Genomic DNA, 54545 nt, shown 5'->3' with positions numbered 1-54545 from the left:
GCCGGGCGAGGTCATGTTCGTCAGCTCGAATGGCTGGGACGCGGCCCATGCCGCCGCCTACGGCTTCCGCACGGTGTGGGTGAACCGCGCTGGTGCGCCCATGGACCGCCTCCCCGGCAAGCCGCAGCACGTGCTGCGCGACCTGAGCAGCCTTCCGGACTTGCTCTGATGCCCCATTTCGAGGCCTCCGACGGGGCACGCATCCATTTCACCGACGAAGGCACCGGCCGGCCGATCCTCTGCCTCGCCGGGCTCACGCGCACGGGCCGTGATTTCGACTACGTCGCCCCGCACCTGCCGCCCTGTCGCCTGATCCGCATGGACTACCGCGGGCGCGGACGTTCGGATTGGTCGGGCGCGGCGACCTATTCCATCCAGCACGAGGGGCAAGATGCGCTCGAGTTGCTCGATCACCTGGGGATCGCGCGGGCGGCCATCTTGGGGACGTCGCGCGGCGGGCTCATCGCCATGGGCCTCGCATTTGCGTCCAAGGAGCGGCTCCTCGGCGTCGCGCTCAACGATATCGGCCCCAAGATCGAGACGACGGGGCTCGACGTTATCAAGGATTACCTCGGCCGCCGCCCCGCATTCCGCACCCTCGACGAGGCGATCTCGAAGCGCGGCGCGGTCATGGCGGGCTTCCGAAATGTGCCGGAGACGCGCTGGGCGCAGGAGGTCATGCTGCATTACCGCGCGGCGCCCGACGGGCTCGACATCACCTATGATCCGGCCTTGCGCGAGGCTGTGCTCGGCAACGAGGCCGCGGCGGCACCGGACCTCTGGCCGATCTTCGATGCCCTGGCAGACCTGCCGCTCGCGCTCATCAGGGGCGCGAATTCCGATCTCCTGAGCCGGGAAACTGCCGACGAGATGGCGCTCCGCCGCCCGGACATGATCCGCGCGGAGGTACCGGATCGCGGACACGTTCCCTTCCTCGACGAGCCCGAAGCGCTCGCCGCCCTTTCGGCATGGATGGACACCCTATGAACATCGACATGATCCGCGCGAGCGCGGCCCGGGGTGCGGGCCATGTACGGCGCACCCCCCTGCTCAGCTCGCCCTTTCTCGACGAATTCGCCGGGCGGCGCGTTCTGGTAAAGGCCGAGTGCCTCCAGCACACGGGCTCGTTCAAGTTCCGTGGCGGATGGTCGGCGGTCTCGGCGCTCCCCGACGACGTGCGCGCGCGCGGCGTGATCGCCTATTCCTCTGGCAACCACGCTCAGGCCGTGGCCCATGCCGCCGCGCTCCACGGCACCAGCGCTGTGATCATCATGCCCTCCGACGCGCCCGAGATCAAAATCGAGAACACACGCGCGCTGGGTGCGGAAGTCTTGCTCTACAACCGCGACGGCGAAAGCCGCGAAGAGATCGGCAAGACCATCGCAGAGGAGAGACAGCTCACGCTGATCCCGCCCTTCGACGCCGCCGAGGTGATCGCCGGGCAAGGCACCTGCGGCCTCGAGATCGCCGAACAGGCGCGGGAGGCCGGCGCTGACGGGGCCGAGATCTTCGTGTGCTGCGGCGGCGGCGGCTTCACCTCTGGCATCGCGCTCGCCACCGAGGGCGCCCACCGGGTCCGGCCCGTCGAGCCGGAGGGGTATGACGACGTGGCGAGGTCCCTCGTTTCGGGCCGGATCGAACGCAACGCCCGCAGCGCAGGCGGACTCTGCGACGCCATCATCACGCCATCGCCCGGAAAGATGACCTTTCCGATCCTACAGCGCCTCGTGGGGCCAGGCATCGTCGTCAGCGATGAGGAGGCTCTGCGTGCGATGGCGCTGGCCTTTTTCCGGCTCAAGCTCGTCGTGGAGCCGGGCGGAGCCGTGGCCCTCGCCGCCGCGCTCTTTCACCCTGAAGAGACCGAGGGGGACGCCGTGATTTGTACGATTTCCGGCGGCAACGTGGACCGCGCGGTCTTCGAACGTGCATTGGAGAGGCTATGACCGAGTTTTCCATCGCCTCCTTCAACGTGAAGAACCTGATCGGCGCGGACGAGGAGTATTACCGCTTCGAAAGCTACACGCCCGAGGAATACGCGTGGAAGGAAGACTGGCTCGCCGACCAGCTCCTGTCGATGGACAGCGATATCGTCTGCTTCCAGGAGATCTTCGAGGAAAGCGCGCTGCGAGAAGTGATCGCGGAGACAAACGCGCGCGGGCGCGCGGCGAACGAGGCGGTCGTCCCTGACCGGACGAAGCGCTATGCGAGGAAGGCGATCTTTCGGAAGCTGGCCTTCGCGCCCTACGAGCCGCTGCATCTCGCCTTCGCCGCGAATGTAAATGATGGCGCGCCGGGCGCGCGGCGGCCCGGCCTCGCCGTGCTCTCCCGCTTTCCCTTCGTGGGCGAGGTAGAGGTGATCCAGGAACTGGCCACGCCGCTTACGATCCCCTTCGCCGATCTGGGCGGTGATGACGGCGGCAGCTACACCATCCGCCGCACGTCCCGGCCGATCATGAAGCTTCGCGTGGATGTGGGCGGGACGGTCATCACGGTCTTCAATTGCCACCTGAAGTCGAAGCTCGGCGAGTTCATGCCCGGCGGGGCCGAACGGGATCTTGTGAACTACGACGCGGCCGGCCGCGCGCTGGGCGCGCTGCGCTCGGCCCTGCGCCGAATGGCAGAAGCCTGGGTTCTGCGCCGCGAGGTGCTCAAGAGCCTCGAAGCCGGAGAGCCCGTCATGGTGCTCGGCGATTTCAACGACGGGGAGCATGCCGTCAGTTCAGAGATCATCAGCGGAGAGGCACCCTTCAAGAACTACGCCTGGATCCGGCGCCACGACGCAGAGCATCGCTCGGATCGCTACACCGACGAGGAGGACACGCTCATTCGCACGCAGATGGAGGCGGTGCGCCTCCATTCGGCAGAAAAGCTCTTCGTGGCCAAGTCGCTGCGCGACATGGTCTTCACGACGTCCTTCGGCGGGACTTTCGAGAGCATCGACCAGATTCTGATGTCCCGCCATTTCCTGCCGGGACATGGCAGCTCGTTGGGGCAGATGGAGTATTTCAGCGTGCTCAACGATCACCTCACAGATGGGGCCCATCCCGAGGCACCCTACAACAAGCTTGCCTCCGACCACGGACAGATCATCGCGCATATGAGGCTGACGCCTTGAAGATCTTCGATACCGGCGATGTGCGTCTGCATTACCGCGAGGATGGCGACCCGGACGGCGCTCCGATCGTATTTGCCAATTCGCTCGGCACCGATCTTAGGCTTTGGGATGCGCTGGTGCCCCGTTTGCCGGTCGGTCTGCGCATTGTTCGCTACGACAAGCGCGGCCATGGGCTCAGCGACGTGCCGGAGGCGCCTTACACGATGGGCGCGCTCATCCGCGATGTGGAGGCGCTGCTCGACGGGCTGGGCGTACGAGACTGCACCTTCGTCGGGCTTTCCATCGGCGGCATGATCGCCCAGGGGCTCGCAGCGAAGCGGCCCGACCTGATCAGCGCCCTCGTGCTCTCCAATACCGCGGCCAAGATCGGCACGCGCGAGATCTGGCAGGGCCGGATCGAGGCGATCCGCGCGGGCGGCATGGACGCCGTAGTGGCCCCGACGATGGAGCGCTGGTTTTCGAAACGCTTCCAAGCTGGCGATGAGATCGCGCTCTGGGAAAACATGCTCCGCGCGTGCCCGGTCGACGGCTATATCGGCTGCTCCGAGGCCATCGCGGGCACGGACTTCTACACGCCCACCGCCGCACTCCGCCTGCCCACGCTCGGGATCGCGGGAAGCGAGGACGGCTCCACCCCGCCCGACCTCGTGCGCGAGACCGTCGAGCTCATCGAGGGCGCGCGCTTCGAGATCCTGCGCGGCACGGGCCACCTGCCCTGCGTGGAGGACCCGCAGGGCTACGCCGCGCTCATCACGGAATTTCTCGCGTCCTCGGGGTCTCTGCCGAGGGCGGGCTGACAAGGCACGCGCCGCGCGGCCCCGCCCGCAAAGCTCCGTCCCACGCGAATTCGCTTTGAACCACGCAGTTCAGCAGCTAAGGCTGACCTCTGAAAAGGGGCACCATGGCCAAGACCGTCCGCAACCCGCGCCTGGCGCTCACCTTCATCATCATCACGCTCACAATCGACGCGATGGGGATCGGGCTCATCCTGCCGGTGCTGCCCGCGCTCATCCGCGACATCACCGGCGCCGATCTCGGCCAGGCGGCGATCTGGGGCGGGATCATGACGACGCTTTTTGCCGGCATGCAGTTTCTCTTCGGGCCCATCGTCGGATCGCTTTCGGACCGCTACGGGCGGCGGCCGATCCTGCTCGGCTCGCTCGCCATCGTGGCGGTGGATTTCGTGATCATGGGCATGGCGCATGCCATGTGGCTGCTGCTCTTGACGCGGATCATCGGAGGCATCGCCACCTCCACGCAATCGACGGCCGCGGCCTTCATCGCCGACATCTCCCCGCCGGAGAAGAAAGCCGCGAATTTCGGGCTGATCGGCGCCTCCTTCGGGATCGGCTTCGTGCTCGGGCCCATCATCGGCGGGCTTCTGGGGGAGCTTGGCCCGCGGATGCCGTTCTTTGCCGCCGCAGCGCTCGCGGCGCTCAACCTCGTCTTCGGCTATTTCGTGCTGCCCGAGACGGTGGACGACCGCATCCGCCGGCCCTTCGAGCTCCGCCGCGCCAACCCGTTCGGCGCGCTCAAATCGGTGGCCAAGCTCGAGGATGTGCAGCGGCTCCTCCTCATCGCGTTCGTCTACGAGTTCGCCTTCATCGTCTATCCGACGGTCTGGGCCTATTTCACACAGGAGCGGTTCGGCTGGTCGGAGGGCATGGTGGGCCTGTCGCTGGGCTGTTTCGGCATCTCCATGGCGCTGGTGCAGGGCGTGCTCATCCGCTTTGTCATGCCCCGGCTGGGCGAGCGGGGGACGATCCTTTACGGCTGCATTTTCAATGTCTTCATCTTCATCCTGCTCGGGTTCATCACCAATGGCTGGGTTGTGCTGGCGCTCACGCCGATCTCGGCGCTCGGCGCGGTGGTGACACCGGCGCTCCAAGGGCTCATGAGCCGTCGGGCGGCCGACAACCAGCAGGGGGAATTGCAGGGGGTCATCACCTCGGCCAAGGCGCTGGCGCTCATCATCTCGCCGCTCGTCATGACGCAGCTCTTCTTCCTCTTCACGCGCGAGGGCGGGACCTACCTGCCCGGCGCGCCCTTCCTGCTCAGCTCGGCCCTCGTCTTCGTTTGCCTCCTCGTCTTCGTGACGCGCAAACGGCGTAGCGATGCCACCGCATGACGCAAAGGGACTTGCTCTTTGCCGTCGCCCGTAGAGGGTAGCGACAAACGGGCTGGCAAGGGAGAGAGCCATGGGGCGGATCAAGGCCGCGGTCGCGCGCCAATTCGGCGCGCCGCTCGTCATCGAGGAGCTGGAGCTCGCCGCGCCCCGGGCGGGCGAGGTGGAAGTGACGCTCGGGGCCTGCGCGATTTGCCATTCCGACATTTCCTATGCCGAGGGCGCCTGGGGCGGGACGCTCCCGGCCGTCTATGGCCACGAGGCCGCGGGCACGGTGACGGATGTGGGCGAGGGCGTGCGCGGCTTTCGCAAGGGAGACACGGTGATCGTCACGCTCATCCGGTCCTGCGGCACCTGCCCGTCCTGCGCGTCCGGTCGCCCGGTCATCTGCGAGACGGGTGTCGACACCTTCGCTAACGGCCCCCTCTCCACACCGGATGGCGCGCCCGTCTTGCAAGCCATGAACAGCGGGGCCTTCGCGGAAAAGGTCGTCGTGGACCAGAGCCAGGTGGTGAAGTTTACGGCCGACATGTCCATGGAGGCGGCCTCGCTCATCGCCTGCGGCGTGATCACCGGCGTGGGCGCGGTGGTGAACGCGGCAGGCCTCCGCGCGGGGCAGGACGTGGTCGTGATCGGGGCGGGCGGCGTGGGCCTCAATGCCATCCAGGGTGCGCGTATCGCCGGTGCGCGGCGCATTCTGGCCGTGGACATGAGCGAAGAGAAGCTCGCCATCGCCCGGGATTTCGGCGCCACCGACGGCGTCCTCGCCACCGAAGCCAAGCCTTGGCGCGCGGCCATCGCGGCCATGGGGCGCGGGGCTGATGCGGTCATCGTCACCGTGGGGGCGATCCCGGCCTACGACCAGGCGCCCCGCTACCTCGCCTCGGGCGGGCGGGTGATCCTTGTGGGCATGCCGCATACGGGCCAGACGTCGGCCTACGAGCCGGTGATCCTCGCCGCCACCGGCCAGGGCATGGTGGGGTCAAAGATGGGAGATGTGGTGATCCAGCGGGATATCCCCTGGATGGTCGATCTCTACGCGCAGGGGCGGCTCAAGCTCGATGAGCTGATCTCCGGGCGTTGGAGGCTCGAAGACATCAACGAGGCCATCGCGGATACGAAATCCGGCGCGGCCAAGCGGAACGTGATCGTGTTCTGAGATCGTGGGGCCAGCCCCCTCATCCCCGAGGTATTTCTGGAAAGATGAAGCCATGAGATTGCAGGAGCTCGATGTCATCATTACCGCGCCGCCCGCGCCGGGCTGGGGCGGGCGGTACTGGATCCTCGTGAAGGTGACCACCAGTGACGGCATCGTGGGCTGGGGCGAATGCTACGCCTCTTCCGTGGGGCCTCGCGCCATGGAGGCGGTCATCCGCGATGTCTTCGAGCGGCACATGGCGGGAGAGGACCCGGCGAATATCGAGCTCATGTTTCGCCGTGCCTATTCCTCGGGCTTCACGCAGCGGCCCGACCTCACGGTCATGGGCGCGTTCTCGGGGCTCGAGATCGCGTGCTGGGATATTCTCGGCAAGGCGCGCGGCGTGCCGGTCTGGAAGCTTCTGGGCGGGAAGATGAACGAGCGGGTGCGGGCCTATACCTATCTATATCCCCTGCCCTCGCACTCCCTCGCGGACTTCTGGACCTCGCCCGAGATGGCCGCCGAGGCGGCGCTGGCGGCCTGTGATGCTGGCTACACGGCGGTGAAATTCGACCCGGCGGGGCCCTACACGCTCCGTGGCGGGCATATGCCGGGGATGCGCGATATCTCCATGTCGGTGGCCTTCTGCAAGGCGATCCGGGAGGTGGTGGGCGACCGGGCCGACCTGCTCTTCGGCACCCACGGACAGTTCACGACCGCCGGTGCCATCCGGCTGGGCCAGGCGCTCGAGCCCTACGCGCCGCTCTGGTTCGAGGAGCCGATCCCGCCCGATGCCGTGGGCGAGATGGCCAAGGTCGCGCGCGCGGTGCGGGTGCCCGTGGCCACAGGTGAGCGGCTCACGACGAAGGCGGAGTTCGCCGAGGTTCTGCGCCAGAGCGCGGCCGAGATCCTGCAACCTGCGCTGGGGCGCGCGGGCGGCCTCTGGGAGGCCAAGAAGATCGCCGCGCTGGCCGAGCTGCACAACGCGCAGATGGCGCCGCACCTCTATGCCGGGCCGGTGGAATGGGCTGCAAACGTCAACTTCGCCGTCTCGATCCCCAACCTGCTCATGGCCGAGACGATCGAAACGCCCTTCCACGACGCGCTCATCAAGGGATCGATCCGGGTGGAGGGCGGCTTCATCCCCGCGCCGAACGCCCCCGGCCTCGGGATCGAGGTGGACGAGGCGCTGGCCCGCGCCCATCCCTACGAGGGAAGCGACCTGCACCTCCAGATGCAGGAAGCGCCCTGCGACTACGAGGAGGGCAACGCGTTCGAAGGCGGCGCGCCGGCGCCGCGCGACTAGACAGGCCGCGCCTCTGAACGTAGTTCAGGCAACCATGGCACGGGACACCACTGAAAAGCGTGAGGCGCTGAGGACGCGCCTCATCGACATCGCCGAGCGGCGGATCGCCGAGGGCGGCCTCGAGTCGCTCAAGGCCCGGGACCTCGCGCAGGAGGCGCCCTGCTCTGTGGGTGCCATCTACACGGTCTTCGGTGACCTGAAAGCCATCGCCCTGGCCGTGAACGGGCGCACCTTCAAGCGGATCGGCGAGACGGTGGGCGCAGCCTCGCATCAAAAGGGCCTGCCACCCGAGGAGACGCTCGTGGCGCTCTCGACTGCCTACCTGCACTTTGCCACCGAGAACCCGGCTCTCTGGCGCGCGCTTTTCGACATCGAACTTACTGAGCAGGATGAGGTGCCGAACTGGTATCTCGCGGAGCTCAAGCAGCTCTTCGGATTTATCGCGGCCCCCCTCGCGCAGGTCTACCCCGAATACTCGGAGGCCGATATCGCGCTGATGACGCGCGCGCTCTTCTCCTCCGTGCACGGAATCGTGCTGCTCGGGCTGGAGCGACGCATTTCCGGTGTGCCCCTCGAAGAGCTCGAGCGGATGATCGAGCTCGTCCTCACGAACATCGCCACGCGCTGAGCAGAGCCCCTCAAAAAAATTGAACGTTGTTCAATTTTTTTCTTGAACGAGGTTCAAGCTCTCCCATATGCATTTCGTGAACAGCGTTCATGCAAGGGAGACAACCATGCTCGCAACACTCAAAACCATCTTCATCGGCGAGAGCCGGCGGGCCGAGGAAGCCGTGCGCGATCACTACGCGCTCGATCTCATCGCCCAGAAGATCCGTGAAGCCGAAGATGGCATGGCCGCGGCCAAGGCAACGCTTGCCGCGCTCATCCAGCGCCAGCGCAGCGAGACGCGGCAGGTGGAGGGGCTGGCCAAGCGCATCGACACGATGACGGAGCGCGCGAAGGCCGCCTTGGAAGACGGAAACGATGCGCTCGCGGAAGAAGCCGCGGGGGCCATCGCCACCATGGAGAACGAAAAGATCGTCAGGGACGCCACGATCGCCCGGCTCGACGCGAAGGTGATCCGGCTCAAGGGCTCGGTGGAGGCCATGCATCGGCGCATCATCGACCTGAAGCAGGGCCAGATCGCCGCCACGGCCGCACGCCGCGAGGCCGATACCCAAAGACGGCTCAATCGCTCGATCGCCCGCACGGCCCCGGCCAATGAGGCCCAGGAGCTTATCGACCGCGTGCTCGGACAGGATGATCCCTTTGAGCAGGGCCAGATCCTCGATGAGATCAACGGCGATCTCAGCCACGACACCCTCGAGGACCGCATGGCCGCCGAAGGCTATGGCGGCACCACCAAATCCACGGCCGCTGGCGTTCTCGCCCGGCTCAAATCATAAAATCACCCCGACAGGAGACATCCCATGACCAACAAGGACAACTCGCTCATCATCTTTTTCAACGGCCTCGGCATCGCCGTGTCGTACGTGATGCTCAGCATTTCGCTGTGGCTTTCCACCGACGTGCCACTGGCCACCAAGGGTTTCTGGGGCATCGGCGTCCTGATGCTGACGCTGTCGCTGGTGAACTTCGTGAAGTTCCGCTTCGATGCCCAGAGCGCCGAGGACAGGATCGCGCAGCTGGAAGCAGCCCGAAACGAAAAGCTCCTGAAAGAATATGTCGACGGAGAGGAGTGATTCGAAAGAATAGACCTCGACCGAAGTATCGGCCCGTGCATCGAGCACGGGCCATTTTCCTGTCCGGCCCCGACGCATGCGCCTACCCACAACCCCGCAGGCAAAGGCCATTTTGGTCTTTTAGCGCATGCAACAACGTATGCATTGCTTGCAAATGCGACATTTGTGCTCTTTCCTGTTGCGGACTTGCGGCCTGTTCGCGACAAGAACCGCAGTCTTGGCGGGACCTGCGCCCGCTGAAACGCACTGGGAGGAAAACCATGAAGAAGACATTCGCAGCCCTGGCCGTCGCCGGGCTTACCGCTGGCGCCGTGCAGGCTCAGGAAACCTTCGAGATGACGTCCGCGTTCGGTCAGAACCTGCCGATCCTCGGCACGGCCGCGCTCGATTTCGTCGACAAGATCAACGGCATTTCCACCGAGGTGGAGTTCGAGCATTTCGATCCCGGCGAGCTCGTGCCGGTGCTCGAGGCCCTTGATGCCGTGTCCAACGGCTCCGTGGATGCAGCCTACACGACGGCCGGCTACTGGCAGGGCAAGATGACCGCCGCGTCGCTCTTTGCCGCCGTGCCCTTCGGCCCGGAAGCCGGCGAATTCCTCGCGTGGATGCTCTATGACGACGGGGCCGAGCTCTTCCAGGAGCTCTATGACATGAACGGCTTCAACGTGAAGGTTCTGCCCTGCGGGATCATCGCGCCGGAGACCTCTGGCTGGTTCAAGGAAGAGATCACCTCGCTCGAGGACCTGCAGGGTCTGAACATGCGCTTCTTCGGCCTTGGCGCCGAGGTCATGCAGCGCCTGGGCGTGTCCACCTCGCTTCTGGCGGGCGGTGACATCTTCCCGGCGCTTGAGCGCGGCGCGATCGACGCCACGGAGTTCTCCATGCCGCGCATCGACGCGCGCCTGGGCTTCTACAACATCGCGAAGTTCAACTACTTCCCCGGCTGGCACCAGCCCGCCACGATGTTCGAGCTCCTGATCAACGCGGATCGCTGGAACGACCTCGACGAGCGCGCGCAGCGCCAGATCGAAGTGGCTTGCCTTGCCAACGTCACGACGAACTATGCCGAGGGTGAAGCGACGAACTTCGCGGCCATGGTCGAGAACACCGAAGAGCGTGGCGTGACCATCAAGAACTGGACACCCGAGCAGCTCGCGGTCTTCGAGGCGACCTGGAACGAGGTGGCCGACGAGCTCGCAGCCGAGGACGAGTTCTTCGCGCGGGTCTGGGCCGACCTCCAGGAATTCCGCGAGGGCTACAACCTCTGGAATTCCAACATCTACCTGCCGCGTCCCCGCCAGTAATCAGATGCGCGCCCCGCCCCCGCGCGGGGCGCGTTGCCACCTGCCGGTTCGCCCCGGCAGGTGGGTTTGAAACCCACCCTACCCGATGGGCGTAGGGTGGGTTTTTAACCCACCGCAGTGTGGACATCAGATGGGAGGGGACCCCGTGTCAGCCAATCCAGACGAGCTCATCAAGCTTTCCGATCCCGGCGAGGTGGACCGCGCGAGCCACAATGGCGGCGACCGCTTTGTCATCGGGCTCGGTAACCTCGCCGCCTGGATCTTTCCCACGCTGATGATGGTCATCGTCATCCAGGTGTTCTTCCGCAATTTCGGCAGGCTCGATATCGGTCCCGGCAACCAGGCCTGGCTCGACGACTTCCAGTGGTGGCTCTATGGAATCGCCTGCCTCGTGGGCGTGGCCTACGCGGTCACGACCAACAGCCATGTCCGCGTGGATATCTTCTACGATCACTTCAAACCCGAGCGGAAACGCAGGATCGACCTCTTCGCCCTCGGCTGGCTCTTCCTGCCCTTCTCGCTCATCGTTTGGGAAGTAACGATCCACTACGCCGTCAGCTCCGTTCAGGCCATGGAAGGTTCGTCCTCGCCCAACGGCCTTCACAATCTATGGATCCTTAAGATCCTGATGAACCTTAGCTTTCTTGTGATCGGCTGGGCGTGCTTCTCGCGCCTCAGGCGGCTTTTGGGCGAGCACGGGACGACCGATGGCTGGTCTCATTTCAAGTGGCTCTTGCCGTCGGTCGCGCTCACCATCAATTTCGCGGTCTTCTACGCCCTCTGGTGGGCCTCGCGGCTGACCATGCCCGACCTGCCCGTGCGGGCGGTGTCGCGGGACGGATACCTCATGGGCGAGGTCGAGTTCGGCCCCTATGAGACGCAGCTCACCGTGGTCGTCTCCCTCGGTCTGACCGCCATCCTCGGCGCGGTTCTCTTCGCCCGGAGGGCCCGTTGATGCTGACGATCCTCGAATTCCTCGGGCAGTTCCTTACGCTCAACGAAATCCTCGTGGCGCTCATTTTCGGCACGTTCATCGTGCTCCTGTTCCGGGGCGTGCCAGTGGCGATGGCCCTCGTCGGCGTGGCGCTGATCTTCTACCTCTTCGCGGTCTTCTTCCTTGATCCCTTCCGCTCGGCTTTCCGCGATGTGATCGAGTTCGACAGGATCGGGATCGAGTGGCGCAGGATGGGCTCTGTCCCGTCGAGGATCTTCGGCAACATCGTCCAGAGCCCGGTCCTCGTGGCGCTGCCCATGTTCATCTTCATGGGGCTCATGCTCGATCAATCGGGGGTGGCGCAGCGGATGATGCAATCCATGCAGCGCCTCTTCGGCGGCTTGCGCGGAGGGCTCTCGCTCACGGTGCTCCTGATCGGCATCATCCTTGCGGCCTCAACGGGCGTCATCGGGGCCTCGGTGACGCTTCTGGGCGTGATGGCCCTTCCGGCGATGATGCGGCAGAATTATTCGAAGCCCATCGCCACGGGCACCATTGCGGCCTCCGGCACACTCGGCATCCTCATTCCGCCGTCGATCATGCTCGTCATCATGTCCGACCAGCTGGCGATCTCGCTCGGTGATCTCTTCATGGGCGCGCTCTTCCCCGGGCTGATCCTCGGCGGGCTCTACATCGTCTTCATCGTCCTCTACGGGCTCATACGCCCGCAGGACATGCCGGTCCCCGAGGGGGCGGGCGGCGTGAGCTGGGAAGACGTGAAGGAAGTGCTCCTCTCCGTCATCCCGCCGCTACTTCTCATTCTCCTCGTCCTGGGCTCGATCTTCGCGGGCCTCGCCACGCCCACCGAAGCCTCGGGCCTCGGCGCGCTCGGGGCCACGCTTCTCGCAGTGGCCTATGGCCGCCTGTCCTACGGCGTGCTCCGGGACGTCTCCCGCTCCACGCTCAACACCGCGGGCTACATCCTCGGCATCTTCCTCGCGGCGAACTTCTTCGCCTTCGTGCTGCGCCTCTACGGCGGTGACGAGGTGGTCGAGCACATGGTCGAAGGCATCTTCGAGAACCCCTACATGGTCGTGGCGTTCATCCTCTTCATCGTCTTCATCCTGGGCTTCCTGCTCGACTGGATCGAGATCACGCTGATCATCATGCCGCTCATGCTGCCGGTGATCCTCGGGCTCGAGCTCGACATCCCGGGCTTTGACCAGGTGCAGACGCCGCAAGTGGTCTGGTTCGCGATCCTCGTGGCGGTGACACTGCAGACCTCGTTCCTCACGCCGCCGGTCGGCTTTGCGCTCTTCTACCTGAAAGGCGTGTGCCCGCCGGGCGTGACGATCGCGGATATCTACCGCGGCATCATCCCCTTCGTGCTACTGCAGCTTCTCGGGCTCTTCATCGTCTTCGAGTTCCCGGCGCTGACGACATGGCTGCCGTCGGTGGCCTACGGGCCCTGAGCCGCGAAATCAGGCGGCGCGGTCAGAGCTCCTGACCGCGCTCCAGCAGGTCCTGCAGAAGAAGCGCGCCGCTATCACCCCCGCCGAAGCTCATGGCGCCTCCGCTGTAGGTGGCCCCGTAGGTCAGCGCGATGTTCACGGTCTGCCCAAGCCCCGAGATCAGCTGATCCCGCTCCAGCGGTGACAGCGGGTGGATGAAAACCGCCCAGAGCCGCCCCTGCGCGATCGCGTAACGGGCATCGAGTGCCGTGTCGAAGTTGGCCTGCATCACGCGGGAAAGCTCATCCGAGCTCATGCCGGCCGCGTCGCGAATGGGGACCATGGCGCGCATCCTGTCCGCCGTCGGGTCCATGATGATGATGACCGGCACGTCGGCGATCGTCATCTCGAGCCCATTGCCCCGGAGCGTCACGTCCGGATCGAGCGCTTGCGCGATCTGGGCGACGCGCCCCGGCGTCATCGGCGCGTCCTGCGCGCTGGCGAGCGTGGCAGAGACTGAGATGGAAAGGGCAACGAGAAATCTGAGCATGAATGGTCCTCCGTGAGAGGAGCCTAGCCGCGCTCCGCGCTCCGCGCCAAGCACGCCAGCGTTACCCGAGGTGGAGCGTGCCAGACATGAGGACATGCGCCTCCCCGCCCACGCGCACGGCCTGGGGCGCTTCCCTCGGCCCGATGACCTCGACCCAGGCGCGCCCGGGGCGCCCCATGTCGTGGCCTTGCTCGGCGATGTAGGTCGGCGACTCGATGAGGCCGTGGTGCCATAGATAGGCGGCGGCTGCGCCCGTGGCCGAACCGGTGAACGGGTCCTCCGCCGGTGAGGGCGGCGCGAGGAGAAGGCGGGAAAAGGTACTGCCCTCCTCTGCCCCACTCAGAGTGATCAGGTAGGGCTCCACCATCGTGCCATCCGGTACGCCGAGCTTGGCCCCGTGCGCCTTCAGGGCGGCCAGATCCAGCCGGGCGGCCCGGAGCGCCTCGATCGAACGCACCACCGAGATGACGAAGCCGATGCCCGTCGAGACGACCTGCGGCACCCCGAGGATGTCCTCTGGGGCAAGCCCGTAGATCGCCGCGATCTCGCCCGGGTCACAGACGGCACCGAAGGCGGGCTTGGCCTGCGTCATCGTGAACCTGTGGCCCTCATCCACCGCCACCTCGATGATGCCCGCCCCCGTCTCGAAAGACATGCGCGGCCCGCTCAGGACACCGCGCGCACGAAGCGACGCGGCGGTAGCGATGGTGGGATGACCGGCAAAGGGGATCTCTTGGGACGCCAGGAAATAGCGGACCTTCACATCCGCGACCTCGGAGGCCTCCAGAAACGTACACTCCACGAGCGACGTCTCTTTCACGAATTGCATGCAGGTATCAGACGACAGGGCACCGGCGTCATGGACCACGGCGCAGCCATTGCCGCCCATGGGCCGGGCCGTGAAGGCATCGACCCAGTCCACGGGAAAGGTCGTCATCAGTGCAGCGTCACCGGCTCCAGGTCGTTCTCGCGGGCGAGGTGGTAGGCCAGCTTACGGTCTGCCACGAGCGCGAGCTGCTCGCCCGACGCATTGTGGACCGCGTAAAGATGCTCCAGATCACCGGCCTCGGCGCGCACCTCCGAGGGCAGCTCCGCCACGGCGACCTCTTTCACGTAGACAAGGGCATCAGCGCTTTCGGGGAATTCGAATTTCGTATTCATCGCTCTTAGCCTTTCTTTATCGTGATCGTCTGGACGACCTTGTCAGGCACCGCCCGCGTCAAATCTATGTGGAGAAGACCGTTCTCCATTTGAGCCTCTCCGACATCGACGCCGTCCGCAAGCACGAAGGACCGCTGGAACTGACGCGCCGCGATCCCGCGATGGAGGAACACGCGCCCTTCGCTTTCGTCGCGCTGACGCCCGCGGATCACGAGCTGCCGGTCCTCCACCGTGATCTGCAGATCTTCCTCGCGGAAGCCGGCCAGTGCCAGCGTGATCCGGTAGGAATGCTCCGACGTCTGCTCGATGTTATAGGGCGGGTAGCCGTCATTTCCCGTTTTGGCCGTGCGCTCCACCAGTCTCTCGAGCTGATCGAAGCCCAGCAGGTAGGGATGCGTGCCCAGGGTGAGTTTTGTCATGGCGATATGTCCTTTCCAAAGCGACGCGCCGGTGATGGGCCCTCCAAACGAGCAGCCCCCTGCAGAAAATATGGGTAGAATTCGCCAAAGCACAAGCGCGGCACGCTTTGCCAAAACCGTGATCTTTCTGCTAGGTTACCGCATGAACTCGCAGTTGATGGATAGGGAGGCGGTCCTCCGGGCCGAGCTCAAGGTGCTCGTCACCGAGCACCGCGCGCGTGACGCCGAGATCAAGCAGATCGAGGAAGAGCGCCCGCACGACATGTTCACGCTCAAGCGCCTCAAGCGCGAGAAACTGCACCTCAAGGACCGCATCTCGCGGATCGAGGATCAGCTCACCCCCGACATCATCGCCTGAGCTTGCGCGGAGGCCCGTCCCGGCTATAAGCGGCGCTTCAATCGGAGGGGTGCCATGGCGGACGAAAAGCCTGTAGTCGGGATCATCATGGGCAGCCAATCTGACTGGCCCACCATGGAAAAGGCCGCCGACATCCTCACCGAGCTCGACGTGGCGCACGAGGCGCGCATCGTCTCGGCCCACCGCACGCCGGACCGCCTCTGGGAGTATGGCAAGGCGGCCGCCGGGCGCGGCATCAAGGTCATCATCGCCGGTGCGGGCGGGGCTGCGCACCTGCCCGGGATGGTCGCCTCCAAAACGCGGCTCCCCGTGGTGGGCGTGCCGATCAAGACAGAGGCCCTGTCCGGCGTCGACAGCCTCTATTCCATCGTGCAGATGCCGCGCGGCTTCCCGGTGGCGACAATGGCGATCGGCGCGGCGGGCGCCGCCAATGCCGGTCTCATGGCCGCGAGCATCCTAGCCCTCGAAGACGCGGATCTCGCTTCGCGCCTCGAGGCGTGGCGTGCGGCGCTCAGCGCCTCCATCCCCGAGACCCCGGTATGAGCCTCACCCCCGGCGCCGTCATCGGCATCCTCGGCGGCGGGCAACTGGGCCGGATGCTCTCTGTCGCCGCGGGTCGTCTCGGCTTTCGCTGCCATATCTTCGATCCCGATCCCGCCGCCCCCGCCGCGCAGCTCGCCGCGGCCCACACCTGCGCAGCCTATGAGGATACCGCCGCGATCATGGCCTTCGCCCGGGCCTGCGACGTGGTGACATTCGAGTTCGAGAACATCCCCACCGCCGCGCTCGACGCCGTGGAGGCCCACGCGCCCATCCATCCCAATCGCCGCGCGCTCGCCACGAGCCAGGACCGCCTGACCGAGAAGGATTTCCTGAGCGATCTGGGCCTGACGACGGCGCCTTACGCCGATATCCCCACAGCGGGCGTGCTGGCGGAGACCCTGCCGATCTTCGGCGGCGGCATCCTGAAAACCCGCCGCTTCGGCTATGACGGCAAGGGACAACAACGCCTCTCGGCCGACGCCGACCCTGCCAAGGCCTTCGAGGCGGCGGGCGGAGGCGTCCTCCTCGAGGGGCTCGTGGCCTTCAGTGCGGAGATCTCCGTCATCGCCGCGCGGGGTCAGGACGGCGCTGTGGCCTGCTTCGATCCGGGCGAGAACGTGCACCGGGACGGCATCCTGCGCACCACGCGCGTGCCCGCCGCCGTGCCCGGCCGCCTCAAGACCGACGCCGTCCTCGCCGCGAGCCAGATCCTCTCCGCGCTCGACTATGTGGGCGTCCTCGGCGTCGAGTTCTTCGTGACGCCCCAGGGCCTCGTCGTGAACGAGATCGCGCCGCGGGTGCACAATTCTGGCCACTGGACCCAAGCGGGCTGCCTGATCGACCAGTTCGAACAGCACATCCGCGCCGTCGCCGGATGGCCCCTTGGCGATGGCAGCCGCCACGCCGATGTGGAGATGGAAAACCTCATCGGAGACGACATCCACCGCGTGCCCGAGATCTCCGGCACCGGCGCCCAGATCCACCTCTACGGAAAATCCGAGGCCCGCGCGGGCCGCAAGATGGGGCACGTCAATCGCCTCCTGTGAGCGTGGGTCGGTGGGCGGGTGCCTTTCGAGCACGGGCGAAGCCCCGCGCGCAGAAACAGAGCCGCCTATCGGCCCGTTACCGCCTCCATGAGTGTGAGGTCTTCGTCGAACGCGCCCATCTCGAGGAAGTGCTTCACCTGCGCGATCACGAGCGGGTTCATCATCATGAAGGTGTGCGTCACGGGGAGCGTGATGTGGTCCGTCATCCCCGCCACACGGGTCGCCGCCACGGGCACCTTGCCGTCATCGGGCCCCTCGATGATCGAGGAATAGATCGGGCTCACGGTCCTGTTCCCGGCGATCACTCCGAGCTCGAAGCTCGCCGGCGGCAGGTCGGCGGCGAGGTCATCGGTGCCGAGTTGCGCCCCGGCAGGCCCGTTGAGCCACTCGAAAGGCGGCCAGTCCTCCAGCGCGTCCACCAGAGGTGTGCCCTGGTTCGGCGGCCCCAGCATCACGGCGCGCCCGAGCCGGGCCTTCTCCGTCTCGGTGGCGACGTCCACCCAGGCACGCAGGAGGATACCGCCCATGGAATGGGTCACGAAATGTATCGGACGGCTCTGACAGCGTGCGATGCCCTCCGGCACCGCTGCGGCGGCGAGCGTGCGCACGTCGAACTCGGTGGACGGATAGCCCACGCGGATTGTCTCGTACCCGTCCGCCTCAAGCGCCTGATCGAGGATCGCCAGGGAAATCTCCGTCCGGGCAAGCCCATGGAGCAGGACAACGCACTCGGCCCGCGCGAGCGAGGGCAGCAGGGCGAGAAGAAAGATCAGGACGCGAAGCATGACGTGAAGGTAAGGCCCCGCGTCTACTCAGACAATCAACGCCGTGGCGTCACAACGGCGTAGGCCACGCCGCCCAGCACAATGACCGAGGCGATGACGAAACGCGCCGTGAGGGGTTCGGCGAGAAAGATCATGCCGCCTGCCATGGCGATCAGCGGCACGGTGAGCTGCGCCACCGCCGCCAACGAGGGCTTCAGCTCCGGCAGGACGCGGAACCAGAGCGCATAACCCAGCCCCGACGTGAGCGCGCCGGACGCGATCCCCAGAAGCGCGCCACGCAGCGGCACTGCCTCGCCGCCCGTGACCGCTCCCGCGATGAGCATGGCTGCCCCGACCGGCACGATGGCGAAGAGGAAGTTCCGCGCCGTATCGGCCAGCGGGTCCCGCGAGGCGCGGCCGAGAAGCGAGTAGACGCCCCAGCCCAGGGCCGCGAGCCCCATGAGGACCGCGCCCATCAGATCCGGCGCATCCGCGCCGCCGGGCCAGAACAGGTAGACCAACCCGCCAAAGGCCAGTGCCGCGCCGATCCACCGCGCGCGCGGCACCGCCTCACCGCCGAGGACGGCACCGGCAAACATCGTGACCTGCACGCCGCCGAAGAGGATCAGGGCCCCGAGGCCCGCGGGGAGGCTGAGGTAGGCCAGCGAGAAGCCCAGCAGGTAGAGCGCCAACGCCCCGGCGGCGGAGAGTTGCGCGGCGGTCGGCGCTGCGCGGTCGCGCGCCCTGCCACGCTCCCTCACGCGCGCGAGCACGACGAGCATCAGGGCCCCCGCCAGCACCCGGATCGTGGCAAATTCGAGCGCACCGATGGCCTCCGCGCCCACGAGGGCCATGCGGTTGAGCACCGAGTTGCCCGCGAATGCCACGAGCACCACGGCCGTCAGCACCGCGAGCCTCACTGCAACGCCTCGTAAAGCGGGGCCGTCATATGGCTCCACCGGCCCGCGGCATGGGTGCCCACGACGCGCCCCGCAGGGTCGAGCACGCAGAAATCCGCGCGATCGACGCCGAGCACGGAGGCCGGCGCGCTGGAGACGAGCGGCCAGGCATCGATGCCTTTCGCTTCGAGGGCGAGCGCCGCCAGCCGCGGCGCCGGGTAATGGTAGTCGGAGACAAGCACGTCGCAGAGCCCGTCATGGACGGCCTCCGCCGCGGAGAGGCCCTTCTTGTGGCTGCCCCCGCGCACCACGTTCGGGGCGCCGAGGACCTTGAGATCCTTGCGCGCCGCGTCGAGCGCCTCCCGCGTCTCGGGAAATTCGGCGATGTCGGCGTGCATCCCGCGATAGGCCGCTCTCTGGCGCGCGGTCCGGTCATCATGGCTGCCCATCCGTACGCCCAGCGCGCCCAGCTTATGCGCGAGGCCCGCCAGGGCGGATGGCACGTCCGGCTGCCGCTCGTGGAGCTCCTGAAGGAGTTTCCAGTGCGCCTCGGGCGATCGCCCGCTCTTGAGCGCCTGGCCCTGCAAACGCGGCGGTGGCTTGCCTTTTGCCAGCGCCTCATGGGGCAGGTGATCGTTGAAGACGACCATCTCGATACCCGCTTCGGCCACGAAATCCGCGATGGCGTCAAAATCGTCGATGAGCGAGACCTCCACCCGGAGCTGCACGCGCATATCCGTGAAGAGCCCCTGGGTCTCCGCTAGACTGGTGACGAGGCGGCGGGCGAAATCCGGGCCGCGCATCCCGCCTTCCCAGGACCAAAATTGCGCCAGCATGGCCGTCGTGATGCCATTCGCGGCAAGCTCCGCATCGAGCGCCACCAAGCCCTCGGACATGTTCTTGAGCGCCCCCCGGCGCGGCGCGAGATGTCGCTCGAACCCGTCCCCGTGGAGATCCACGATACCCGGGCGCAGGTCGAACCCGCCGATTTCGCTCAGGCGCCGCTTCAGGTCACTCACATCGGTCATGGCGTCGCCTTAGAGACGCCCGCCCGAGATGCAAGCCGTGCGCGCCGTCAGGATGTGGGAACGGGGGGAGGACATGCGTCAAGATATTCCGCCGCACGGTCAGTCGGAACAAGCTCGAAAACGACCGCCGCGAGGACGGTCTCCTCTTGGGACAATTCCACGTGCCACCGCCCCTCGACGAGTTCAAACCCATCTTCCAGCGCATAGCCGATGCCAGACCCACTTCCCTCCGGCGGTGAGGTCATCTGCCAGGTTTGGCGGGTCATGCTGTCCTCGCCCATGGGCGGGTGCGTGATCGTCGCGGTGAGGGGCGCGCCGTTGGTCGCGGTCATGACAAAGCTGAAGCCGAAGCTAATGCCGGTGGCCATCGGCACGACGAACGTCTGCGCGTCGTATTCCCACGGCTTCTTGCGCCCCGAGAGGATGACATCCCCGTCGATCGTGTCCTGCTCTTCGACGATGTCTTGCACCACGATCTGACAATTGACGCCGTAGGCGATGATTGCGGCTCGTGTGTCTGCCGCGGTCTCTGCCGCAGCGAAGCCCCCGACAGCCGGAACAGCGAGAAGGCCATAGAAGATACGTCGCAAAACACTGACCCCAAACAAAAAAAGAAAGGGCCCCCGGCGGAGGCCCTTCCAATCTATCATGCGCACCCCGGCGCACAAAGCGCCGAGGACAGGCAGCTTGATTACATCATGCCGCCCATGCCGCCCATGTCGGGCATGCCGCCGCCAGCGCCACCGGCGCCTTCTTTCTGCGGCTTGTCGGCGACCATGGCTTCCGTCGTGATGAGGAGGCCTGCGATGGAGGCGGCGTCCTGCAGTGCGGTGCGGACGACCTTCGCGGGGTCGATCACGCCGAACTTGAACATGTCGCCATACTCTTCGGTCTGTGCGTTGAAGCCGAAGGCGAGATCGCTCGACTCGCGGATCTTGCCTGCGACGACAGCGCCGTCGACACCGGCGTTTTCCGCGATCTGGCGGAGCGGTGCCTCAAGCGCCTTGCGCACGATGGAGATACCGACGTTCTGGTCGCTGTTCTCACCGGTGAGGCCTTCGAGCGCCTTGCCACCCTGGACAAGCGCCACGCCGCCACCGACGACCACGCCTTCCTGCACGGCTGCGCGGGTCGCGTTCAGAGCATCGTCCACACGGTCCTTGCGCTCTTTCACTTCGACCTCGGTCATGCCGCCCACGCGGATGACAGCCACGCCGCCTGCGAGCTTCGCGACGCGCTCCTGGAGCTTCTCGCGATCGTAGTCGGAGGTGGTCTCTTCGATCTGCTGACGGATCTGGGAGACGCGTGCCTCGATCTCGGCCTTCTCGCCCGCACCGTCGACGATGGTAGTCTCGTCCTTCGTGATGGAGACGCGCTTGGCGGAGCCCAGCATGTCCATCGTCACGTTCTCGAGCTTCATGCCGAGATCCTCGGAGATGACCTGGCCGCCCGTGAGGATCGCGATGTCCTGCAGCATGGCCTTGCGGCGGTCGCCGAAGCCCGGTGCCTTGACGGCTGCGATCTTGAGGCCGCCGCGGAGCTTGTTGACGACGAGCGTTGCGAGCGCTTCGCCTTCCACGTCCTCGGCGATGATGAGGAGCGGCTTGCCGGACTGGATCACGGATTCAAGCAGCGGCACCATCGGCTGCAGCGAGGAAAGCTTCTTTTCGTGGAGCAGAATGATCGCGTCCTCGAGCTCCGTCGTCATCTTGTCGGGGTTCGTGACGAAGTACGGGGAGAGGTAGCCGCGGTCGAACTGCATGCCTTCGACAACATCGGTCTCGGTCTCGAGGCCCTTGTTCTCTTCGACGGTGATGACGCCGTCATTGCCGACCTTCTGCATCGCGTCCGCGATCTGCTGGCCGATTTCCTTCTCGCCGTTGGCGGAGATGGTGCCGACCTGTGCGACCTCTGCGGAATCGGAGACCTCGCGTGCGGCGGCTTTGATGGCCTCCACGACCTTCACGGTCGCCATGTCAATGCCGCGCTTGAGGTCCATCGGGTTCATGCCCGCCGCGACCGACTTCATGCCTTCCTTGACGATGGCCTGCGCGAGGACCGTGGCGGTCGTCGTGCCGTCACCGGCTTCGTCATTGGTGCGCTGGGCCACTTCCTTGACCATTTGCGCGCCCATGTTCTCGAACTTGTCCTCGAGCTCGATTTCCTTGGCCACGGACACACCATCTTTGGTGATGCGCGGGGCGCCGAAGGATTTGTCGAGAACGACGTTGCGGCCCTTGGGGCCCAGCGTCACTTTCACCGCGTCGGCGAGGACGTTGACGCCCTTGAGCATCTTGTCGCGTGCGGTGGTGTCAAATTTGACGTCTTTAGCTGCCATTTTGCTAACCTTGATCTGTCAGTTGTTGCGGAAAAGGGATCACGTGGCTTTCGCCCGGGTCCCTTCAGGCGGCTTTCGCTGCGGCGGCGTCCGTGATGATGCCGAGGATATCGCTCTCTTTCATGATGAGCAGTTCCTTGCCATCGACGGTCACTTCCGTGCCGGACCATTTGCCGAAGAGGATGCGGTCGCCTTCCTTGACGTCCATGGCGATGCGGTCGCCATCGTCGTCCTTGGCGCCTGCGCCCACGGCGACAACGAGGCCCTCGGCGGGCTTTTCTTTTGCGCTGTCGGGGATGATAAGACCGCCGGCGGTCTTTTCTTCACTTTCGACGCGCTCGACGAGAACGCGGTCATGAAGCGGTGTGAATGCCATCTTTGATGCTCCTATTGGCTCAAAGGTTACTCCCTTTAGCACTCTCTCTTGGTGAGTGCTAACGACTCGGGAGGTATGAAACACGCCACCGCCTGTCAACAGGTTTGCGCCCCTATTTTCGGGCCAGCAGCACGTGAAGGGGCAAAAAGAAAATCAACGCGTAGCTGACGAGGGTGAGAACCGACACCGCGGCCAGCCAATCGAGCGGCAGCGCCCTGAAAGGCAGGGCCGAGCCGCCGAGAAAAAGCTCGAACGCAAGGCCGAGGACCGACGCGGCAACCGTGATCCCAACGGCGCCGAGGCGCCTTTGCAGCTGCGCCACCAGCAGCACGAGCAGCGCAATGCCCAAGAGAAAGTTCATCGTGGGCGGCCAGAGCGTGGGAATGCAGCCGAATGCGCCGCAGTTGATGTTCTCCTCCAGAATGATGAGCGGCACGAGGCACAGCAGCGCCCCCAAGGAGCGTGGCAGCGGCCGCAAGAGCCGCGCGATGCGGGACCTGAACGCGTAGGTCAGTGCCAGAAGCAGCGCGAGAACCGGCAGGTCGACGTAGATCCCAAGCGCCACGAAATCAGCCAAGGGCATCGCCCCAGTCCGCAAGCCCGGTCCTTCCCGCGTCGGTGAGGTCGTAGACGCCCTTTTCCACGCGCGCGAACCAGCCGTAATGATTGTCGCGCATGATGGTCGTGGCCTTCGCCACGCCCGTTGCCCGCGCGATGATCGCGCCCTTCTCAGCGCCGGATGTGGCCAGATACGCGGCGCATTTGAGCGCGTCCTGCCGGTAACCCGTCACGATGCCGTGCCGCGTCGCTCCGCCGGCATTGGGATCGCCCTCGAGCCGCGCGAATTCGCGCAGGAGGCGCGCAGCTTTCTTCGCGTTCTTGCGTTGCGCGTAGGGGCCGGGATCGGCATGGGCTTCCACGAGGCCATCGCCGCGCACCGTGAGGAGCCCGAGCCCAAGCCGGCGGCAGAGCCGCAAGTTGTCCCGGAGCGCCCGCTTTCCCTTGGGCCGCGGCACGGCGATGTAAACATGATCGCTCACCGTGAGCCGCTCGAGCGCCTGATGAAAGAGCGCGAGCGAAAAGGAGGTCTTGAGTTCCACGATCACCGGTGGCTCGGCGCCGCGGAGACCGACGACATCGGCGGCGCCCACCTCGCCCTTCACCACGTAGCCCTGCGCTTCGAGGAAGGCCTTCACGGGTGGGTAGAGATCGGCTTCGCGCATCATCGGGACCTTTACCCGATGCCCCCGGCGAGATCACTAGCCATACTACTCGGACGATGTGCCGGGCCGGCCTGTACCTGACTTGGATATGGCCGCCTCACTCGCCCTTGGCCTTGCGCACGTGGGTGGCGTGACAAGCTCAGAGGCCGCTCCTATAAGGCGCGCAAAATCGCACCCCCGAGCGCAAGGACCCTCCCCTCCATGACCATCAAAGTCTTCGGCCACAAATCTCCAGACACCGACTCGACAGGCAGCCCCATCATCTGGTCGTGGTACCTGAACCAGGTAAAGGGCGAGGCAGCCGAGCCGGTGCTCCTCGGCGAGCCCAACACGGAAGCCGCCTTCATGCTCGAGCGCTGGGGCCTCGAGAAGCCTGCCATCATCGAAGAGGTCGCAGCGGAGACACCGGTGGTGATCGTGGACACCAACAATCCCGCAGAACTGCCCTCGGGCATCAACGACACCGATATCCGTGCGATCATCGATCACCACAAGCTCGTGGGTGGCCTCGAAACGAAAGGCCCCATCGACATCCGGATCGAGCCAGTGGCCTGCACCGCCACGATCATGTGGAAGATGATCGGCAAGGATCTGGCACAGGCTCCCGAAGCCGTGAAGGGCGCCATGCTTTCCTGCATCCTCTCGGACACGCTCGAATTCCGCTCGCCCACCACCACCCAGGAAGACAAGGCCATCGCCTACAGCCTCGCCGAGGATCTGGGTGTCGACATCGCCGCCTACGCGGCCGAGATGTTCGAGGCGAAGTCTGACGTGAGCGCGTTTTCCGATGCGGAGCTCCTGCGCATGGATTCCAAGGAATACGAGGTCGCAGGGACGAAATTCCGCGTCTCCGTGCTCGAGACCACCGCCCCCAAGATGGTGCTCGATCGCAAGGCCTCGCTCATGGAAAGCATGGGCGAGGTCGCCTCCGAGGACGGCGTCGACCAGGTCTTGCTCTTCGTCGTCGACATCCTCAACGAGGAAGCCACGATGCTCATCCCCAACGCACTGACAAAGACCGTGGCGGAGAAAAGCTTCGGCGCGACGGTGGAAGGAGACAGCGTGGTGCTCCCGGGCGTGATGAGCCGCAAGAAGCAGATCATCCCGAACCTCGCCCTCTGAGCGCGCCTGCCGCGGCGACCATCCCTGCCATCCCCTAGGAGAGACATCTTGCGCCTCATCGACCATCTCAGCGACGTGTCAGACCAGTACGATGCGCTCTTCGTCGATCTCTGGGGGTGCGTGCATAACGGGCTCGAGCCCTTCCCCGCCGCGGTGAAAGCGCTGCAGGCCTACCGCGCCTCGGGCGGCATCGTGATCCTCGTGACCAACGCGCCCCGCCATCGCGCATCGGTGGCCCTGCAGCTCGAGAAGATCGGCGTGGCCGAGGATTGCTACGACGATATCGCCACGTCCGGAGACTCGGCGCGCGCCGCCATGTTCACCGGTGCCGTGGGCGCGCGGGTCTACTTCATGGGCCAGCGCCACGACGAGGCGTTCTTCGATCCGCTGGCCCTCATCGAGGACCCGGTGGAGATCACCCGCGTCCCGCTCTCGGAGGCGGAAGGGATCGTCTGCTGCGGGCCCTTCGATCCGCACGCGGACCCGTCCGAGAGCCGCGCCGACCTGCTCTATGCCAAGCAAAAGGGCATGAAGCTCCTCTGCGCCAATCCCGATATCGTCGTGGACCGCGGCGCGGAGCGGGAATGGTGCGCCGGCAAGCTCGCGGAGATGTATACCGAGATGGGCGGCACCTCGCTCTATTTCGGCAAGCCCCACCCCCCGATCTACGACCTCGCGCGGTTGCGTCTTGGGGCGCGGCGCTCGGGCATCGAGACGAGCCGCATCCTCGCGATCGGCGATGGCATCCACACCGACATTAAGGGCGCGTTGGGAGAGGACATCGACAGCCTCTTCATCACCGGAGGCCTCGCGGCGGAGGAGACGGGGACGGATCAACAGCCCACCCCCGAAAAGCTCGACGCCTTCGTCGCACAAACCGGGATCGCGCCGACCTATGCCATCGGCTTCCTGCGCTGATTCCGTGTTTGCCAAGCAATAATCTTTCGCCTATATCAATCCTCGCAACACATCATTGCGTAGCGAGGCGGCCATGCTCGACACTTTGCAGGATAATTTTCCCCGCGGGACGATCGTCATCGAGGACCTCGAGATCGGCATGACCCGCCACGTCTCGAAGGTCGTCACCGAGGAAGACATCCAGATGTTCGCGCAGGTCTCGACAGACCACAATCCCGTCCATCTCGATGACGATTACGCGCAGGACACGATTTTCGAGGGGCGCATCGCCCATGGCATGCTGACCGCCGGTCTGATCAGCGCGGTCATCGGCGAGCAGCTTCCGGGCCATGGCACCGTCTATCTCGGGCAGACGCTCAAGTTCCTCGCGCCGGTGCGTCCGGGCGATCTTGTCCGGGCCGAGGTGGAGGTCACGGCCATCGATTATGCGAAGCGCCGCGTGACGATGGACACGCATTGCGCCGTGGGCGGCAAGAAGGTCCTGAAAGGTGAGGCCGTCGTGCTCGCGCCCTCCCGCAAGTTCGACTGACGCGCACGGGCGCTCCGAAGGTCGCATCCTCCCGCCCTTGCTCCCCCCTGTCCTCCGCGTTACCTCGCGGGCATGGAGCGGCTGAGCACCCTGACCGATATTCCCGAGGCCGCGCGCGGTGCCTCTGTCGCCATCGGCAACTTCGACGGCGTCCATCTCGGCCATCAATCGGTGATCGATCTCGCGCGGCGGGACGGCATGCCCCTCGGCATCCTCACCTTCGAGCCCCACCCACGCCACTACTTCGCCGACCTCGCCGGCAAGGACCTCCCCGCCTTTCGTCTGATGGGCCCGGATGCCAAGGCGAACCGGATGGAAAAGCTGGGCGTCGATTTCGTCTACGAGGTGCCGTTCGACGCGGCACTCGCCGCGCTGACGCCCGAGGCCTTCGTGGAAGACATCATCGTCACGGGCGTGGGTGCGCGGCACGTCGTGGTTGGCGCGGATTTCCGCTTTGGCAAGGCGCGCGCGGGCACGGCGGAGACGCTCAAATCCCTCGCAGCCGGTCATGGCGTCGACGTGACCGTCGCGCCCATGGTCGAAGCCGCTTCCACGCGCGTGAGCTCCACCAATATCCGCACCGCCCTCGCCGAAGGGCGTCCGCGCGACGCGGCCACAATGCTTGGCCACTGGCATCGCCTCGTGGGGCCAGTGATCCACGGCGATGCGCGGGGCCGCACGCTGGGCTATCCCACCGCCAACATGGCGCTCGGCGCGCTTCACCAGCCCGCCTTCGGGGTCTACGCCGTCCTCGTGGACGTCCTCGACGGGCCCCATGCCAGCAGCTACCACGGCGCGTCCTCCATCGGTGTGCGCCCGATGTTTGGAGAGAACGCCGCGAATTGCGAAACCCACATCTTCGACTTCAAGGGCGATCTCTACGGCGCGATGATCTCGGTGGGCCTCGTGGAGCATCTGCGCGGCGAACAAAAATTCGAATCCGTCGATGCCCTCGTCGCGCAGATGGGCGCGGATTGCGGCCGTGCGCGCACCATCCTGGAGGCGCTCTGATGCGCGAGAGGTTCTGGGAGCGCGTCCCGCTCGACAAGATGACCGATGCGGAATGGGAGGCGCTCTGCGACGGCTGCGGCAAGTGCTGCCTCAACAAGCTCGAAGACCCCGATACCGGCGAGGTCGCACTTACGCGCGTCGCCTGCCGCCTCCTCGACGGGGAAAGCTGCCGCTGCGCGCAATACCCGATCCGGCATCACTTCGTGCCGGAGTGTATTCGCATGACGCCCGCCACGATCGCGATGCACAGTTACTGGCTCCCCACATCCTGCGCCTACAAGCGCCTTCATGAGGGCAAGCGGCTTCCCGCATGGCACCCGCTCCTCACCGGCGATCCCGAGAGCGTACACGAGGCCGGCGCCTCCGTGCGGGGCTGGACGGTGCCGGAGTTCGAGGTGCCCGAGGAGGACTGGGAAGACTATGTCGTGGGCGAGAGCTGATGCATTTCGCCTCCGACAATACCGGGCCGGCCCATCCCCGGATCCTCCAGGCGGTCATGGAGGCATCCGAGGGATATGCGATGCCCTATGGCGACGATCCCTGGGAGGCCCGCGCCAAGGATATGATCCGCGAGACCTTCGAGGCGCCGGAGGCGGAAGTCTTCTTCGTCGCCACGGGCACGGCGGCCAACTCCATGGTCATGGGGGCCCTCTGCCCGCCCTGGGGCACGATCTTTTGCCACGAGACGGCCCATGTCCTGATCGACGAGAGCCACGGGCCCACCTTTTATGCTGGCGGTGCTGCGTTCGCGCCCGTGGCGGGGGAGAACGGCAAGATGACCCCCGCGGGCCTCGCCGCGGCGCTTGCGAAATACGCGCCGGGCAACATCCACACGCCCGCCCGCGGCCCGGTGACGCTCACCAACGTCACCGAGGTCGGCAGCGTTTATACGCTGGCGGAGATCGATGCGCTCGTGGCCGTTTCCGAGGGCCAGCCGGTCCATCTCGACGGGGCGCGCTTCGCCAATGCCTGCGCGTCGCTCGGCTGTACCGCAGCGGAGATGACCTGGAAACGAGGGCTCCACGCGGTCACCTTCGGGGGCACCAAGAATGGCTGCATGAGCGTGGAGGCGGTGATCTTCTTCCAGGCAGGACACGCCGAGGCCTTCGAGCGGCAGCGGATGCGTGGCGGGCATCTCTTTTCCAAGCATCGCCTGCTTTCGGCGCAGATGGCAGCCTACCTCGAAGATAATCTCTGGCGTGACCTCGGCGGGCGTGCGAACGCGGCCTGTCGTCATCTGCGCGAGGCGCTCGGGGCCCACGTGGAGGTGCTCCACCAGCCCGCCGCCAACATGATGTTCGTCACGTTCCCACGCGCGCTCCACCGGAAGCTCCACGCCGCGGGCGCCGAGTTCTACTCCTTCGCCGACGAGCATGAGGGGCCCGACGATGAGCCCATCGTGGCCCGCCTCGTCTGCGACTGGTCGGCCACCCCCGAAAACGCAGAGCGCTTCGCGGACCTCCTCAAAGCCGGGTAAGCGCAGCCACCTCCGCGGGGTGCGTGATGGGCGACATGTGCCCGGCTCCCGCGATGACATGGTCCTCCGCACCCGTAAGGCGCGCGAGCACCGCGTGGATCGCGGCCACGGAGGGTTGTGTCTCCAAGCCCCGGATGAGTGTCACGGGGCAGCGAAGCGCCTCCAGCCGCCCCGGCGCGAAGACATCGCCGGAATCGGCGTCGATCCCGTCTCCCTGGGCAATGATGAGCGGCATCTGCCGGGCCAGCATGTCCTTGAAGCGCTGAGGCAAACCGTCCCATGGCGCGCCGCCCCACATGGAGGTGAAGCGCTCCGCCATCAGATGATAGTCCCCGGACTCGTGGGCCTCCACGACCGGAGCGAAGGCCGCCCCGTGGGCGGCGTAGGCCGCGCTGTCATGCACGCGCAGGGCCGCAAAGAAGACAGGCTCCACGAGTGTGAGCGCGGTCACGAGGTCGGGCCGCTCCACCGCGAGGCGCAGCGCGACCGTTCCGCCGAAGGAATGGCCGAAGACGGGGCCCGGCGCGTCCATCGCGTCCACGGCCAAGGCAACGCACTGCTCCTGGTAGTCGCGGGCGGTCTCCCATGCGGGGCCCTTGCCGTGCCCGGGCAGATCGAATGCCAGCCCGCCACCAAGCGCGCGCGCCACGGGCGCGAGGACGCCGCCATGGGCCAACGCGCAATGGATCATCAGGGGGCGCGCCGCCCCCCAGCGGTGCAGCGTCACTTCGACAGGTGGCGATCGAGGTCTTCGATCCGGTCCTGCCCCCAGAAGCGGGCACCATCGTCCGTGATGTAGAAGGGCGCACCGAAGGCGCCCGCGTTGACCGCATCCTCGAGGTTCTGGGTATAGGCCTCCGCCCCGGCGAGGAGCCCGCTATCGGCCAGGGCAGGATCAAAGCCCGCCGCCTCAAGGCAGCCCCGGATGACGGCGTCCTCGGCGATGTCTTTCTCCTCGGCCCAGCAGGCGCGGCAGAAGGCGTGGACGAGCGCGCCGAGGTCCCCACCCGCCTGTTCCGCGGCGATGAACGCGTAGGAGGACGGCGCCGGGTTTGTGGGCCAGTGGGCGGGCTTCAGATTGAACGCTATCCCGAGCTTTTCGGCCTGCCGGACAAGCTCCTGGGCGCGGTATTCCTGGCGGGCAGGATGGCGATCCTTCGGGGCTGTGCCTCCGGTACGAGAGAAGAGCGTCACGATGTCGAGCGGCTTGTAGGTTACTGACGCGCCGTGCTTTTCCGCCACGGCCTCCATCCGCGTCCCCGCGAGATACGTGTAGGGAGAGATGGTGGAAAAATAGTAGTCGATATGCGCCATGTGGGCTCCTCGTGGCCGCTCCGCTGTTGGTGGGACCGTAGGCCCGTGCTAGGCGGTGTCAACGCGGCGACTCGGGGACAAGGGCGGCCGCCGAAGGGACAGAACGGGACACCAGAATGCCGACCTCCGCGGAACCCAAACTCATTTCCGGAAATGCAAACATGACCCTCGCCAAGGCCGTCGCGCGCCGGGTGGGGATGAGCCGGGGGCAGAACCTCGGGCTCGTGGATGCGCGGGTGGAGCGCTTCAACGACGGCGAGATCTTCACCGAGGTGTTCGAGAACGTGCGCGGCGAGGACATGTTCATCATCCAGCCCACCTCGCGGCCGGCCAATGACAACCTGATGGAGCTGCTCATCATCGCCGATGCGCTGCGTCGCTCCTCCGCGCAGAGGATCACGGCCGTCATTCCCTATTTCGGCTATGCGCGGCAGGACCGGCGCACCAAGGCGCGCACCCCCATTTCCGCCAAGCTCGTGGCGAACATGATGGTCGAGTCAGGCATCGAACGGATCCTCACGATGGATTTGCACGCCGCGCAGATCCAGGGCTTCTTCGACATCCCGGTGGACAACCTCTACGCCTCGCCGATCTTCGCGCTCGACATCAAGAACCACTTCGGCTCCATCGAGGATGTGATGGTGGTGAGCCCCGATGTGGGCGGGGTGGCGCGCGCGCGGGAGCTGGCGCAGCGCATCGGCGCGCCGCTATCCATCGTGGACAAGCGCCGGGAGAAGGCCGGCGAGGTGGCGGAGATGACCGTCATCGGCGACGTGACCGGCAAGAAATGCGTGATCGTCGACGATATCTGTGACACCGCCGGCACGCTGTGCAAGGCGGCGGAGGTGCTGCTCGATCACGGGGCCACCGAGGTCCATGCCTACATCTCCCACGGTGTGCTCTCGGGCCCGGCAGTGGAGCGGATCACCAATTCGGTCATGAAGACGCTCGTGGTCACCGACACGATCGAGGCGACCAAATCCGTACGCGACTGCAAGAACATCCGCATCGTGCCCACGGCCCCGATCTTCGCCCAGGCGATCCTCAATATCTGGAACGGGACATCCGTGAGTTCGCTCTTCGATCCCTCGACGCTCGGCCCGATCTACGAAGGGCTCTATCACTGGGAGTGAGCCTGCGCGGCGCGTGTCGCGAGCATCAGCACGAGCGCCTGCCACCCGGCGAGGAGCGGGATGAGCCAGCGGGCCGTGAGCAGGTCGTCATTTCCGGTGAGGTCGAGGGTCAGCCCGATACCTGCCGCCCAGAGCGCGGGCCAGATCGCCGCGTCGCGGAGGAGCGCTCGCCCAAGGCGGGGCGCGAGGGGCGCGAGAAGGACCGTGCTGCCGATGAGGCTGCCCAAGAGGTACGTGACCGCGAAGGGCGGCAGGCCCGCATCCCGCGCCGCGATCGCGGACCATGTCGCCGCCTCGCTCGCCACGAACATGCCGGTGACGGAAAACGCCGCGAAAACTGCGGCATCCCGCCAGCGAAGCGCGAGGATAAAGCGCAGGAAGAACCCTCCAATGAGGCCGAAAACAGCTCCCGGCCCTAGCGCGAGGGGCAGCGAGACGAAAAGCGCGTCATCCGGCAGGCCGATGAAGCGCGCGAGGCCGATCTGGCCAAGCGGGTCGACGATGGGCATGCCCAGCAGGCCCGAAAGCGCGCCCGTGACTAATGCGGCGAGATAAAGCCCCAGCAAGCGTCCCATGTCCGACCTCCCTGAATGACCGATACCCGTCACACATGGGAGTTTTTGAACATTGTTCACGCCTGACGCTGCGTCAGTAGAGATCCCATTCATCGGCTTGGCGCAGTTCGCCGATGGCCGTCCAATTGGCCCGGACGCGCGCCACGCGCGTGTCACCCCAGGTGCGGAAGATCAGCTCAAAGCCGGACACCGTGACCGCCTCGGCCCGCATATCGGCGCGGGAATTCGCCGCGTTATCCATGTCCCACATGCTCAGCGCCACCTGAACGCTGGGAGGCGCGCGGAACGGCTCGGCGAAGGTCACCGGCGTCTTCACGACGCGCGGCCCCTTGCCCGACCACATCGGACCGTCTTCCTCGAAATGCGAAAACAGGACGTGTTCGCCCTGATCCACACCGATCAAGTGATTGCGCAGTCGTTTCATGGGCCCAAAGCACTCGCCACTCCCCGCCTTCGGCAAAAGCCGGAAATGGGGCAAAGGTGTGGCAAGGCATGAAAAAGGCCTCCGGAGGGGCCTCGTTCGCGTCGCAATGCGGCCCGCAAGCCTCAGCCGATGGCGGCCTTGAGAGCCTCGTAATCGGCCACGCGCTTGTCGGCGGTGTCCTTGGCGTCGCCCTCGGCCCCGCTTGCAGCTTCACGCGCCTCCGCGATGAGGCTGTCCACGGTCTCCTTGGCCTCCGCGAGCGGCATGGCGCGCTCCGCGAGGACAGAGGCTCCTGCCGGGGTGATCTCGGCGAAGCCGCCAGTGACCGCGAAATCCTGTGCGCCGTCCTTGCTCACCGCGCGCAGCACGCCCGGGCGCAGTGTGGTGATCGTGGGCGCGTGGTCGGGCATGGCGGTCATGTCCCCCTCGGCGCCCGGGATCTGAACTTCGCTCGCCTCGAACGAGGCCAGGCGTCGCTCCGGGCTCACGAGATCGAATTGAAATGCCATCTATCTGCTTTCCTTCACCCGTCCCGGGCCTGACCCGGGACCTCGCGCGTTAAAGGTAGAGGCCCCGGGTCGAGCCCGGGGCGCATCCTTCTCTTAGGCAGCCTCCGCCGCCATCTTCTCGGCTTTCGCCTTCACCTCGTCGATGCCGCCCACCATGTAGAAGGCGCCTTCGGGCAGGTGGTCGTACTCGCCAGCCACCACGGCCTTGAAGGAGGAGATGGTGTCTTCGAGCGGCACCTGCACACCGGGCGAACCGGTGAAGACTTCGGCCACGTCGAACGGCTGCGAGAGGAAGCGCTGGATCTTCCGGGCGCGTGCCACGGTCAGCTTGTCCTCTTCAGAGAGTTCGTCCATCCCGAGGATCGCGATGATGTCCTGCAGCGACTTGTAGCGCTGGAGGATCCCCTGCACGTCACGGGCCACGCCGTAATGCTCGTCACCCACCACGGCGGGGTCGAGGATACGGGAGGTGGAGTCGAGCGGGTCCACGGCCGGGTAAATGCCGAGCTCCGAGATCGCGCGCGACAGAACGGTCGTGGCGTCGAGGTGGGCAAAGGACGTGGCCGGCGCGGGGTCGGTCAGGTCGTCCGCGGGCACGTAGATGGCCTGCACCGAGGTGATGGAGCCGTTCTTCGTCGAGGTGATCCGCTCTTGCATCGCGCCCATGTCGGTGGCGAGCGTCGGCTGATAGCCCACAGCGGACGGGATACGGCCCAGAAGTGCGGACACCTCGGAACCGGCCTGCGTAAACCGGAAGATGTTGTCCACGAAGAAGAGAACGTCCGTGCCGGACTGGTCGCGGAACTGCTCGGCCATGGTCAGGCCCGACAGCGCCACGCGCATACGCGCACCCGGCGGTTCATTCATCTGACCGTAGACGAGGGCCACCTTGGACTTCGTCAGATCCTCGGCGTTGATGACGCCGGATTCGATGAATTCGTAGTAGAGGTCGTTACCCTCGCGGGTCCGCTCCCCCACGCCGGCGAACACGGAATAGCCCGAGTGCACCTTGGCGATGTTGTTGATGAGCTCCTGAATGAGCACCGTCTTGCCCACGCCGGCACCGCCGAAGAGGCCGATTTTACCGCCCTTGGAATACGGCGCGAGGAGGTCGATCACCTTGATACCGGTGACGAGGATCTCGGACGAGACCGACTGCTCCGCGAATTCGGGAGCGTCATTGTGGATCGAGCGGGTCTCGGAGGCTTCCACCGGGCCCTTTTCATCCACGGGCTCGCCCACGACGTTCATGATGCGGCCAAGCGTGGCGTCGCCCACCGGCACCGAGATCGGACGGCCGAGGTCTTTCACTTCCTGACCGCGCACGAGGCCCTCGGTGGAGTCCATGGCGATGGTGCGCACCGTCGCCTCGCCGAGGTGCTGAGCGACCTCGAGCGTGAGCTCGCGGCCGTTGTTGTCGGTCGTAAGCGCGTTGAGAATTTCGGGCAGGTGGTCGTCGAACTGGACGTCCACCACGGCGCCGATCACCTGGGTGACTTTGCCTTTTGCTGTTGCCATTGCGGTTCTCCGGGTTCGTTAGAGCGCTTCCGCGCCCGAAATGATTTCGATGAGTTCGTTCGTGATGACGGCCTGGCGGGAGCGGTTGTACTCGATCGTCAGGTTCTCGATCATCTCGCCAGCGTTGCGGGTGGCGTTGTCCATGGCGGACATGCGCGCGCCCTGCTCGGAGGCAGCATTTTCCAGCAGCGCGGCGAAGATCTGCGTCGCGACACCGCGCGGCAGCAGGTCGGCCAGGATCGCCTCTTCGCTCGGCTCGTAGTCATAGAGCGTGCTTTCGCTGCCATCCTCGCCCTCGCTTTCGTAGGAGGCCGGGATGATCTGCTGCGCGGTCGGGATTTGTGACACGACCGTCTCGAACGCGCTGAAGAAGATGGTGGCGACATCGAATTCGCCCGCCTCGAAGCGGTCGAGAACGTCCTGCGCGATGCCGGCCGCGTCCTTGTAGGCCACGCGCTTCACATCGCTGAGGTCCACGTGGCCGACGAGGTGCTTGCCGAGGTCGCGCTTGAGCTGGTCACGGCCTTTCTTTCCGACAGTGAGGATTTTCACCGTCTTGCCCTCGGCCAAGAGCTTCTGCGCGTGCTGGCGCGCGATCTTGGCGATGGACGAGTTGAAGCCGCCGCAAAGGCCGCGCTCCGCCGTCATCACGACGAGCAGGTGGACGTCGTCCTTGCCCGTGCCCTTGAGCAGGACGGGTGCGGACTCCGAGCCACCCACGGAGGAGGCAAGGCCCGCCATCACCGCGTTAAAGCGCTCCGTGTAGGGGCGCGCGGCCTCGGCGGCATCCTGTGCCCGCCGCAGTTTCGCGGCAGCCACCATCTGCATGGCCTTGGTGATCTTCCGGGTCGATTTGACCGAGTCGATCCTGTTTTTCAGGTCCTTCAAGCTGGGCATGAGAGGTCCTTACGAAAAGCTCTGCGCGTACTCGTCGATGACGGCCTTGATCTTGTCGGCCGCCTCGCCCTTGATCTTGGGATCGTCCTTCGTGATGTGATCGAGAAGATCTTTCCCCTTGCCGCGCAGGTGCTTGATGAGCCCCTGCTCGAAGCGGCCCACATCGCCCACCTTGAGATCGTCGAGGTAGCCGTTGGTGCCCGCGAAGATCACGCAGACAATCTCGGCGTTGGTCAACGGCGAATATTGCGGCTGCTTGAGGAGCTCCGTGAGGCGCGCGCCGCGGTTCAGGAGCTTCTGCGTCGCCGCGTCGAGGTCCGAGCCGAACTGCGCGAAGGCCGCCATCTCGCGGTACTGCGCGAGTTCGAGCTTCATTGAGCCCGCCACCGATTTCATCGCGTTCGTCTGGGCCGAGGAGCCCACGCGCGACACCGACAGACCGGTGTTCACGGCCGGGCGGATGCCCTGGAAGAAGAGCTCCGTCTCGAGGAAGATCTGACCGTCGGTGATCGAGATCACGTTCGTCGGAATAAAGGCTGAGATGTCACCAGCCTGCGTCTCGATGATCGGCAGCGCCGTCAGCGAGCCCGCACCATTATCCTCGTTCAGCTTGGCCGAACGCTCCAGCAGCCGCGAGTGGAGGTAGAAGACGTCACCCGGATAGGCTTCACGGCCGGGCGGGCGGCGCAGCAGCAGCGACATCTGGCGGTAGGCCACGGCCTGCTTGGAGAGGTCATCGTAGATGATCAGCGCGTGCTTGCCGTTGTCGCGGAAATACTCGGCCATGGCGGTGGCGGCGTAGGGCGCGAGGAACTGCATCGGCGCGGGGTCGGAGGCGGTGGCGGCCACCACGATCGAGTACTCGATCGCGCCCGTTTCCTCGAGCTTGTTGACGAGCTGTGCCACGGTGGAGCGCTTCTGGCCCACGGCCACGTAGACGCAGTAGAGCTTCTTGCTCTCATCGTCGCCCGCGGCGTCGTTGTAGGACTTCTGGTTCAGCATCGTGTCGAGCGCCACGGCGGTCTTGCCGGTCTGACGGTCGCCGATGATGAGCTCACGCTGGCCGCGGCCCACCGGGATCATGGCGTCCACGGCTTTCAGGCCGGTCGCCATCGGCTCGTGCACGGATTTACGCGGGATGATGCCCGGCGCCTTGACGTCCGCCACGCGGCGTTCGGCCGATTTGATCGGACCCTTGCCGTCGAGCGGGTTGCCGAGACCGTCCACGACGCGGCCGAGAAGCTCGGGGCCCGCGGGCACGTCCACGATGGCGTTCGTCCGCTTGACGGTGTCGCCTTCCTTGATGTCCCGGTCGGAGCCGAAAATCACGCAGCCGACATTGTCCATCTCGAGGTTGAGCGCCATGCCCTGGATGCCGCCCGGAAACTCGACCATCTCACCGGCCTGGATGTTGTCGAGCCCGTAGACCCGCGCGATCCCGTCGCCGACGGAGAGCACGCGGCCCACCTCGGCCACCTCGGCCTCCTGACCGAAATTCTTGATCTGGTCCTTCAGGATCGCGGAAATTTCCGCCGCTTGGATCGCCATTTATCCGACCTCTTTCATGGTGTTTTGCAGTGCAGCGAGCTTGGAGCGGATCGACGTGTCGACCATCCGAGAACCCACCTTCACAATCATTCCGCCAATGAGGCTCTCGTCCACCGAGGCCTCCATGTTCACATCCTTGCCCACCTGCGCCTTGAGCACCTTGGCGAGCTTGTCGGCCTGCGTCTTCGTGAGCGCCTTTGAGGTGATCACCTCCGCGGTCACTTCGCCCTTCTCCTCCGCGAGAAGCGCCTTCACCCGCTCGACGAAGGCCGGCACCACGAAGAGGCGCCGGTTCTGCGCCATAAGCGCGAGCGTGTTCTTGATGATGTCGCTGAAGCCCGCCTTCTCCACGAAGGCCACGACCGCCTTTTCCATCTCGTCGCGGCTGTAGACCGGCGAGTTGAAGAAACCCCGAAGATCATCGGAGCCGTGCAGAGCTTCGTTGAGCGAGGTGATGTCGGTTTCGAGGGCCGGGAGGGCTTTGCCATCCTTGGCGAGCTCAAAGACGGCCGTGGCATAACGCGCGGCTATGCCGTTGGAAATCGAAGTCGGTTCGGACACGTCCACCCTTTCGATATGGCGCCCGTTGAAGCCGGGCCTTTTGCGCGGAGCAGGGTGGCTGCGGACCATCCCCGCCGCAAATTCGTCGGCGATGTAGCAGACCGTTTCAGGGGTCGCAATGCCTCTCCAGCGGCGAGCACTGGGGCCAAAATTGCGCGAAATCAACGGCTTGTGAGGCATCCATGCGAACGCATCGAAAATTTTCTCACGCTCGGGCACCGCGCGCCGGCCCGGCAGCGCCCTATTCTTCGGCAGGCCCTCCTGTCAATTGTCGTGCCTTGCCAGCGGTTTAACTCGAAACGCCGCAAAAACAGGCAGTCCATGAACGCGCGCGCCCGGCCGGACCGGGGCTTGGTCGGCGGGCGAGGGTGGGCGGGTGGGCCGCCCGTCGGGCAAGGCGCGGTCCGGCCGGGCGCGCTCACCGGCCCCGCCGCGCGGGCTCGGGTGCGGGCGCTCCGATCCCTTCGAGCACTTTCAGCGGGTTCGAGATCACCTGCCCGAGGCCGGGACGTGTGGGCCGGGGAACCTGCTTCTTGACCTCCACGAGAAGCACCCCGCCCCCGCGCCAGCCCGGAATCTGCCGCCCCACCTTTTCCATCAGAGGCCCGAACTTCAGCCAGAACCGGGTCCGGCGCGGCGGCTGGTAGAGCGCGGTCACGTGGTTCACCGTCTCGAGCCCGTGATAATCGAGCCGCGCCTCGATCTGCGATGGAGTGAACGGGCGCGAGAAAGAAAACGGCGTGCCCTCGCGCCGCGCCCAGGCGCTCATGCGGTTCGGCACGATGAAGATCGCCCGACCCTCCGGCGCCAGCACGCGGTAGCACTCCTCTAGGAGGGCCGCGGGATGCTCCGAGGTATCGAGCCCGTGCAGGACGATGAGCTTGTCGGCACTTTCATCGGGCAGCGGCCAGAGCGTCTCCTCGCACAGGACGCTCACATTGGGCCCGCCCACGGGCCAGTGCATCACCCCCTGCGGGCCGGGCATGAGCGCCACCACCCGCGCCGCCTGTTTGAGGAAGGGCCGCAGCATCGGCACGGCAAAACCGTAGCCCACCACCGACTGTCCCCGCGCGTCCGGCCAGAGCATCGTGAGCTGTTCTCGAATGGCGAGCTGCGCGGCGCGGCCAAGCGAGGACCGGTAGTAGAAGTTGCGCAGGTTGCGCACGTCGAGATGCATGGACAGGGCCTCAAGTCACTCCGGGAAAAGTCTAGGCGCGGGCGCACACAACTTCCACCACCACTTGTGCCGGCGCCCCGCACACCCCATGTCCTGTGGCCGCCTACCGCTTCGGCACAACAGACGCAGTCCCTCATTTGTGAGGGTTATTTTCGAGAAAGCCCTTGAAGGCGTCTGATAAAAACCGAAACTTAATTGGTAGAGGTCACAGTTTCACGGCAGGCTGTCGCTGCGTTTCAAGCCCAAATCGCGCCCCCGCCAGCCCTGAGACCCCGAGCAAAGGAGCGCCCTTCGTGCCGTCTTTTTCGAACACCCTTGAACAGGCCATCCATGCCGCTTTGGCGCTCGCCAATGCTCGCCGCCATGAGCTTGCCACGCTCGAACATCTCCTTCTCGCGCTCATCGATGAGCCGGACGCCGCAAAGGTCATGCAGGCCTGTTCGGTGGATCTCGACAGCCTGCGCACGACCCTTGAGGAATTCATCGAGGATGATCTTTCCACCCTGATCACCGAGATCGAGGGGTCCGAGGCCGTCCCCACCGCCGCATTCCAGCGCGTCATACAGCGCGCCGCGATCCATGTGCAGTCCTCGGGTCGCACGGAGGTGACAGGTGCGAACGTGCTCGTGGCAATCTTTGCCGAGCGCGAGTCGAACGCGGCCTTCTTCCTGCAGGAGCAGGACATGACCCGCTACGACGCGGTCAACTTCATCGCCCATGGTGTGGCGAAGGACCCCTCCTATGGCGAAAGCCGCCCTGTCAGCGGCGCCACGGACGAAAACGAGGGGTTCACCGCCTCGGACGCGTCCGAATCCGGGGACCAGAAAGAGAGCGCACTCGCGAAGTACTGCGTCGATCTCAATTCGAAGGCTGGCAAAGGCGACGTAGACCCGCTCATCGGGCGCGCGCACGAGGTGGAGCGCTGCATCCAGGTTCTCTGCCGCCGCCGCAAGAACAATCCGATCCTCGTGGGTGACCCGGGCGTCGGGAAGACCGCCATCGCCGAAGGCCTCGCGCGCAAGATCGTGCAGGGCGAAACCCCGGACGTGCTCTCCGGCACCACGATCTTCTCGCTCGACATGGGCGCGCTCCTTGCAGGCACTCGCTACCGTGGTGACTTCGAAGAGCGGCTCAAGGCCGTCATGACGGAGCTCGAGGAGCATCCCGATGCGGTCCTATTCATCGACGAGATCCACACGGTGATCGGCGCCGGTGCCACCTCGGGCGGCGCCATGGATGCCTCCAACCTGCTGAAGCCTGCTTTGCAAGGCGGCAAGCTCCGCTGCATGGGCTCCACCACCTACAAGGAATTCCGCCAGCACTTCGAAAAGGATCGCGCGCTCTCCCGCCGGTTCCAGAAAATCGACGTGACGGAGCCCACGGTGGAAGACTCGGTCAAGATCCTGAAGGGCCTGAAGCCCTATTTCGAGGATCACCACTCGGTCAAATACACCTCCGACGCCATCAAGACGGCGGTGGAGCTCTCCGCGCGCTACATCAATGACCGCAAGCTGCCGGACAAGGCCATCGACGTGATCGACGAGGCGGGCGCGGCCCAGCACCTCGTCGCGGAGTCAAAGCGCCGCAAGACCATCGGCCAGAAGGAGATCGAGGCCGTCGTCGCCAAGATCGCCCGCATCCCGCCGAAAAACGTCTCGAAAGACGACGCAGAAGTGCTGAAAGATCTCGAAGTCAGCCTCAAGCGGGTGGTCTTCGGGCAGGACGCCGCCATCGAGGCGCTGTCGTCGGCGATCAAGCTCGCCCGCGCGGGCCTGCGCGAGCCCGAAAAGCCCATCGGCAACTACCTCTTCGCCGGCCCCACCGGCGTGGGTAAGACCGAGGTCGCCAAACAGCTCGCCGATACGCTGGGTGTCGAGATGCTGCGCTTCGACATGTCCGAGTACATGGAAAAGCACGCGGTCAGCCGCCTCATCGGCGCGCCTCCGGGCTATGTCGGCTTCGACCAGGGCGGCATGCTCACCGACGGCGTGGACCAGCACCCGCATTGCGTCCTTCTCCTCGACGAGATCGAGAAGGCGCATCCGGACGTCTTCAACATCCTTTTGCAAGTCATGGACCACGGCACGCTCACCGATCACAACGGTCGCTCCGTCGATTTCCGGAACGTGATCCTCATCATGACCTCGAATGCCGGCGCCGCCGAGCAGGCCAAAGCCGCAATCGGTTTTGGCCGCGACCGCCGCGAGGGCGAGGACACCGCCGCGATCGAGCGGACGTTCACGCCGGAATTCCGCAACCGCCTCGACGCGGTAATCTCCTTCGGTGCCCTGCCAAAGGATGTCATCCTGCAGGTGGTGGAGAAGTTCGTGCTCCAGCTCGAGGCGCAGCTCATCGACCGCAACGTGACGATCGAGCTCACGAAGCCCGCCGCGGAATGGCTGGCCGACAAGGGCTACGACGATCGCATGGGCGCGCGTCCCTTGGGCCGTGTGATCCAAGAGCACATCAAGAAGCCGCTCGCGGAAGAGCTTCTCTTCGGCAAGCTCGCCAAGGGCGGCAACGTCAAGGTGGGCGTGAAGGAAGGCAAGCTGGACCTGCGCATCGAAAGCCCGGAAAAGCGCCGCTTGTCCGGTGGCGGCGGCGACAAGCCCCCGCTCCTCACCGCCGAGTAAGGCCCTTGCCGGCGCTGCCATCGACCGCACCGGTCGGGACGACGTCGCACGGCCAAAAGCCCCGGGTCATTCCCGGGGCTTTTGTCGTTCTGGCCGCCCTCGCCGCGCCCGTCGGCGCACAGGAAATCTCCCTTGCCCTGCCCCTCGACTGCACGCTGGGCGAGGACTGCTACATCAACGACTATGTTGACCGTGATCCCGGCGCGGGCCTGCGCGACCATGCCTGCGGCTACGTCACGCGCGACGGTCACAACGGCACCGACTTCGCCCTCAAGACCCTCGCCCAGATGGAGGAGGGCGTGGCCGTGCTCGCCGCCGCCGCTGGTCAGGTCATCGGCGTCCGCGACGTCTTGCCCGACATCTCCGTGACCGATCCCGCCGCCCCGGACATCTCTGGCCGCGAATGCGGCAACGGCGTCAACATCTCCCATCCGGGCGGCTGGTCGACGCAGTATTGCCATCTGAAGCGGGGATCCGTCACCGTCTCCGCCGGTGACAGTGTTTCGGCGGGCACTGTGCTTGGCGAGGTCGGTCTTTCGGGCTTGACCACCTACCCCCACGTCCACATGAGCCTGCGCCGGGGCGGAGCCATCGTGGACCCGTTCCTGCCCGACATGGACAGCACCTGCAGCACCACCCCCGCGACCACGCTCTGGCAGGACCCGCCGGACTACACGCCCGGAGGCCTCATCAGCGCGGGCTTCGCCACCGCGCCCGTATCGCTCGCAGATGCCGCCGCGGGCATCACGGTGCCAGAACGGCTCGACGCCCGCGACACGCCCGCTCTCGTGGCCTGGGCCTACGGCTATGCCGGGCAGGAGGGCGATGTCATCGCCATCGATATCACCGCCCCCGACGGTGCGATCTGGACGTCGGAACAGGCAATCCTCGGCCCCACGGGTCTCAAGCTTTTCCTGCGCTTCGCCGGTAGGCGCCTGACAGAGACCAACCGGCAGGAGGGCACCTTCACCGCGACGGTAACGCATCTGCGCGGCGCCACGGTCCTGGCCGAAGAAAGCGCTGCCATCACCCTCGATTAGTCAGTCAAGCCCGCCCGTGCGCTGGTCGGCGGGCGAGGGTGGGCGGGTGGGCCGCCCGTCGAGCAGGGCTCGGGCGGGCTAGTTCCCGGTGAATTTCAGCTCGATCCGCCGGTTTTGCGCGCGCGCCGCATCGGTGTCCGCGGGGTTGAGCGGCTGGAACTCCCCAAAGCCATTGGCGCTCAGCCGCTCCGGATCGAAGCCAAGAAAATCGACCATGTAGATCACGACCGACAGGGCCCGCGCCTGGCTCAGCTCCCAGTTGTTGGCGAACTCCCCGAAGCCAGAAAGCGGCGTGTCATCGGTATGCCCGTCCACTTGCAGGACCCAGTCGATCTCCTCGGGGATCTCCGCAGCCGCGTCCCGCAGCGTCTGCGCCACGCGGGCGATCTGCGCGCGCCCCTCGGGGCTGAGCTCTGCACCGCCTGGCGGGAAAAGCACTTCGGAAGAGAAGATGAAGCGGTCTCCCACGAGCCGGACGCCCTCCTGCCCCTCGAGGGCATCGCGGACACCGGCGAGGAAGGTGGATTGCGCGCGCTCGAGGTCCTGCGCCCGCGCCTCGAGCTCCTGACGCAGCGCTTCCTCGGCGGCCAGCCGTGCTTCGGCCTCCGCCGCCGCGCGGCGCTGCTCCTGCGCCACCTGCGCCAGCGCCGCGTTCAGATCCTGCCCGAGATTGACGAGCTGAGCGTCGCTGTCCACGGCGCGCGCCTCGAAATCGTCCAGAAGACCGCGGAGCACGGCCACGTCACGCTGCAACCCGGCTACCTGCTCATTGAGAAGCGTCACCGAGCGCTGCTGCTCGGCACTGAGCGCCTCTTCCTCGGCCAGTTCCGCATTGGCGGCCGCGAGCAGCGCATCGCGTCGCTCGATTTCGGTGAGCTGCCTATCCGCCTCGTTCTCTGCCGCGATCTGGGCCGCCAACGCGGCGGCGAGCGCGTCGCGGAGCTCGCCCACGCTCTGCCCGTCCTCGCCGATTGCGGCCCGGGTTTGGGCGAGGGTGTCCTCCAGCGTCGCCGCCTCGGCCTCCGCATCGGCACGCGCCGCAAGAGCCGCCGCCAGCCGCGCCTCGAGGTCGTCGACCTCGCCGCGCGTGGCAGCGAGCAGCGTGAGGGTGTCTTCAGCCTCCTGCCGTCGCGCCTCCAGGTCGAGCGCAAGCGCGGTGAGTTCATCCTGCGCCTCGAGAAGGCGCGCGCGCAGGGCCTCGGCGGCCGCGGCCTCGGCCAGTCGCGCCTCCTCCTCTTCCGTGAGCGCGCCCTGGCTGGTGGCAAGCTGCGCGCGCAGGGCCTCCACCGCCGCGGCCTCGGCCAGACGCGCCCGTTCTTCCTCGGCCAGCGCCGCCTGCGCTTCGGCCAGCTCGGCCTGGAGCGCGGCCACGGTGGCCTGCTCGGCCAGCGCGGCCTGCTGCTCGGCGGTGAGCTCGGCCTGAGTGTCGGCCAATTGCGCCTGCAGCGCCAGTAGCGTCGCGGCCTGGGCCAGCCGGGCCTCTTCCTCCGCCGTGATCTGCTCCAACGCGGCTTCGAGCTCGGCGCGCGCCACGGCGGCATCCTCGAGGGCCGCATCCCGCGCGCCTTCCTCGCTGCGCACCCGGTCGCGCAGCCCGGCGATCTCCTCGGCTTGGTCGGACGCGCGGGCGGCTTCGTCCTGCCGCGCCGCTTCGCTTTGGGCGAGCGTGTCGCGCAGGGCGGCGAGGCTTTCGGTGAGCGAGGCCGTCGTCCCCTGAGACTGCGTCAGCGAGGCGAGGGCCGTCGCCAGTTGCGCATCCACGCTCGATTTCTCCTGCCGGAGCGCGGCGAGCGCCGCGGAGAGGTCCGCGGTCGCGTCCTCCTTATCGGCCAGTGCCGCGGAAAGCTGCGCCAGCGTCGTCTCCCGCTCCGCCGCCTCCGCGCGCAGGTCGGCCACGAGCGCCTCGAGCGCCGCGCGCTCGGCATCGGCCCGGCGGGCCGCCGCCTGCTCCTCTCCGATCTCCTCGCGGGCCGCCGCCAGCGCGATGTTGAGCGCCTCCTCGCGGCTCAGAAGCTCCGCGATGCGTGCATCGTCCTCCGCGCCCTCGGCCGCGAGGGCGGCGATGGAGGCCTCGTTCTCGGCCTGCGCGCCAAGGAGCGCGGCCACCTGCTCTTCGAAGCTCGCGATCCGCCCCGCGGCCTCCGCCAGTGCCGCCTCCTGTGCCGCGCGTTCGTCGCTCAGCGATGCGATTAGCGCCGACTGCGCACGGACCTGCGCCTCGGCATCGTCAAGGGAGATATCGAGCCGGTCGACCTGCTGCGTCAACGCCGCGTTCTCGTCCCGCGCCAGCCCCAGCGCCGAGGCGAGCTCCGAGACCTGCGCCTGAAGACCAAGAACTTCGCTCGACTGCCGGGTGATCTCGTCGCGCAGCACGAACTGGATGACGAGAAAGATCGTCAGCACGAACATCAGCACGAGGAGGAGGCCCGTCATGGCATCCACGAAGCCGGGCCAGATCGAGTTCTGCACCCGCCCGCCCGTGCGCCGGCTCAGCGCCATGGCTCAGCCTCCCTTGCGGCGGTCCGAGCTGCCGCCGTTGCCCTGCGCGGCGGAGCGCGCGGGCTTGAGGGCCCGCGTGAGGCTCGCGATGTCGGTGCGCAGTTCTGCGATGGCTTCCTGGCGGCCCGCACTCACCTCCTCGAGGAGGCGCAGGAGCTGCACGTCTATGGACCTGAGCCGCATCCGGCTCTCGGCATCCATGCCGTCACCCCCGCCGCCCTCGCCGAGGGCGCGGATCATGCGCTCCTGCCCCTCGGCGATCTGGACAAGCGCGGCCTCGGCTCCGTCGGGCTCTGCGAGCCGCTCGGCCACGCGTTCCATGGAGTTGGTGAGCTGGGCGATCTTTTCATCGGTCATGGAGCGGCTGATATCGGACTGGGTGAACATCAGCTGCATCGCCTCCATCTGCTCTTGCATATGATCGAGGACCTGCGCCATGGCGCCCGCCTCGCCCGTGGCCTCGCCCTCCCCCGAAAGCGACACGCGCGTGATCGAGGACACCCATTCCTCGAGCTCGCGGTAGAAGCGATTCTGCCCATGGCCGGCGAAGAGCTCGAGAAGGCCCACCACGAGGGAGCCCGCGAGGCCGAGGAGCGAAGACGCAAACGCCACCCCCATGCCGCCGAGCTGGCTCTCGAGCCCCGTCTGGAGCCGGCCGAAGACGTCGAGCCCCGTCTCGCCATCCGTGGGCGTCAGCGAGCGGATCGTCTCCACCAGCGCGGGGATCGTCGTGGCAAGACCGTAGAACGTCCCCAAGAGGCCAAGAAAGATGAGAAGCGACACGAGATAGCGCGTGATTTCGCGCTGCTCGTCGATGCGGGTGGCCACGGAATCGAGGATCGAGCGTGCCGAGGCGGAGCCGAGCTGCATCCGCGCTCCACGGGTCCGCAAGAGCGCCGCCAGCGGCGCGAGGAGCTGGGGCGGCTTGGTGAGGTCATAGCCCACCCTTTGCGCCGCAAACCCCTCGATCCAGGAGACCGAGTTGATGAGCTGCGTCACCTGCAGGAAGGTCGCCACCACGCCGATGAGAAAGACGAAGGCGATGAAGCCGTTGAGCCAGAGATTGGCCGCCACCACAGGGTAGAGCACCGGAAAGGCAAGCGTGCATCCCCCCGCCACCAATGCGAGGACGAGCACCATGAGCAAGATCTGGCGAATGGGCTGCGAGAATTGTGGCTCGGCCTCGCGATCAGTGTGGGTCACCGCACGCGTCCTGTTGTTGGTTCTTTGCATCGCAGCATAGACGTTAACCCCCAGGGGCACTAGCCCTTGAGGGCGCGCACATCCGCCGCCAGTTGCGTCAGTTCCGCGTCCTCGATCCCGAGCTCGGCAAGATGCGTGGCGGTATTGTAGAGATACTCGGAATTGGGCCCGCGCCCGCCATGGGCCGCGGCAATCACCTCCGCCTGCCGCGCCATGGTCAGGCCGCCGCAATATTGCGGGTGGCCCGGCGCAATCACGTAGGCCAGCGCCTCGACCTCCTCGCCCGTGGCGAGGCTGAGCGGCACGACATGCTCGACATAGGCCGAGGAGATGAGCTCCCGCTCGCGCAGGTCGCCGAGGATCTCCGCGCGCCCCTCGACAGGAAACCGGAACGCCATGCCCGCGCAGGACGCGCCGGGCTCGGCGTCGAGCGCGAGGACGAGCCCCGGATCCTGCTCCGTGCCGCGGTGGTGGATCGACCACATGCAAAAGCTTCGCCGATACCCGTGGAGCCGCGCCAGCACCGCCGCGCCGGCATCGAACCCCGGGTTCCACATCAGCGAGCCATAGGCGAAAACCCAGTCGACCGTATCCGCTTCCCTTGCCATGGGGCGCGGCTATAGAGGGCGCGAGTAGCAGGGGGAAGAGCATGCGCTTCATCATCTGGATCATGGCCTTCGCGACGATCGGCTGGTGCGGATACTGGGTCCTCGCGCAATCGGCCATCGAAAAGGGTGCGCGCGGGTGGTTCGAGGAGCGCCGGGCCGATGGCTGGGCCGCCGACGTGGCAGAGGTGGAGACGCGCGGATTTCCCTATCGCTTCGACACCGTGCTCATAGATGTCTCGCTCGCGGATCCCGAGACGGGCGTCCTCTGGTCGCTTCCCACGCTCGACGTGCGCGCGCTGGCCTACAGACCGGCCCATGTCATCGCGATCTTCCCGCCGCGCCAGACGCTGGCCTCGCCCTTCGGCACACTCACGCTCGAGAGCGAGGACATGCGCGCCTCGCTGCGCCTCGCGGGCACGCGCCTCGCAGTGCAGGAAACCACCGCCGAGATCGCGGAGCTGAGCGCGCGCTCCAGCCAAGGCTGGGAAGTGACGCTCGATCGCGCGCTCGTCGCGGCCCGCGCGGGGGAAGGCGAGAACAGCTACGATCTCTTCGTTGATGCGGCGGGCCTGCGCCCGTCGGACGCGCTCCGTCTCACGCTCAGCCCCCAGGGCCGCTTGCCGGACACCTTCGAGACCCTCACGCTCGACGCCACCGCCGCCTTCGACGTGCCCTGGGATCGCTTCGCCATCGAGGAGGCCCGCCCGCAGCCCACCCGCATCGAGCTGCGCGGGTTCGAGGCGCGGTGGGGTCAGCTCGAGCTGAGCGCGGAAGGTGGCCTAGAGATCGCGCCCGATGGCACACCCGAGGGCCGCGTCGGCCTCGTGGCCACCAATTGGCGCGAGATCCTCTCGCTGGGCGCGGCCACCGGCCTCATCCCGCAGGGCGTCATGCCCACAGCCACGCGCACGCTCGAGGCGCTGGCCTCGCTCTCGGGCGGCCCCAACACGATCGACCTGCCCCTCGTGTTCGCGGGCGGCACGCTCTCCCTCGGCCCCATTCAGTTGGGACCGGCGCCGCGCATCCGCCTCCGCTGAACTCTCGCTGTCTTCGGTCGGCAGAATGACGGCGCGTAGGGCCCCGCCCCGGCCAACCCTGGCCCGCCCTGGCCCGGACCTACCTGCAGAAGCTGCCGGAGCGGTAGCGGGCCGTGTCAAAGTGGAAGTGATCGAGGTGAAACCGATCCGCCTCCGGCCCCAGGACCGTGCCAAAGGGTCCGCAGGCCGCGCGCCAGACCTGTCTCAGTACCCGGCCGCGATCGCCCTGCCCCCAATCGGTGAGCACCGTGATCTCTTCGCCAGAGCGCAGGCCGATCCCGGCGATGTCGATGGCGCGGCCTTTGCCGTGCTCGGAGATGCGCGCGCCCGGCTGGTTGTTGCGGGTCCGGCAATTATAGCCCGCCGCGACGCGCAAGCTGACGGCCCCCCCGCCCCGCGTGCCCACGGCGGGTTTCACACCCTCCTCGACCCAGGTCTTCAGCGCCTGCGCGGTGCGGCAATCCATGCGCGCCGCCGCCGAAAGGCTGAGCCCCGCCACGGAGCGCAGCCGGATGGGTTCGGCCACGCCACATCCCGCGATGCGGCCCACGATGGGCGCGATCCGCTCGCCTTGCAGGGCCGGGTCACCGCAGACCTGTCCCCGCGCGCGCGCGGTCTCGATCCGCGCCGCCGAGCGCTCGACGCTGGGTGCTCGCGGCCGTGGACGAGGCGACGCCAAAGGACCCGCACCTTCCGGGGCTGCTTGCGCCACTGTGCGATCCGCCGGTCGGATGACGGGGCGGCGGGCGAGAGAAGACTGCGGCTCAACGATGTTCGGCGGCAGTGCATCGGCCTGCTGGGCAGGGCGCGGCTCGGGCCTGAGTGAGCTTTCGGGCGCGTCAGCCCCCGCCGCACCGGCAAGGAACACGAGCGCCAGTGCGAGCCTCACCGCCCGCGCCCGAAATCCGGGGCGTCGGTGTCCTGCCCGGCTTCGATGATCCCGCGACGGATCGCGCGGGTGCGCGTGAAATAGTCGTGGAGATGCGTGCCGTCCCCTGTCCGGATGGCGCGCTGGAGCGCGAAAAGCTCCTCGGTGAAGCGTCCGAGGATCTCGAGCGTGGCGTCCTTGTTCGTCAGGAAGACGTCGCGCCACATGGTGGGATCGGAGGCCGCGATGCGCGTGAAATCCCGGAAGCCCGCGGCGGAATAGTTGATCACCTCGCTGTCCGTCACACGCTGGAGATCGTCGGCCACGCCCACCATCGTGTAGGCGATGAGGTGTGGCGCGTGGGAGGTGACGGCGAGCACGAGGTCATGGTGATCTGCGTCCATCTCGTCGACCTTGGCGCCCATGGCCTCCCAGAGCGCGCGCAGCCGCTGCACGGCCTCCCGGTCCGCCTCCCCCGGGGTCAGGAGGTGCCAGCGGCCCTCGAAAAGTTCGGCGAAGCCAGAGCGCGGGCCGCTATGCTCGGTGCCCGCCAGGGGGTGCCCCGGCACGAAATGCACGCTCTCGGGCAGGTGCGGGCCCACGGCGGCGATGACCGCGCGCTTCACCGAACCCACATCGGTCACCGTGGCGCCGGGTTTCAGATGCGGCGCGATCTGGCGCGCCAAGGCCTCCATGGCACCGATGGGCACGCAAAGCACCACGAGATCGGCTCCGGCCACGGTCTCTTCGAGCGTATCATGCACGCTGTCGCAGAGCCCGATCTCTCGCGCCGTGTCCCGCGTCGCAGCCGAGCGCGCATGGCCCGCCACATGCCCGGCCAGCGCGTCCCGCTTCATGGCCCAGTACATGGAGGAGGCGATAAGCCCGAGCCCCACCAGCGCCACGCGCTCGTAGATCATGCGGGCACCCCCATGAAGGCGCGGATCGCGGCGATGACGCGCGCGGTGGCCGGCGCGTCTCCCACGGTGATCCGAAGCCCCTCGGGGAAGCCGTAGCCGCCCACCTTGCGGACCAGGATGCCAGAGGCGCGCAGCGCCGCCTCGCAGGCCTCTGCCTCCGCGGCCTCGCGGAACCGCGCAAGGACGAAATTGGCCTCCGAGGGATCGCACGCGATGCCCAGCGCCTCAAGCGCGCGGCGCAGTGTCTCTCGCTCGGCCGCGTTCTCGGCGATGCAGGCGCGGGCGAAGCCCTGGTCGCGCATGGCAGCCTCGGCAGCGGCCAGCGCCGGTGCGGAGAGATTGAAGGGCCCGCGCACGCGATTGAGCACATCGATGATGCCCTGCGCGGCGAAGCCCCAGCCCACGCGGAGCCCGCCCAGGCCGTAAAGCTTGGAGAACGTGCGCGTCATCACGACGTTCTGCTGCGTGCCGGCGAGGGCCGCGCCGCCGTCATAGTCGGTGCCATACCCCTCTGCGTATTCTGCATAGGCCCCGTCGATGACGAGGATGACCTCGCCCGGAAGTCCATCCGCGAGGCGCGTGATCTCGGCCATGGGGATGGTCGTGCCCGTGGGATTACCCGGATTGGTGAGAAAGACGAGCTTCGTCCGCGGGGTCACCGCGGCGAGGATCGCGTCAACGTCCACGCGCCGCTCACGCTCGGCGACCTTCACGGGCGTGGCCCCCGCCGCGCGGGCGAGGATCGGGTACATGGAAAAGCCGTGCTCGGTGTGGATCACCTCGTCCCCCACACCCGCATAGGCCTGGCAGAGGAAGGTCAGGATCTCGTCAGAGCCCACGCCGCAGATGATCTGCGCCGGGTCGAGGCCGTGCACCTCGCCGATGGCTGCACGCAAGGATGCGTGGTCGGTGGACGGGTAGAGATGCATACGCGCGCCCGCCTCGGCGAGCGCGGCCACGGCGGCCGCAGGCGGGCCCTTCGGGTTCTCGTTGGAGCTCAGCTTCAAGACCGCGCTCTGCCCGGCGATATGGCTCTCACCGCCGACGTAAATCGCGATTTCCATGATCCCCGGCTGCGGGCGCGGCTGTGACATGAGGGAACTCCAAGGCTGTCGCGCAGGTTCTAGGGCAACACTCAGCCAAGGGCCAGCGACATGGTCGCACGCCCCCAGCCAGGAGAAACCGATGCTTGAGAAAGCCGTACAGAATGCATTGACGCAAGAAGGCGCGGACCCGTCGAAGGCGAGGAATTTCGTCACGCACCTCGTCTCGCTCACATCGACGAAGCTGGCCGATGGCCTCATCGACCCCAAGCTCGTGCTGTCCTGGCTCCTGTCCGCGCTGGGCGCGCCCGCAGCCCTCATCGGCGCGCTCGTCCCGGTGCGCGAGGCCGGCGCGCTCCTGCCGCAGATCGGGCTCGCCCGACTGATCCAGTCCCGGCGCTATCGCAAGGCTGTCTGGGCCACGGGCTCCGCGCTTCAGGGGCTGGCCGCGCTCGGCATGGCGGCGGCGGCATTTCTCCTCAATGGCGCGGCTGCGGGCTGGGCCGTGCTCGGCTGCCTCGCCCTTCTTGCGACGGCCCGCGCGGCCTGCTCGGCGAGCTACAAGGATATCGCTGCGCGGACGCTGGACGAAGGCACGCGCGGCACGGTCTCTGGCACCGCGGGCACCGTCGCCGCCGTGGCCGTCTTCGCCTTCGCGGCCGCCCTGGCTGTGGGGCTCCTACCCCTCGCGCCCGACCTCATCGCAGCAGCGCTGGCCATGGCGGGGGGCCTCTGGCTTCTCGGTGCGGCGGTCTTCCTGCGCCTCGATGAACAGGCAGCCGAGGCGGACCCGAGCGCCATGGGCACGAGAGATCTCGTGCAGCCGCTGACGGAAGATCCGGAATTTCGCGCCTATCTCGCCACGCGGGGCCTCCTCATCGCCACGGCCCTCGCCCCGCCATTCATCGTGCTCCTGAGCAGCGGGACCGAGAAGGCCGGGCTCGGCAATCTGGGCGTGCTCATTATCGCCTCCGCCCTCGCGGCGATCGCGTCGAGCTATGTCTGGGGCCGCCTTTCGGATGTCTCGAGCCGCCGCACGCTCGCCTTGTCAGGCGCTCTCGCGGCCCTCGCGCTGGGCATTGCCGCCGCCCTCGGCTGGGCGACGGAGAGTATCAACCTCCTCGTGCTCGCCGCCGTGCTCTTCGTCGCGCAGATCGCGTATGAGGGCGTGCGCGCGGGTCGCAAGACGCATCTCACCGACATGGATACGGGCGATGAGAAGGCGCTCTACACCGCGCTGTCCAACACGATGATCGGGGTGCTTCTGCTCGCGGGCGGCGCGTTCGGGCTTCTTGCGGACGCGCTAGGGGCCGCCGCCGTTCTCGCCGTCTTCGCCGCCATGGCCGCACTGGCCGCCGGCGTCGCGCTCAGCCTGAGCGAGGTGCAGGAGGACGAACAGGCATGAAAAAGGGCGCCACCGGGGCGCCCTTCCTCCAATCGGTCTCGACTCAGACGCTTAGTTCTGAGCGTAGAATTCGATGACGAGGTTTGGCTCCATCATCACCGGGTAAGGCACGTCCGAGAGGCCCGGCGTGCGCGTGAACGTCGCGGTCATCTTGGAGTGGTCGGCGTCGATGTAGTCCGGCACGTCGCGCTCGGGGAGTTGGATCGCCTCGAGGATCGCCGTCATCTGCTTGGAGCGGTCGCGGACCTCGATCACGTCGCCTTCCTTCACGCGGTAGGAGGCGATGTTGACGAGCTTGCCGTTCACGCGGACATGGCGGTGGTTCACGAATTGGCGCGCGGCAAAGATCGTCGGCACGAACTTCGCGCGGTAGACGACTGCGTCAAGGCGACGCTCGAGAAGGCCGATCAGGTTCTCACCCGTGTCACCCTTAAGACGCTCGGCCTCGGCATAGATGCGACGGAATTGCTTTTCCGTCAGGTCGCCGTAATAGCCCTTGAGCTTCTGCTTGGCGCGCAGCTGCGTGCCGAAGTCGGACATTTTGCCCTTGCGGCGCTGGCCGTGCTGGCCGGGGCCGTATTCGCGGCGGTTGACGGGGGATTTGGGGCGGCCCCAAATGTTTTCGCCCATGCGGCGATCGATCTTGTACTTGGCAGACGTGCGTTTGGTCACGGCTGATCTCCTTCTGCGGTTGCGAAGGGCGTTGTCCTCTCCCGGGATTTGGCCCGGGCGACAGGGTCCCTCTTGCGAGGACCACCAACACCAATGAGCGCGGCGTATGCGTCCTATTGCCGAGGGAGTCAATGCGCTGCCTGCAACTGGCTTGCAGCCGCAAATGATATAACATAACAGCTACGCCGACAGCGGCTGGGGGCGTCTCGCCCCAGAGCCGGCAACGCGCAGTCAGAGCATCCCACAGGCAGGGCGATGAACGAAAATCTCGGTCAGACGCGGATCCGACGCCGCAAGCGCGCGGGCGATCCCATGCAGTGTTACGACGCGCTTCCCGCGCCTGTGCGCTCCTGGCTGGCGCAGGCCGCGCTTCCGTGGTCCCCGATCTCGGCGCAGCGGATCTGGGAGCGCGCCTGTGCGCGGGGGCTGGGCGAACTGGAGGCGCTCGCAGCGCTCACCGCGGCCGAAGCGCGCCTCCTTGAGAAAGACGGCCCTGCTCTGCCAGGCCGCTGAGGCGAAAGGGCCTCAGAACGTCGCGTTCGCATTGGCGATCCGCCCGCCCGTCAGCAACACCACGAGCCGCATCGTCAGGTCGATCGGCTGGATCGCGTCCCAATGCTCCGCCAACCGCCCGTCCTCGAGCCGGAAGGTATCGGTAATGATGAAACCCTTCTTTTCATTCCCGATATCGCGGTGGCGAAGGGTGACATGGCTGTGGGTCACGACGATATCCCCGCTCGCCACGATGCGCTTCACGTCATATCCGTATTCGGGAAAGCGCCGCGTCAACGCGCGCAGGTAGCCCACCACGCCGGGCACGCCGTCGGGGATCGCACGGTTGTGTTGCGGGTAGGCCCCGCCGCCATGGGCGCGCAGCACCCCCTCGAAATCATGATCGTTCATGAGGCCCTGAAGAAAGGACACAACGGTGGCGGCATGGGCGCGCTCGGTGTCGCTCCAATGCGGCTCTGCCAACGCGTCGAGGGTGATGGGTCGTCTGGATCGGTGTGTATGGGCCATGGGACATCCTCGCTGGTACGTAGCTCTTGCAAGTGGTATGCATTCGGCACCAGATTGCAATTACGCACTATTCTGACACCTGGTATCCTCGACCAAACCACCCCAGCGAAGGCTAATCCCATGCTCCCCATCGGCATCGACGACAAGGCACAGGCGCAGAACTGCCCGATCCGGTCCGTCCTATCCAATGTTTCGGGCAAGTGGCGCATCCTCATCCTGCTCGGCCTCGAGGACGGCCCGCAGCGCTTCGGCGCCCTCAAACGCTGCATCGGCGACATCACCCAGCGGGTTCTGACGGAAAACCTCCGGGCCATGCAGCGCGACGGCTACCTAACGCGCAGCGTCGCGGAGGGGCCGCCCGTGGCCGTCTCCTACGCACTCACGCCCCTCGGACGCGATCTCTGCGAGAAGATGAAGCCGCTGGTGCACTGGTCAGCGGTGCACATGGTGGAGGTGCGCAGCGCGCGAGACGCCTACGACGCGGCCTGAGATGGCACCGCGCCGAGGGGATCAGTCCTGACCACGCCTGCCCGCGGGCACGACAAGCCACGTTTCTCGGGAGAGAATGAGAAGATATAGGCGCCTCTCCCGCTCAAGGACGAAGCCCGCCGCCTCCGCCGAGCGGCGAAAGCGGGCAAACACCTCGTCCGTCCCGGGGCGGACATAAGAGAGCGCGAGGTCAATCCGCGCGCCGCTCTGCCGGTAGATCCAGAGCGCATCGCTGCTCCGGCTGGCCTTCGTTACCGCGAGGCGGGCCACATCCTCCCACGCGACGCTCTCGTGGCGTTCTCGTCGCAATGGCATCCGCACCGAAAGATCGAAGCCCCCCGCGCGAAACCGGACATTGATGCCAGACCGTTGCGGCACGAGGAGCAAGACGACGCCAAGACAGACGAGCGCGAGCGTGATCCCGGCCAGCCAGTAGAAGAGATCAGGCCACCGGAGCGCGGAGGCCCAGCCGTCGAGGTAAAGACCCGTCGCAACGGGCAAGCCGGGAATGACAGCCATCCCGAGGAGCGCCGCGCCGAGGAGCTTGTTCACGCGGCCGGAGGCGCGGATGTCGCTGGGCCCGTCTCCCGCGCTCATCAGGCCCGTCGCGCCGC

The 54545-nt window shown here is 66.5% G+C and carries 61 protein-coding genes (1 of these 61 running past the window's edge); 30 read left to right on the top strand and 31 right to left on the bottom strand.

The genetic code is table 11. The annotated features are described in order from the left end of the window. The 14 genes from AAFM92_00305 to AAFM92_00240 form a co-directional block, all read left to right on the top strand. Nucleotides 1-169, top strand: partial view of a haloacid dehalogenase type II gene (locus AAFM92_00305; GenBank protein ID MEL7298798.1) — the 3' portion only. It extends 500 nt beyond the left edge of the window; 169 of the gene's 669 nt are visible here — the last part of the coding sequence; the start codon falls outside the window, past its left edge; it ends in the stop codon at nucleotides 167-169. Beyond that, nucleotides 169-987, top strand: a complete 819-nt coding sequence (locus tag AAFM92_00300; protein ID MEL7298797.1) for an alpha/beta hydrolase — start codon at nucleotides 169-171, stop codon at nucleotides 985-987. Before AAFM92_00305 ends, AAFM92_00300 begins: the two co-directional genes overlap by 1 nt. Continuing rightward, the gene (locus AAFM92_00295; GenBank protein MEL7298796.1) at nucleotides 984-1943 is read left to right on the top strand and encodes a threonine/serine dehydratase; all 960 of its coding nucleotides are present in this window, start codon (nucleotides 984-986) and stop codon (nucleotides 1941-1943) included. Before AAFM92_00300 ends, AAFM92_00295 begins: the two co-directional genes overlap by 4 nt. Further along, nucleotides 1940-3115, top strand: a complete 1176-nt coding sequence (locus AAFM92_00290; GenBank protein MEL7298795.1) for an endonuclease/exonuclease/phosphatase family protein — start codon at nucleotides 1940-1942, stop codon at nucleotides 3113-3115. Before AAFM92_00295 ends, AAFM92_00290 begins: the two co-directional genes overlap by 4 nt. Further along, nucleotides 3112-3912, top strand: a complete 801-nt coding sequence (gene pcaD, locus AAFM92_00285; GenBank protein MEL7298794.1) for a 3-oxoadipate enol-lactonase — start codon at nucleotides 3112-3114, stop codon at nucleotides 3910-3912. Before AAFM92_00290 ends, pcaD begins: the two co-directional genes overlap by 4 nt. A 104-nt stretch (nucleotides 3913-4016) precedes the next feature. Beyond that, nucleotides 4017-5243 (top strand): TCR/Tet family MFS transporter, encoded by a 1227-nt coding sequence (locus AAFM92_00280; GenBank protein ID MEL7298793.1) that lies wholly within the window; start codon nucleotides 4017-4019, stop codon nucleotides 5241-5243. A 70-nt stretch (nucleotides 5244-5313) separates the two neighbouring features. Continuing rightward, the gene (locus tag AAFM92_00275; protein ID MEL7298792.1) at nucleotides 5314-6399 is read left to right on the top strand and encodes a Zn-dependent alcohol dehydrogenase; all 1086 of its coding nucleotides are present in this window, start codon (nucleotides 5314-5316) and stop codon (nucleotides 6397-6399) included. Between the two features lie 52 nt (nucleotides 6400-6451). Next, nucleotides 6452-7684, top strand: coding sequence for a mandelate racemase/muconate lactonizing enzyme family protein (locus AAFM92_00270; protein ID MEL7298791.1), 1233 nt, complete (start codon nucleotides 6452-6454; stop codon nucleotides 7682-7684). 34 nt (nucleotides 7685-7718) lie between these two features. Beyond that, complete coding sequence (locus tag AAFM92_00265) at nucleotides 7719-8312, top strand: TetR/AcrR family transcriptional regulator (protein MEL7298790.1); 594 nt, start codon at nucleotides 7719-7721, stop codon at nucleotides 8310-8312. Nucleotides 8313-8418: 106 nt separating this feature from the next. Then, nucleotides 8419-9090 (top strand): PspA/IM30 family protein, encoded by a 672-nt coding sequence (locus tag AAFM92_00260; protein ID MEL7298789.1) that lies wholly within the window; start codon nucleotides 8419-8421, stop codon nucleotides 9088-9090. Between the two features lie 24 nt (nucleotides 9091-9114). After that, complete coding sequence (locus AAFM92_00255; protein MEL7298788.1) at nucleotides 9115-9387, top strand: hypothetical protein; 273 nt, start codon at nucleotides 9115-9117, stop codon at nucleotides 9385-9387. A 260-nt stretch (nucleotides 9388-9647) separates the two neighbouring features. Beyond that, nucleotides 9648-10691, top strand: a complete 1044-nt coding sequence (locus tag AAFM92_00250; GenBank protein ID MEL7298787.1) for a TRAP transporter substrate-binding protein — start codon at nucleotides 9648-9650, stop codon at nucleotides 10689-10691. Between the two features lie 145 nt (nucleotides 10692-10836). Then, the gene (locus tag AAFM92_00245) at nucleotides 10837-11646 is read left to right on the top strand and encodes a TRAP transporter small permease subunit (GenBank protein ID MEL7298786.1); all 810 of its coding nucleotides are present in this window, start codon (nucleotides 10837-10839) and stop codon (nucleotides 11644-11646) included. Beyond that, nucleotides 11646-13097 carry a TRAP transporter large permease subunit gene (locus AAFM92_00240; GenBank protein MEL7298785.1) on the top strand — a complete coding sequence of 484 codons (1452 nt, stop codon included), beginning with the start codon at nucleotides 11646-11648 and terminating at the stop codon, nucleotides 13095-13097. The genes AAFM92_00245 and AAFM92_00240 overlap by 1 nt, the downstream gene beginning before the upstream one ends. Nucleotides 13098-13119: 22 nt before the next feature. Here the strand turns inward: AAFM92_00240 and AAFM92_00235 are convergent, their stop codons facing one another. From AAFM92_00235 to AAFM92_00220, 4 genes are all read right to left on the bottom strand, one after another. After that, nucleotides 13120-13626 (bottom strand): hypothetical protein, encoded by a 507-nt coding sequence (locus tag AAFM92_00235; GenBank protein ID MEL7298784.1) that lies wholly within the window; start codon nucleotides 13624-13626, stop codon nucleotides 13120-13122. 61 nt (nucleotides 13627-13687) lie between these two features. Next, on the bottom strand, nucleotides 13688-14563 hold the full coding sequence (locus AAFM92_00230; protein MEL7298783.1) for a PhzF family phenazine biosynthesis protein: 876 nt from the start codon (nucleotides 14561-14563) through the stop codon (nucleotides 13688-13690). Then, entirely contained in the window at nucleotides 14563-14787 is a 225-nt protein-coding gene (locus tag AAFM92_00225; protein ID MEL7298782.1) for a DUF1150 family protein, read from the bottom strand. The genes AAFM92_00230 and AAFM92_00225 overlap by 1 nt, the downstream gene beginning before the upstream one ends. A gap of 5 nt (nucleotides 14788-14792) precedes the next feature. After that, nucleotides 14793-15206 (bottom strand): Hsp20 family protein, encoded by a 414-nt coding sequence (locus AAFM92_00220; GenBank protein ID MEL7298781.1) that lies wholly within the window; start codon nucleotides 15204-15206, stop codon nucleotides 14793-14795. 142 nt (nucleotides 15207-15348) lie between these two features. Here AAFM92_00220 and AAFM92_00215 point away from each other — a divergent pair, with 142 nt between their 5' ends. The 3 genes from AAFM92_00215 to AAFM92_00205 are packed head-to-tail and all read left to right on the top strand — an operon-like array spanning nucleotide 15349 to nucleotide 17153. Continuing rightward, on the top strand, nucleotides 15349-15564 hold the full coding sequence (locus tag AAFM92_00215) for a DUF465 domain-containing protein (GenBank protein MEL7298780.1): 216 nt from the start codon (nucleotides 15349-15351) through the stop codon (nucleotides 15562-15564). A gap of 54 nt (nucleotides 15565-15618) precedes the next feature. Next, nucleotides 15619-16107, top strand: a complete 489-nt coding sequence (purE, locus tag AAFM92_00210) for a 5-(carboxyamino)imidazole ribonucleotide mutase (GenBank protein MEL7298779.1) — start codon at nucleotides 15619-15621, stop codon at nucleotides 16105-16107. Continuing rightward, a complete protein-coding gene (locus AAFM92_00205) occupies nucleotides 16104-17153 on the top strand; it encodes a 5-(carboxyamino)imidazole ribonucleotide synthase (GenBank protein ID MEL7298778.1) in 1050 nt (349 codons plus the stop codon). Before purE ends, AAFM92_00205 begins: the two co-directional genes overlap by 4 nt. A gap of 65 nt (nucleotides 17154-17218) precedes the next feature. Here the strand turns inward: AAFM92_00205 and AAFM92_00200 are convergent, their stop codons facing one another. The 8 genes from AAFM92_00200 to AAFM92_00165 all read right to left on the bottom strand — a co-directional run bounded on the left by AAFM92_00200 (nucleotide 17219) and on the right by AAFM92_00165 (nucleotide 23784). Continuing rightward, nucleotides 17219-17938 (bottom strand): alpha/beta fold hydrolase, encoded by a 720-nt coding sequence (locus AAFM92_00200; protein ID MEL7298777.1) that lies wholly within the window; start codon nucleotides 17936-17938, stop codon nucleotides 17219-17221. Nucleotides 17939-17973: 35 nt separating this feature from the next. Next, entirely contained in the window at nucleotides 17974-18837 is an 864-nt protein-coding gene (locus AAFM92_00195; protein MEL7298776.1) for a DMT family transporter, read from the bottom strand. Then, nucleotides 18834-19844, bottom strand: a complete 1011-nt coding sequence (locus AAFM92_00190; GenBank protein MEL7298775.1) for an alpha-D-ribose 1-methylphosphonate 5-triphosphate diphosphatase — start codon at nucleotides 19842-19844, stop codon at nucleotides 18834-18836. The genes AAFM92_00195 and AAFM92_00190 overlap by 4 nt, the downstream gene beginning before the upstream one ends. A 47-nt stretch (nucleotides 19845-19891) precedes the next feature. Continuing rightward, entirely contained in the window at nucleotides 19892-20434 is a 543-nt protein-coding gene (locus tag AAFM92_00185; protein MEL7298774.1) for a DUF3859 domain-containing protein, read from the bottom strand. 101 nt (nucleotides 20435-20535) lie between these two features. Further along, nucleotides 20536-22182 (bottom strand): chaperonin GroEL, encoded by a 1647-nt coding sequence (gene groL, locus AAFM92_00180; GenBank protein MEL7298773.1) that lies wholly within the window; start codon nucleotides 22180-22182, stop codon nucleotides 20536-20538. A 64-nt stretch (nucleotides 22183-22246) separates the two neighbouring features. Next, nucleotides 22247-22558: a co-chaperone GroES gene (gene groES, locus AAFM92_00175; protein ID MEL7298772.1), complete on the bottom strand. Its 312-nt coding sequence runs from the start codon at nucleotides 22556-22558 to the stop codon at nucleotides 22247-22249. Nucleotides 22559-22670: 112 nt separating this feature from the next. Then, a complete protein-coding gene (locus AAFM92_00170) occupies nucleotides 22671-23135 on the bottom strand; it encodes a hypothetical protein (protein MEL7298771.1) in 465 nt (154 codons plus the stop codon). Then, a complete protein-coding gene (locus AAFM92_00165; GenBank protein MEL7298770.1) occupies nucleotides 23128-23784 on the bottom strand; it encodes a DUF2161 family putative PD-(D/E)XK-type phosphodiesterase in 657 nt (218 codons plus the stop codon). The genes AAFM92_00170 and AAFM92_00165 overlap by 8 nt, the downstream gene beginning before the upstream one ends. Nucleotides 23785-23982: 198 nt before the next feature. On the opposite strand from AAFM92_00165, the gene AAFM92_00160 reads away from it, so the two are divergent. From AAFM92_00160 to AAFM92_00135, 6 genes are all read left to right on the top strand, one after another. After that, entirely contained in the window at nucleotides 23983-24903 is a 921-nt protein-coding gene (locus tag AAFM92_00160) for a manganese-dependent inorganic pyrophosphatase (protein MEL7298769.1), read from the top strand. Nucleotides 24904-24948: 45 nt separating this feature from the next. Beyond that, nucleotides 24949-25821 (top strand): TIGR01459 family HAD-type hydrolase, encoded by an 873-nt coding sequence (locus AAFM92_00155; protein ID MEL7298768.1) that lies wholly within the window; start codon nucleotides 24949-24951, stop codon nucleotides 25819-25821. A gap of 85 nt (nucleotides 25822-25906) precedes the next feature. Further along, nucleotides 25907-26350: a MaoC family dehydratase gene (locus AAFM92_00150; GenBank protein ID MEL7298767.1), complete on the top strand. Its 444-nt coding sequence runs from the start codon at nucleotides 25907-25909 to the stop codon at nucleotides 26348-26350. Nucleotides 26351-26422: 72 nt separating this feature from the next. Next, nucleotides 26423-27361, top strand: coding sequence for a bifunctional riboflavin kinase/FAD synthetase (locus tag AAFM92_00145; GenBank protein MEL7298766.1), 939 nt, complete (start codon nucleotides 26423-26425; stop codon nucleotides 27359-27361). After that, nucleotides 27361-27801 (top strand): YcgN family cysteine cluster protein, encoded by a 441-nt coding sequence (locus AAFM92_00140; protein ID MEL7298765.1) that lies wholly within the window; start codon nucleotides 27361-27363, stop codon nucleotides 27799-27801. Before AAFM92_00145 ends, AAFM92_00140 begins: the two co-directional genes overlap by 1 nt. After that, a complete protein-coding gene (locus AAFM92_00135) occupies nucleotides 27801-28838 on the top strand; it encodes a beta-eliminating lyase-related protein (GenBank protein ID MEL7298764.1) in 1038 nt (345 codons plus the stop codon). Before AAFM92_00140 ends, AAFM92_00135 begins: the two co-directional genes overlap by 1 nt. Here AAFM92_00135 and AAFM92_00130 read toward each other — a convergent pair. Both AAFM92_00130 and AAFM92_00125 read right to left on the bottom strand, forming a co-directional pair. Then, entirely contained in the window at nucleotides 28825-29529 is a 705-nt protein-coding gene (locus AAFM92_00130) for an alpha/beta hydrolase (protein ID MEL7298763.1), read from the bottom strand. The genes AAFM92_00135 and AAFM92_00130 overlap by 14 nt on opposite strands. Nucleotides 29530-29561: 32 nt before the next feature. Further along, nucleotides 29562-30152 carry a 2-hydroxychromene-2-carboxylate isomerase gene (locus tag AAFM92_00125; GenBank protein ID MEL7298762.1) on the bottom strand — a complete coding sequence of 197 codons (591 nt, stop codon included), beginning with the start codon at nucleotides 30150-30152 and terminating at the stop codon, nucleotides 29562-29564. 116 nt (nucleotides 30153-30268) lie between these two features. On the opposite strand from AAFM92_00125, the gene AAFM92_00120 reads away from it, so the two are divergent. Beyond that, on the top strand, nucleotides 30269-31285 hold the full coding sequence (locus tag AAFM92_00120; GenBank protein ID MEL7298761.1) for a ribose-phosphate pyrophosphokinase: 1017 nt from the start codon (nucleotides 30269-30271) through the stop codon (nucleotides 31283-31285). Here AAFM92_00120 and AAFM92_00115 read toward each other — a convergent pair. The 8 genes from AAFM92_00115 to AAFM92_00080 form a co-directional block, all read right to left on the bottom strand. Then, nucleotides 31273-31860, bottom strand: coding sequence for a hypothetical protein (locus AAFM92_00115; GenBank protein ID MEL7298760.1), 588 nt, complete (start codon nucleotides 31858-31860; stop codon nucleotides 31273-31275). The genes AAFM92_00120 and AAFM92_00115 overlap by 13 nt on opposite strands. Before the next feature lie 73 nt (nucleotides 31861-31933). Further along, entirely contained in the window at nucleotides 31934-32284 is a 351-nt protein-coding gene (locus AAFM92_00110) for an H-type lectin domain-containing protein (protein MEL7298759.1), read from the bottom strand. A 122-nt stretch (nucleotides 32285-32406) separates the two neighbouring features. Beyond that, nucleotides 32407-32793: a F0F1 ATP synthase subunit epsilon gene (locus tag AAFM92_00105; protein MEL7298758.1), complete on the bottom strand. Its 387-nt coding sequence runs from the start codon at nucleotides 32791-32793 to the stop codon at nucleotides 32407-32409. A gap of 93 nt (nucleotides 32794-32886) precedes the next feature. Next, nucleotides 32887-34311, bottom strand: coding sequence for a F0F1 ATP synthase subunit beta (atpD, locus tag AAFM92_00100; protein ID MEL7298757.1), 1425 nt, complete (start codon nucleotides 34309-34311; stop codon nucleotides 32887-32889). A gap of 18 nt (nucleotides 34312-34329) precedes the next feature. Next, complete coding sequence (locus AAFM92_00095) at nucleotides 34330-35208, bottom strand: F0F1 ATP synthase subunit gamma (protein ID MEL7298756.1); 879 nt, start codon at nucleotides 35206-35208, stop codon at nucleotides 34330-34332. A 9-nt stretch (nucleotides 35209-35217) separates the two neighbouring features. Then, on the bottom strand, nucleotides 35218-36756 hold the full coding sequence (gene atpA, locus AAFM92_00090; protein ID MEL7298755.1) for a F0F1 ATP synthase subunit alpha: 1539 nt from the start codon (nucleotides 36754-36756) through the stop codon (nucleotides 35218-35220). Beyond that, the gene (locus AAFM92_00085) at nucleotides 36757-37317 is read right to left on the bottom strand and encodes a F0F1 ATP synthase subunit delta (protein ID MEL7298754.1); all 561 of its coding nucleotides are present in this window, start codon (nucleotides 37315-37317) and stop codon (nucleotides 36757-36759) included. A gap of 418 nt (nucleotides 37318-37735) precedes the next feature. Further along, entirely contained in the window at nucleotides 37736-38494 is a 759-nt protein-coding gene (locus AAFM92_00080; protein ID MEL7298753.1) for a class I SAM-dependent methyltransferase, read from the bottom strand. A gap of 293 nt (nucleotides 38495-38787) precedes the next feature. On the opposite strand from AAFM92_00080, the gene clpA reads away from it, so the two are divergent. Continuing rightward, entirely contained in the window at nucleotides 38788-41127 is a 2340-nt protein-coding gene (clpA, locus tag AAFM92_00075; GenBank protein MEL7298752.1) for an ATP-dependent Clp protease ATP-binding subunit ClpA, read from the top strand. 5 nt (nucleotides 41128-41132) lie between these two features. Further along, nucleotides 41133-42167 (top strand): M23 family metallopeptidase, encoded by a 1035-nt coding sequence (locus AAFM92_00070; GenBank protein ID MEL7298751.1) that lies wholly within the window; start codon nucleotides 41133-41135, stop codon nucleotides 42165-42167. Nucleotides 42168-42245: 78 nt separating this feature from the next. Here the strand turns inward: AAFM92_00070 and AAFM92_00065 are convergent, their stop codons facing one another. The 3 genes from AAFM92_00065 to AAFM92_00055 are packed head-to-tail and all read right to left on the bottom strand — an operon-like array spanning nucleotide 42246 to nucleotide 46477. After that, nucleotides 42246-44666 (bottom strand): peptidoglycan -binding protein, encoded by a 2421-nt coding sequence (locus AAFM92_00065; protein MEL7298750.1) that lies wholly within the window; start codon nucleotides 44664-44666, stop codon nucleotides 42246-42248. Nucleotides 44667-44669: 3 nt separating this feature from the next. After that, nucleotides 44670-45869: a biopolymer transporter ExbB gene (locus tag AAFM92_00060; protein ID MEL7298749.1), complete on the bottom strand. Its 1200-nt coding sequence runs from the start codon at nucleotides 45867-45869 to the stop codon at nucleotides 44670-44672. Between the two features lie 59 nt (nucleotides 45870-45928). Continuing rightward, on the bottom strand, nucleotides 45929-46477 hold the full coding sequence (locus AAFM92_00055) for a gamma-glutamylcyclotransferase (GenBank protein MEL7298748.1): 549 nt from the start codon (nucleotides 46475-46477) through the stop codon (nucleotides 45929-45931). 41 nt (nucleotides 46478-46518) lie between these two features. Between AAFM92_00055 and AAFM92_00050 the strand changes: the two genes are divergently transcribed. Then, nucleotides 46519-47514 (top strand): DUF2125 domain-containing protein, encoded by a 996-nt coding sequence (locus AAFM92_00050; GenBank protein MEL7298747.1) that lies wholly within the window; start codon nucleotides 46519-46521, stop codon nucleotides 47512-47514. A gap of 79 nt (nucleotides 47515-47593) precedes the next feature. On the opposite strand, the gene AAFM92_00045 is transcribed toward AAFM92_00050, so the two are convergent. Genes AAFM92_00045 through hisC form a run of 3 tightly spaced genes read right to left on the bottom strand, consistent with a single transcriptional unit; the run spans nucleotide 47594 to nucleotide 50396 of the window. After that, nucleotides 47594-48403 carry an extensin family protein gene (locus AAFM92_00045; GenBank protein ID MEL7298746.1) on the bottom strand — a complete coding sequence of 270 codons (810 nt, stop codon included), beginning with the start codon at nucleotides 48401-48403 and terminating at the stop codon, nucleotides 47594-47596. Beyond that, a complete protein-coding gene (locus tag AAFM92_00040) occupies nucleotides 48400-49302 on the bottom strand; it encodes a prephenate/arogenate dehydrogenase family protein (protein MEL7298745.1) in 903 nt (300 codons plus the stop codon). The genes AAFM92_00045 and AAFM92_00040 overlap by 4 nt, the downstream gene beginning before the upstream one ends. After that, nucleotides 49299-50396 (bottom strand): histidinol-phosphate transaminase, encoded by a 1098-nt coding sequence (gene hisC, locus AAFM92_00035; protein ID MEL7298744.1) that lies wholly within the window; start codon nucleotides 50394-50396, stop codon nucleotides 49299-49301. The genes AAFM92_00040 and hisC overlap by 4 nt, the downstream gene beginning before the upstream one ends. Nucleotides 50397-50487: 91 nt before the next feature. Here hisC and AAFM92_00030 point away from each other — a divergent pair, with 91 nt between their 5' ends. Then, a complete protein-coding gene (locus tag AAFM92_00030) occupies nucleotides 50488-51750 on the top strand; it encodes an MFS transporter (protein ID MEL7298743.1) in 1263 nt (420 codons plus the stop codon). A gap of 51 nt (nucleotides 51751-51801) precedes the next feature. Here AAFM92_00030 and rpsD read toward each other — a convergent pair whose 3' ends face one another. Next, nucleotides 51802-52422: a 30S ribosomal protein S4 gene (gene rpsD / locus AAFM92_00025; GenBank protein MEL7298742.1), complete on the bottom strand. Its 621-nt coding sequence runs from the start codon at nucleotides 52420-52422 to the stop codon at nucleotides 51802-51804. 255 nt (nucleotides 52423-52677) lie between these two features. On the opposite strand from rpsD, the gene AAFM92_00020 reads away from it, so the two are divergent. Further along, on the top strand, nucleotides 52678-52935 hold the full coding sequence (locus AAFM92_00020; protein MEL7298741.1) for a DUF6525 family protein: 258 nt from the start codon (nucleotides 52678-52680) through the stop codon (nucleotides 52933-52935). Between the two features lie 12 nt (nucleotides 52936-52947). Here AAFM92_00020 and AAFM92_00015 read toward each other — a convergent pair whose 3' ends face one another. Continuing rightward, entirely contained in the window at nucleotides 52948-53442 is a 495-nt protein-coding gene (locus AAFM92_00015) for an ester cyclase (protein ID MEL7298740.1), read from the bottom strand. A 120-nt stretch (nucleotides 53443-53562) separates the two neighbouring features. Between AAFM92_00015 and AAFM92_00010 the strand changes: the two genes are divergently transcribed. Then, a complete protein-coding gene (locus AAFM92_00010) occupies nucleotides 53563-53931 on the top strand; it encodes a helix-turn-helix domain-containing protein (protein ID MEL7298739.1) in 369 nt (122 codons plus the stop codon). 21 nt (nucleotides 53932-53952) lie between these two features. Here AAFM92_00010 and AAFM92_00005 read toward each other — a convergent pair. Then, a partial coding sequence (locus AAFM92_00005) for a hypothetical protein (protein MEL7298738.1) occupies nucleotides 53953-54545 on the bottom strand: 593 nt, incomplete at its 5' end.

It is taken from the genome of Pseudomonadota bacterium (assembly GCA_038533575.1).
Classification (GTDB): Bacteria; Pseudomonadota; Alphaproteobacteria; order Rhodobacterales; family Rhodobacteraceae; genus Shimia_B.
This window is presented reverse-complemented; position numbering and strand designations above follow the sequence as displayed.

Excerpts from the sequence above, each read along its gene's own strand:
- AAFM92_00240 (MEL7298785.1), top strand. The coding sequence starts at position 11,646 with ATGCTGACGATCCTCGAATTCCTCGGGCAGTTCCTTACGCTCAACGAA.
- atpA (MEL7298755.1), bottom strand. The coding sequence starts at position 36,756 with ATGGCGATCCAAGCGGCGGAAATTTCCGCGATCCTGAAGGACCAGATC.
- AAFM92_00220 (MEL7298781.1), bottom strand. The coding sequence starts at position 15,206 with ATGACAAAACTCACCCTGGGCACGCATCCCTACCTGCTGGGCTTCGAT.
- AAFM92_00290 (MEL7298795.1), top strand. The coding sequence starts at position 1,940 with ATGACCGAGTTTTCCATCGCCTCCTTCAACGTGAAGAACCTGATCGGC.
- AAFM92_00265 (MEL7298790.1), top strand. The coding sequence starts at position 7,719 with ATGGCACGGGACACCACTGAAAAGCGTGAGGCGCTGAGGACGCGCCTC.
- AAFM92_00275 (MEL7298792.1), top strand. The coding sequence starts at position 5,314 with ATGGGGCGGATCAAGGCCGCGGTCGCGCGCCAATTCGGCGCGCCGCTC.
- AAFM92_00120 (MEL7298761.1), top strand. The coding sequence starts at position 30,269 with ATGCCGACCTCCGCGGAACCCAAACTCATTTCCGGAAATGCAAACATG.
- AAFM92_00055 (MEL7298748.1), bottom strand. The coding sequence starts at position 46,477 with ATGGCAAGGGAAGCGGATACGGTCGACTGGGTTTTCGCCTATGGCTCG.
- AAFM92_00020 (MEL7298741.1), top strand. The coding sequence starts at position 52,678 with ATGAACGAAAATCTCGGTCAGACGCGGATCCGACGCCGCAAGCGCGCG.
- AAFM92_00260 (MEL7298789.1), top strand. The coding sequence starts at position 8,419 with ATGCTCGCAACACTCAAAACCATCTTCATCGGCGAGAGCCGGCGGGCC.
- AAFM92_00230 (MEL7298783.1), bottom strand. The coding sequence starts at position 14,563 with ATGACGACCTTTCCCGTGGACTGGGTCGATGCCTTCACGGCCCGGCCC.
- AAFM92_00140 (MEL7298765.1), top strand. The coding sequence starts at position 27,361 with ATGCGCGAGAGGTTCTGGGAGCGCGTCCCGCTCGACAAGATGACCGAT.
- AAFM92_00200 (MEL7298777.1), bottom strand. The coding sequence starts at position 17,938 with ATGCTTCGCGTCCTGATCTTTCTTCTCGCCCTGCTGCCCTCGCTCGCG.
- AAFM92_00280 (MEL7298793.1), top strand. The coding sequence starts at position 4,017 with ATGGCCAAGACCGTCCGCAACCCGCGCCTGGCGCTCACCTTCATCATC.
- AAFM92_00145 (MEL7298766.1), top strand. The coding sequence starts at position 26,423 with ATGGAGCGGCTGAGCACCCTGACCGATATTCCCGAGGCCGCGCGCGGT.
- AAFM92_00015 (MEL7298740.1), bottom strand. The coding sequence starts at position 53,442 with ATGGCCCATACACACCGATCCAGACGACCCATCACCCTCGACGCGTTG.
- AAFM92_00095 (MEL7298756.1), bottom strand. The coding sequence starts at position 35,208 with ATGCCCAGCTTGAAGGACCTGAAAAACAGGATCGACTCGGTCAAATCG.
- AAFM92_00225 (MEL7298782.1), bottom strand. The coding sequence starts at position 14,787 with ATGAATACGAAATTCGAATTCCCCGAAAGCGCTGATGCCCTTGTCTAC.
- AAFM92_00040 (MEL7298745.1), bottom strand. The coding sequence starts at position 49,302 with ATGATCTACGAGCGCGTGGCGCTGGTGGGGCTCGGGCTTATCGCCTCC.
- AAFM92_00135 (MEL7298764.1), top strand. The coding sequence starts at position 27,801 with ATGCATTTCGCCTCCGACAATACCGGGCCGGCCCATCCCCGGATCCTC.
- AAFM92_00130 (MEL7298763.1), bottom strand. The coding sequence starts at position 29,529 with ATGATCCATTGCGCGTTGGCCCATGGCGGCGTCCTCGCGCCCGTGGCG.
- AAFM92_00050 (MEL7298747.1), top strand. The coding sequence starts at position 46,519 with ATGCGCTTCATCATCTGGATCATGGCCTTCGCGACGATCGGCTGGTGC.
- AAFM92_00010 (MEL7298739.1), top strand. The coding sequence starts at position 53,563 with ATGCTCCCCATCGGCATCGACGACAAGGCACAGGCGCAGAACTGCCCG.
- AAFM92_00080 (MEL7298753.1), bottom strand. The coding sequence starts at position 38,494 with ATGCATCTCGACGTGCGCAACCTGCGCAACTTCTACTACCGGTCCTCG.
- AAFM92_00110 (MEL7298759.1), bottom strand. The coding sequence starts at position 32,284 with ATGAAACGACTGCGCAATCACTTGATCGGTGTGGATCAGGGCGAACAC.
- AAFM92_00255 (MEL7298788.1), top strand. The coding sequence starts at position 9,115 with ATGACCAACAAGGACAACTCGCTCATCATCTTTTTCAACGGCCTCGGC.
- atpD (MEL7298757.1), bottom strand. The coding sequence starts at position 34,311 with ATGGCAACAGCAAAAGGCAAAGTCACCCAGGTGATCGGCGCCGTGGTG.
- AAFM92_00165 (MEL7298770.1), bottom strand. The coding sequence starts at position 23,784 with ATGATGCGCGAAGCCGATCTCTACCCACCCGTGAAGGCCTTCCTCGAA.
- groL (MEL7298773.1), bottom strand. The coding sequence starts at position 22,182 with ATGGCAGCTAAAGACGTCAAATTTGACACCACCGCACGCGACAAGATG.
- AAFM92_00160 (MEL7298769.1), top strand. The coding sequence starts at position 23,983 with ATGACCATCAAAGTCTTCGGCCACAAATCTCCAGACACCGACTCGACA.
- AAFM92_00115 (MEL7298760.1), bottom strand. The coding sequence starts at position 31,860 with ATGGGACGCTTGCTGGGGCTTTATCTCGCCGCATTAGTCACGGGCGCG.
- AAFM92_00065 (MEL7298750.1), bottom strand. The coding sequence starts at position 44,666 with ATGGCGCTGAGCCGGCGCACGGGCGGGCGGGTGCAGAACTCGATCTGG.
- AAFM92_00105 (MEL7298758.1), bottom strand. The coding sequence starts at position 32,793 with ATGGCATTTCAATTCGATCTCGTGAGCCCGGAGCGACGCCTGGCCTCG.
- AAFM92_00215 (MEL7298780.1), top strand. The coding sequence starts at position 15,349 with ATGAACTCGCAGTTGATGGATAGGGAGGCGGTCCTCCGGGCCGAGCTC.
- groES (MEL7298772.1), bottom strand. The coding sequence starts at position 22,558 with ATGGCATTCACACCGCTTCATGACCGCGTTCTCGTCGAGCGCGTCGAA.
- AAFM92_00250 (MEL7298787.1), top strand. The coding sequence starts at position 9,648 with ATGAAGAAGACATTCGCAGCCCTGGCCGTCGCCGGGCTTACCGCTGGC.
- AAFM92_00270 (MEL7298791.1), top strand. The coding sequence starts at position 6,452 with ATGAGATTGCAGGAGCTCGATGTCATCATTACCGCGCCGCCCGCGCCG.
- AAFM92_00235 (MEL7298784.1), bottom strand. The coding sequence starts at position 13,626 with ATGCTCAGATTTCTCGTTGCCCTTTCCATCTCAGTCTCTGCCACGCTC.
- AAFM92_00300 (MEL7298797.1), top strand. The coding sequence starts at position 169 with ATGCCCCATTTCGAGGCCTCCGACGGGGCACGCATCCATTTCACCGAC.
- AAFM92_00030 (MEL7298743.1), top strand. The coding sequence starts at position 50,488 with ATGCTTGAGAAAGCCGTACAGAATGCATTGACGCAAGAAGGCGCGGAC.
- hisC (MEL7298744.1), bottom strand. The coding sequence starts at position 50,396 with ATGTCACAGCCGCGCCCGCAGCCGGGGATCATGGAAATCGCGATTTAC.
- AAFM92_00205 (MEL7298778.1), top strand. The coding sequence starts at position 16,104 with ATGAGCCTCACCCCCGGCGCCGTCATCGGCATCCTCGGCGGCGGGCAA.
- AAFM92_00295 (MEL7298796.1), top strand. The coding sequence starts at position 984 with ATGAACATCGACATGATCCGCGCGAGCGCGGCCCGGGGTGCGGGCCAT.
- AAFM92_00125 (MEL7298762.1), bottom strand. The coding sequence starts at position 30,152 with ATGGCGCATATCGACTACTATTTTTCCACCATCTCTCCCTACACGTAT.
- purE (MEL7298779.1), top strand. The coding sequence starts at position 15,619 with ATGGCGGACGAAAAGCCTGTAGTCGGGATCATCATGGGCAGCCAATCT.
- AAFM92_00190 (MEL7298775.1), bottom strand. The coding sequence starts at position 19,844 with ATGACCGATGTGAGTGACCTGAAGCGGCGCCTGAGCGAAATCGGCGGG.